This is a genomic window from Paractinoplanes aksuensis (assembly GCF_024137025.1).
Lineage (GTDB): Bacteria > Actinomycetota > Actinomycetes > Mycobacteriales > Micromonosporaceae > Actinoplanes > Actinoplanes aksuensis.
The window spans coordinates 1-57,671 of sequence record NZ_JAMYJR010000009.1 but is presented as its reverse complement, the minus strand read 5'-3'; the positions used below and the strand labels follow the sequence as shown (position 1 = coordinate 57,671).

At 69.9% G+C, this 57,671-nt stretch carries 42 protein-coding genes, 3 tRNA genes and 4 pseudogenes (1 of these 49 running past the window's edge); 26 read left to right on the top strand and 23 right to left on the bottom strand.

Annotation, left to right across the window (positions count from 1 at the left end):
* The 4 genes in view from M1L60_RS09220 to M1L60_RS09205 are tightly spaced (each overlapping or abutting the next) and all read left to right on the top strand, a layout consistent with a single transcriptional unit that may run on beyond the window.
* Positions 1-49: the final stretch of an RNA polymerase sigma factor gene (locus M1L60_RS09220; RefSeq protein WP_253236907.1), read on the top strand. The gene continues 488 nt to the left of window position 1, outside the view; only the last 49 of its 537 coding nucleotides appear in the window; the start codon falls outside the window, past its left edge; it ends in the stop codon at positions 47-49.
* Positions 46-906: a cupin domain-containing protein gene (locus tag M1L60_RS09215; protein WP_253236906.1), complete on the top strand. Its 861-nt coding sequence runs from the start codon at positions 46-48 to the stop codon at positions 904-906. Before M1L60_RS09220 ends, M1L60_RS09215 begins: the two co-directional genes overlap by 4 nt.
* Positions 903-1,742 (top strand): ATP-binding cassette domain-containing protein, encoded by an 840-nt coding sequence (locus M1L60_RS09210; protein ID WP_253236905.1) that lies wholly within the window; start codon positions 903-905, stop codon positions 1,740-1,742. Before M1L60_RS09215 ends, M1L60_RS09210 begins: the two co-directional genes overlap by 4 nt.
* Positions 1,739-2,647 carry a hypothetical protein gene (locus tag M1L60_RS09205; RefSeq protein ID WP_253236904.1) on the top strand — a complete coding sequence of 303 codons (909 nt, stop codon included), beginning with the start codon at positions 1,739-1,741 and terminating at the stop codon, positions 2,645-2,647. Before M1L60_RS09210 ends, M1L60_RS09205 begins: the two co-directional genes overlap by 4 nt.
* A 14-nt stretch (positions 2,648-2,661) precedes the next feature.
* Here M1L60_RS09205 and ligD read toward each other — a convergent pair whose 3' ends face one another.
* From ligD to M1L60_RS09185, 4 genes are read right to left on the bottom strand one after another with little or no spacing between them, the layout of a single operon-like run.
* Positions 2,662-3,630: a non-homologous end-joining DNA ligase gene (gene ligD / locus M1L60_RS09200; RefSeq protein WP_253236903.1), complete on the bottom strand. Its 969-nt coding sequence runs from the start codon at positions 3,628-3,630 to the stop codon at positions 2,662-2,664.
* Positions 3,631-3,639: 9 nt separating this feature from the next.
* Positions 3,640-5,367, bottom strand: coding sequence for an acyl-CoA dehydrogenase (locus M1L60_RS09195; RefSeq protein ID WP_253236902.1), 1,728 nt, complete (start codon positions 5,365-5,367; stop codon positions 3,640-3,642).
* A gap of 37 nt (positions 5,368-5,404) precedes the next feature.
* Positions 5,405-7,192, bottom strand: coding sequence for a diguanylate cyclase domain-containing protein (locus tag M1L60_RS09190; protein ID WP_253236901.1), 1,788 nt, complete (start codon positions 7,190-7,192; stop codon positions 5,405-5,407).
* A gap of 40 nt (positions 7,193-7,232) precedes the next feature.
* A complete protein-coding gene (locus M1L60_RS09185) occupies positions 7,233-9,050 on the bottom strand; it encodes an alpha-amylase family protein (protein WP_253236900.1) in 1,818 nt (605 codons plus the stop codon).
* Between the two features lie 191 nt (positions 9,051-9,241).
* On the opposite strand from M1L60_RS09185, the gene M1L60_RS09180 reads away from it, so the two are divergent.
* A complete protein-coding gene (locus tag M1L60_RS09180; RefSeq protein WP_253236899.1) occupies positions 9,242-10,939 on the top strand; it encodes an alpha/beta hydrolase in 1,698 nt (565 codons plus the stop codon).
* Positions 10,940-11,214: 275 nt separating this feature from the next.
* Here M1L60_RS09180 and M1L60_RS09175 read toward each other — a convergent pair whose 3' ends face one another.
* From M1L60_RS09175 to M1L60_RS09140, 8 genes are all read right to left on the bottom strand, one after another.
* Positions 11,215-11,442, bottom strand: coding sequence for a hypothetical protein (locus tag M1L60_RS09175; RefSeq protein ID WP_253236898.1), 228 nt, complete (start codon positions 11,440-11,442; stop codon positions 11,215-11,217).
* Complete coding sequence (locus tag M1L60_RS09170) at positions 11,426-11,596, bottom strand: hypothetical protein (protein WP_253236897.1); 171 nt, start codon at positions 11,594-11,596, stop codon at positions 11,426-11,428. The genes M1L60_RS09175 and M1L60_RS09170 overlap by 17 nt, the downstream gene beginning before the upstream one ends.
* Positions 11,593-13,062: a hypothetical protein gene (locus tag M1L60_RS09165; RefSeq protein ID WP_253236896.1), complete on the bottom strand. Its 1,470-nt coding sequence runs from the start codon at positions 13,060-13,062 to the stop codon at positions 11,593-11,595. The genes M1L60_RS09170 and M1L60_RS09165 overlap by 4 nt, the downstream gene beginning before the upstream one ends.
* A 101-nt stretch (positions 13,063-13,163) precedes the next feature.
* Positions 13,164-13,478, bottom strand: a complete 315-nt coding sequence (locus M1L60_RS09160; protein ID WP_253236895.1) for a hypothetical protein — start codon at positions 13,476-13,478, stop codon at positions 13,164-13,166.
* 32 nt (positions 13,479-13,510) lie between these two features.
* A complete protein-coding gene (locus M1L60_RS09155) occupies positions 13,511-14,305 on the bottom strand; it encodes an ABC transporter permease (RefSeq protein WP_253236894.1) in 795 nt (264 codons plus the stop codon).
* On the bottom strand, positions 14,302-15,201 hold the full coding sequence (locus M1L60_RS09150; RefSeq protein ID WP_253236893.1) for an ABC transporter ATP-binding protein: 900 nt from the start codon (positions 15,199-15,201) through the stop codon (positions 14,302-14,304). The genes M1L60_RS09155 and M1L60_RS09150 overlap by 4 nt, the downstream gene beginning before the upstream one ends.
* Positions 15,198-15,560, bottom strand: coding sequence for a hypothetical protein (locus M1L60_RS09145; RefSeq protein WP_253236892.1), 363 nt, complete (start codon positions 15,558-15,560; stop codon positions 15,198-15,200). The genes M1L60_RS09150 and M1L60_RS09145 overlap by 4 nt, the downstream gene beginning before the upstream one ends.
* Positions 15,560-16,132 (bottom strand): helix-turn-helix domain-containing protein, encoded by a 573-nt coding sequence (locus tag M1L60_RS09140; protein WP_253237134.1) that lies wholly within the window; start codon positions 16,130-16,132, stop codon positions 15,560-15,562. The genes M1L60_RS09145 and M1L60_RS09140 overlap by 1 nt, the downstream gene beginning before the upstream one ends.
* A 96-nt stretch (positions 16,133-16,228) precedes the next feature.
* On the opposite strand from M1L60_RS09140, the gene M1L60_RS09135 reads away from it, so the two are divergent.
* Positions 16,229-18,037, top strand: a complete 1,809-nt coding sequence (locus M1L60_RS09135) for a penicillin acylase family protein (protein WP_253236891.1) — start codon at positions 16,229-16,231, stop codon at positions 18,035-18,037.
* A gap of 5 nt (positions 18,038-18,042) precedes the next feature.
* Positions 18,043-18,492: a YdeI/OmpD-associated family protein gene (locus M1L60_RS09130; RefSeq protein WP_253236890.1), complete on the top strand. Its 450-nt coding sequence runs from the start codon at positions 18,043-18,045 to the stop codon at positions 18,490-18,492.
* Here M1L60_RS09130 and M1L60_RS09125 read toward each other — a convergent pair.
* Positions 18,489-19,703 (bottom strand): hypothetical protein, encoded by a 1,215-nt coding sequence (locus M1L60_RS09125; protein WP_253236889.1) that lies wholly within the window; start codon positions 19,701-19,703, stop codon positions 18,489-18,491. The genes M1L60_RS09130 and M1L60_RS09125 overlap by 4 nt on opposite strands.
* Before the next feature lie 511 nt (positions 19,704-20,214).
* Between M1L60_RS09125 and M1L60_RS09120 the strand changes: the two genes are divergently transcribed.
* Entirely contained in the window at positions 20,215-21,522 is a 1,308-nt protein-coding gene (locus M1L60_RS09120) for an alpha/beta hydrolase (protein ID WP_256516248.1), read from the top strand.
* Positions 21,523-21,559: 37 nt separating this feature from the next.
* On the opposite strand, the gene M1L60_RS46900 is transcribed toward M1L60_RS09120, so the two are convergent.
* On the bottom strand, positions 21,560-21,682 hold the full coding sequence (locus tag M1L60_RS46900) for a hypothetical protein (RefSeq protein WP_256516235.1): 123 nt from the start codon (positions 21,680-21,682) through the stop codon (positions 21,560-21,562).
* A gap of 93 nt (positions 21,683-21,775) precedes the next feature.
* Between M1L60_RS46900 and M1L60_RS09115 the strand changes: the two genes are divergently transcribed.
* Positions 21,776-22,735, top strand: coding sequence for a GlxA family transcriptional regulator (locus M1L60_RS09115; RefSeq protein ID WP_253236888.1), 960 nt, complete (start codon positions 21,776-21,778; stop codon positions 22,733-22,735).
* Between the two features lie 30 nt (positions 22,736-22,765).
* Entirely contained in the window at positions 22,766-24,166 is a 1,401-nt protein-coding gene (locus M1L60_RS09110; protein WP_253236887.1) for a glucose-6-phosphate dehydrogenase, read from the top strand.
* Positions 24,167-24,278: 112 nt separating this feature from the next.
* Here M1L60_RS09110 and M1L60_RS09105 read toward each other — a convergent pair whose 3' ends face one another.
* The 3 genes from M1L60_RS09105 to cbiE all read right to left on the bottom strand — a co-directional run bounded on the left by M1L60_RS09105 (position 24,279) and on the right by cbiE (position 27,265).
* The gene (locus tag M1L60_RS09105) at positions 24,279-25,028 is read right to left on the bottom strand and encodes a cobalt-precorrin-6A reductase (protein WP_253236886.1); all 750 of its coding nucleotides are present in this window, start codon (positions 25,026-25,028) and stop codon (positions 24,279-24,281) included.
* Between the two features lie 193 nt (positions 25,029-25,221).
* Complete coding sequence (gene cobM / locus M1L60_RS09100; protein ID WP_253236885.1) at positions 25,222-25,977, bottom strand: precorrin-4 C(11)-methyltransferase; 756 nt, start codon at positions 25,975-25,977, stop codon at positions 25,222-25,224.
* Between the two features lie 73 nt (positions 25,978-26,050).
* Positions 26,051-27,265 carry a precorrin-6y C5,15-methyltransferase (decarboxylating) subunit CbiE gene (cbiE, locus tag M1L60_RS09095; protein WP_253236884.1) on the bottom strand — a complete coding sequence of 405 codons (1,215 nt, stop codon included), beginning with the start codon at positions 27,263-27,265 and terminating at the stop codon, positions 26,051-26,053.
* Between the two features lie 164 nt (positions 27,266-27,429).
* On the opposite strand from cbiE, the gene M1L60_RS09090 reads away from it, so the two are divergent.
* From M1L60_RS09090 to M1L60_RS09065, 6 genes are all read left to right on the top strand, one after another.
* Positions 27,430-29,016, top strand: coding sequence for a ferredoxin reductase family protein (locus M1L60_RS09090; RefSeq protein WP_253237132.1), 1,587 nt, complete (start codon positions 27,430-27,432; stop codon positions 29,014-29,016).
* Between the two features lie 14 nt (positions 29,017-29,030).
* The gene (locus tag M1L60_RS09085; RefSeq protein ID WP_253236883.1) at positions 29,031-29,546 is read left to right on the top strand and encodes an FMN-binding protein; all 516 of its coding nucleotides are present in this window, start codon (positions 29,031-29,033) and stop codon (positions 29,544-29,546) included.
* Between the two features lie 32 nt (positions 29,547-29,578).
* On the top strand, positions 29,579-30,307 hold the full coding sequence (locus M1L60_RS09080; RefSeq protein WP_253237131.1) for an FAD:protein FMN transferase: 729 nt from the start codon (positions 29,579-29,581) through the stop codon (positions 30,305-30,307).
* Between the two features lie 156 nt (positions 30,308-30,463).
* Positions 30,464-32,092, top strand: coding sequence for an ABC transporter ATP-binding protein (locus M1L60_RS09075; RefSeq protein WP_253236882.1), 1,629 nt, complete (start codon positions 30,464-30,466; stop codon positions 32,090-32,092).
* A complete protein-coding gene (locus M1L60_RS09070) occupies positions 32,089-33,795 on the top strand; it encodes an ABC transporter ATP-binding protein (protein ID WP_253236881.1) in 1,707 nt (568 codons plus the stop codon). The genes M1L60_RS09075 and M1L60_RS09070 overlap by 4 nt, the downstream gene beginning before the upstream one ends.
* Before the next feature lie 27 nt (positions 33,796-33,822).
* Positions 33,823-34,377 carry a pyridoxamine 5'-phosphate oxidase family protein gene (locus M1L60_RS09065; protein ID WP_253236880.1) on the top strand — a complete coding sequence of 185 codons (555 nt, stop codon included), beginning with the start codon at positions 33,823-33,825 and terminating at the stop codon, positions 34,375-34,377.
* Here the strand turns inward: M1L60_RS09065 and M1L60_RS09060 are convergent, their stop codons facing one another.
* Positions 34,378-34,965 carry a TetR/AcrR family transcriptional regulator gene (locus M1L60_RS09060; RefSeq protein WP_253236879.1) on the bottom strand — a complete coding sequence of 196 codons (588 nt, stop codon included), beginning with the start codon at positions 34,963-34,965 and terminating at the stop codon, positions 34,378-34,380.
* A gap of 272 nt (positions 34,966-35,237) precedes the next feature.
* On the opposite strand from M1L60_RS09060, the gene M1L60_RS09055 reads away from it, so the two are divergent.
* Positions 35,238-36,887, top strand: coding sequence for a CocE/NonD family hydrolase (locus M1L60_RS09055; protein WP_253236878.1), 1,650 nt, complete (start codon positions 35,238-35,240; stop codon positions 36,885-36,887).
* A gap of 53 nt (positions 36,888-36,940) precedes the next feature.
* Here the strand turns inward: M1L60_RS09055 and M1L60_RS09050 are convergent.
* A pseudogene (locus tag M1L60_RS09050) lies at positions 36,941-37,168 on the bottom strand (hypothetical protein); the annotation flags it as partial.
* Positions 37,169-37,205: 37 nt separating this feature from the next.
* Entirely contained in the window at positions 37,206-38,387 is a 1,182-nt protein-coding gene (locus M1L60_RS09045; RefSeq protein WP_253236877.1) for a GNAT family N-acetyltransferase, read from the bottom strand.
* Between the two features lie 190 nt (positions 38,388-38,577).
* On the opposite strand from M1L60_RS09045, the gene M1L60_RS09040 reads away from it, so the two are divergent.
* From M1L60_RS09040 to M1L60_RS09030, 3 genes are all read left to right on the top strand, one after another.
* Positions 38,578-38,649 (top strand) — tRNA-Gly (locus M1L60_RS09040).
* A gap of 36 nt (positions 38,650-38,685) precedes the next feature.
* A tRNA-Cys gene (locus M1L60_RS09035) sits at positions 38,686-38,756 on the top strand.
* Positions 38,757-38,778: 22 nt separating this feature from the next.
* Positions 38,779-38,850 (top strand) — tRNA-Val (locus M1L60_RS09030).
* A gap of 302 nt (positions 38,851-39,152) precedes the next feature.
* On the opposite strand, the pseudogene M1L60_RS09020 reads toward M1L60_RS09030, so the two are convergent.
* Positions 39,153-40,179, bottom strand: a pseudogene (locus tag M1L60_RS09020) (IS256 family transposase); the annotation flags it as partial.
* A gap of 138 nt (positions 40,180-40,317) precedes the next feature.
* Here M1L60_RS09020 and M1L60_RS09015 point away from each other — a divergent pair.
* A pseudogene (locus M1L60_RS09015) lies at positions 40,318-41,566 on the top strand (transposase).
* Between the two features lie 161 nt (positions 41,567-41,727).
* On the opposite strand, the gene M1L60_RS09010 reads toward M1L60_RS09015, so the two are convergent.
* Positions 41,728-41,946 carry a hypothetical protein gene (locus M1L60_RS09010; protein WP_253236876.1) on the bottom strand — a complete coding sequence of 73 codons (219 nt, stop codon included), beginning with the start codon at positions 41,944-41,946 and terminating at the stop codon, positions 41,728-41,730.
* Between the two features lie 387 nt (positions 41,947-42,333).
* On the opposite strand from M1L60_RS09010, the pseudogene M1L60_RS09005 reads away from it, so the two are divergent.
* From M1L60_RS09005 to drmB, 5 genes and pseudogenes are all read left to right on the top strand, one after another.
* Positions 42,334-42,868 (top strand): annotated as a pseudogene (locus M1L60_RS09005) (transposase family protein); the annotation flags it as partial.
* A gap of 362 nt (positions 42,869-43,230) precedes the next feature.
* Complete coding sequence (locus M1L60_RS09000) at positions 43,231-47,937, top strand: DEAD/DEAH box helicase (protein ID WP_256516244.1); 4,707 nt, start codon at positions 43,231-43,233, stop codon at positions 47,935-47,937.
* The gene (locus tag M1L60_RS08995) at positions 47,934-49,454 is read left to right on the top strand and encodes a nuclease-related domain-containing DEAD/DEAH box helicase (RefSeq protein ID WP_253236874.1); all 1,521 of its coding nucleotides are present in this window, start codon (positions 47,934-47,936) and stop codon (positions 49,452-49,454) included. Before M1L60_RS09000 ends, M1L60_RS08995 begins: the two co-directional genes overlap by 4 nt.
* Positions 49,451-52,621: a helicase-related protein gene (locus M1L60_RS08990; protein ID WP_253236873.1), complete on the top strand. Its 3,171-nt coding sequence runs from the start codon at positions 49,451-49,453 to the stop codon at positions 52,619-52,621. Before M1L60_RS08995 ends, M1L60_RS08990 begins: the two co-directional genes overlap by 4 nt.
* Positions 52,602-54,422, top strand: a complete 1,821-nt coding sequence (gene drmB / locus M1L60_RS08985) for a DUF1998 domain-containing protein (protein WP_253236872.1) — start codon at positions 52,602-52,604, stop codon at positions 54,420-54,422. Before M1L60_RS08990 ends, drmB begins: the two co-directional genes overlap by 20 nt.
* A gap of 294 nt (positions 54,423-54,716) precedes the next feature.
* Here drmB and M1L60_RS08980 read toward each other — a convergent pair whose 3' ends face one another.
* The gene (locus tag M1L60_RS08980; protein ID WP_253236871.1) at positions 54,717-57,431 is read right to left on the bottom strand and encodes an AfsR/SARP family transcriptional regulator; all 2,715 of its coding nucleotides are present in this window, start codon (positions 57,429-57,431) and stop codon (positions 54,717-54,719) included.
* Positions 57,432-57,671 lie beyond the last annotated feature (240 nt).

Here is a 57,671-nt window from a genome sequence, read left to right as displayed (position 1 = left end):
TTCCCGATTGATGCGGGCCCGAACCCAACTGCGGGAGGCACTCCTATGAGCTGGCATCTGACCGTGGCGACGATCGACGCCTACCTGGTGGGCCGGGTCAGCGACGCCTGTGCCGCCTCCACGGAGACACACTTGATGCGATGCGCGGATTGCCGCGCGCTGTTGGCCGACCGGGAGCACCAGGACGTCGCGGCGCGCCGCCGGCACAACGACGGCCTCGACCGCATTCTTGACCGCATCGATCAGCCGAGGCGCGGTGTGTTCGAACGGCTCCTCGTCACGGTCGGCGTTTCCGCGTCGCTCGCGCGGCTCACCGCCGGAGCCCCGCGGCTCCGTCACGCGTGGTTCGCCGCCGGCCTGTCCGTCCTGGTGGTCGCGGTGCTGCTCGCCCAGTTCTCGTCCGGACCGGTGGGGGCGGTGCTGTTCGTGGTCACCGCCCCGGTCGCCCCGGTGATCGGCATCGCGCTCACCTACGGCCGCCGGGCCGATCCCGCCGGCGAAGTCGGTGTTGTCGTCCCGTTCCCGGCGTTCCGCCTGCTGCTCCTGCGCTCAGTGATCGTGCTGGCGTCCTGGCTTCCGCCGGCCGCCCTGCTCGCCGCGGCCCTGCCGGACCACGGGGCGGTCCCGCTGCTGTGGTTCGTGCCCGCGCTGGCCCTGACCAGCCTGACCGTGGCGTTGTCGGGTTACGTCGGCACCGTCCCGGCCGCGGCTGCTGTGGCGACCGGTTGGCTGGTGGTGGCGGCGGCGACCGTACGTGGCAATCGGGGAAGCCCGGCGGCGGTCTGGCTCGACCACTCACAGCTGTTCCGGCCGGCCGGGCAGGTGCTGCTGGCCCTGCTGGCCGTGACCGCGACCTTTGTGGCCGTGGCCCGCCGCGCCGCCTATGACGCTCGGGAGACAGCGTGACGACCCGGCTCACCGCCGTGAGCAAGCGCTTCGGAAGGACAACCGCGCTGCGCGGGATCACGATGGAGGTGGACCGCGGAGTCACTGGCCTGCTGGGAGCCAATGGCGCCGGCAAGACCACCCTGCTGCGCATCATGGCCACCGTTCTGTCACCGGACGAGGGTGAACTGCGCCTGCTCGGGCGGAACCCGCGTGATGCCGGTGACCGGCTGCAGATCCGCCGTCAGCTGGGCTATCTGCCGCAGCAGACTGGGTTCTACGAAGGGTTCACGGCTTACGAGTTCGTGGACTATGTGGCGATTCTGCAGGAGATCACGGGGACACGGCAGCGCCGCTCCGAAGTCCGGCGCGTGCTCGAGGCCGTGGGCCTGACCGACCAGATGCACCGCCACCTGCGGTCGATGTCGGGCGGGCAGCGCCAGCGCGTCGCCCTCGCTCAATCTCTGCTCGGCCGGCCCCGCCTGCTGCTTCTCGACGAGCCGACCGTCGGCCTCGACCCGCTGGAACGGATCCGATTCCGGCAGGTCGTCTCGGAGTTGGCCCGCGAGCACACAGTGGTGCTGTCGACCCACCTGACCGACGACGTGGCAGCGCTCTGCGACCAGGTGGTCGTGCTCGGCCACGGTGAGATCACTTTCACCGGCACGGTCGCGGACCTCGTCACGACCGCGGCCGGCCACGTCTGGCTGGCGGACATGCCCGACGTCGCAGCGGCCGGGTGGTGGCGCACCGGCGACGGCCGTTATCGCCACATCGGGGAGCCGCCGCGTGGCGCCCGGCTCGCCCCGCCGACCGTGGAGGACGGGTACATGTACCTCACCGGGAGAGGGACATGATTCCCGACCGGCTCGCCGAACCATCGGCGGTTGGCGCTCTGGTCCGGGTCGAAGCCCGGCGGCTGCTGAGGCATCCCGCCCTGCTGATCGGGGCCGCGGCCGCCGCATGGCTCGCCCTGCCGCGGTGGATCACTGGGCAGCCGCCCGAAGCACAGTGGGACGCCCAGACCTATGAGCAGCTGACGCTGCTGTGGTCACCGCTGCACCTGGGCGCCTTCGTCGCGGCCACCCTGACTGCGCTACGACCTGGCGACGGGGCAACTGCCGAAATGTTCGCGGCTCGTCCGCTGGGCGGTCGGCACCGCACTCTGGCTCAGCTGGTGGCCGGCGCGATTCCGATGGCCCTCACCGCAGTCGTCGTGTCGCTCACCTGGCTGTTGATCGCCGATGCGGGCGGCATCCCGACCGGGTTCCCGGTGCCGGTGAACCTGTACCCCACCGTGGCGGACGCCGCTTACGTCATCGGCCTGACCGGAGCGGCGCATGCGGCCGGGATCGCGCTCGCCCACACGACACGGTCTCGGCTGCTCAACGTCGTGGTGGGTCTGATATTCACTTACATCTTCTTCTTTATGTACTGGCTGACAAGCTTCTTCCCGGTCTCCTTGCTTTCTCCATTTGTGAGCCCGGTCAGCGCCGGCAAGACGAGTTACTGGGGCACGCCGGAGCCGATCAGCTCCAACGGCGACGGGTGGTACGCGATTGTGCGAGACACAGATTTTGTCGCTTGCCACACCGTGTACGTCGCCGGAGTGGGTGTGCTCCTCGCCGCGCATGCTCTTCGGCGCAGCGACCCGGAATATCGCCCGCGCAGGCTCGTGCTGATAGGCGGCCTCATGGCCGTTAGCGGGTTCCTGCTTCAGGTCCTGACCTACAGCGGCGCCTGGTCCTGGCCTTGGTCATGACCGGGAAACGCGGGTCAGGAGTCGGCGTCGGCGGGGCCGGCTAGGCCGGCTTTTTCGTCGCGGTCGGCCCATTCGAGCAGGGTGGACAGGGAGTGGTGTTTGTCGTCGATCGTGGCGTGGAGGTCGCCCAGGTCGGCGAAGCGGGCCGGGACTGTGCGGACGGTGAAGTCGCGTGGGTCGGCGTCGGGGATCTCGGCCCAGGTGACGGGGGTCGAGACGGTCGCGGTGGGGACGCCTCGTACTGAGTAGGCGCTGGCGATCGTGTGGTCGCGGGCGTTCTGGTTGTAGTCGACGAACAGCTTCTCGGGGTCGCGGTCCTTGCGCCACCACGTGGTCGTCACGTCGTCGGGGGCGCGGCGTTCCACCTCGCGGGCGAAGGCCAGCGCGGCCCGGCGTACGTCGGAGAACCCCCACGACGGCTCGATGCGCACATAGATGTGCAGGCCCCGGCCGCCCGACGTCTTGGGGTAGCCGGTGATGCCGAGGTCGTCGAGGACCTCGTGGGCGACCGCGGCCACCGCGCGCACCCGGTCGTACGTGCAGTCGGGCATCGGGTCGAGGTCGATGCGCCACTCGTCGGGTTTCTCGGTGTCGGCGCGGCGGGAGTTCCACGGGTGGAACTCGACGGTCGACATCTGGACGGCCCAGATGACGTCGGCCGTCTTCGTCACGCACAGCTCGTCGGCGTGGCGGTTGTAGCGCGGGAACGTCACCCGCACCGTCTCGAGCCACGGGGGCGCGCCGTGCGGCACGCGCTTCTGGTGCACCTTTTCGCCGGCCAGGCCGTCGGGGAAGCGGTGCAGCATGCACGGGCGCTCACGCAGCGCCCGCACGATGCCGTCACCGACCGACAGGTAGTAGTGGACCAGGTCGAGCTTGGTCAGGCCCAGCTCCGGGAAGTAGACACGGTCGGGGTTCGACACGCGCACCTTGAGGTCGCCGACCTCCACCTCGGTCGCCGGGCTCTTGCTCGAAGAGGCCATGAGATCAACCTAACCCAGAACGGCGTCGTCCAGGTCGGCCAGCAGGGTGTCGCCCGAGTCGAGCAGGTCGAGCAGGGGGGCGATGCGCGGGAGCTCGTGGGTGAGGAAGTAGCGGGCGGCCAGGCGCTTACCCTCGTAGAAGGGGCCTTCCTTGCCCTCGGTCGCCGCGAGCTGGGAGAGCCACAGCCAGGCGATCACGAGGTGGCCGGTTGCTTCCAGGTATGCCGTGGAGTTGGCCAGCGCCGCTGTCGGGTCGCCGCCGGCCCACAGCTTGCGGGTGGTCGCGGCCAGGCGGTCGCACAGCGCGATCACCGGCCGGCCCAGGTCGGCCGGGGCGGCCACGGCCGTGGTGACGATGCGGCCGATCAGCAGCTGGAGGCCGGCCCCGCCGCGCATGACGACCTTGCGGCCCAGCAGGTCGAGGCCCTGGATGCCGTCGGTGCCCTCGTGGATCGAGTTGAGGCGGTTGTCGCGGTAGAACTGCTCGACCGGGTACTCGCGGGTGTAGCCGTAGCCGCCGTGGACCTGGATGGCGTGGTCGTTGGCCAGCCGGCACCACTGCGAGGGCCACGCCTTGACGATCGGGGTCAGCACGTCGAGCAACAGGTCGTTCTCGTCGGAGGGCTCGTCGAGCAGCTTGGCCGCGTACAGAATCAACGCCATTCCGCCCTCGACGTACGACTTCGAGGCGAGCAGCATGCGCCGCACGTCGGGGTGGCGCACGATCGGCACCGGCGGGGCCAGCGGGTCTTTGTCGGCCACGGGACGGCCCTGCGTGCGTTCCCGCGCGTAGTCGAGCGCGTGCAGGTAGCCCGTGTAGCCCAGCGCCACCGCGCCCGCGCCGACACCGATCCGGGCCTCGTTCATCATCTGGAACATATAGGCCAGGCCCTTGCCCTCTTCCCCGACCAGGTAGCCGGTGGCGTCCTCGAACGAGAGCACAGCGTTGGTCGTGCCGCGGTAGCCCATCTTGTGGTTGAGCCCGGACAGCGCCACCCCGTTACGTTCGCCGACCGTGCCGTCGGGCTCGACGTGGTGCTTGGGCACGATGAACAGCGACAATCCCTTGACCCCGGCCGGCGCGCCCGCGGCCCGGGCCAGCACCAGGTGCACGATCGTCTCGCTCAGCTCGTGGTCGCCACCCGAGATCCACATCTTCGAGCCGGTGACCCGATATGTCCCATCAGCAACCGGTGTAGCGCGCGTAAGCACGTCGCTCAAAGCGGAGCCGGCCTGCGGCTCGGACAGGCACATCGTGCCGGTGAAACGCCCGTCGAGCATCGGCCGCACAAAACGGTCAATCTGCCCCGACGTCCCGTGAGTCAGCAAGAGATTGGCATTACCGGCCGTCAGCAGCGAATACGAAGACGTGGCTATGTTGGCCGCCTGGAACCAGGCGAAGCAGGCCCGGGCCACGACGTGCGGCATCTGCAGCCCGCCCACCGAGGAGTCCATCGTGGCGCTGAGCAGCCCGGTCTCGTTGAAGACCTTGAGCGCCGCCGCCACCTCGGGGATCACCGAGACCCGTACGCCGTCGAAGGTCGGTTCTTCGAGGTCGGAGCGCCGATTGTGCGGGGCGAAGTCGCGCTCGGCGATCTGGGCCGAGACGTCGAGGAAGGCGTCGAACGTCTCGCGGGAGTGCTCGGCGAACCTGTCCCGGGATGTGAGGGCCTCGACGTCGAGCCACTCGTAGAGCAGGAAGTCGAGGTCACGTCGCGAAAGGATCTTGGAGGACACCGCCGGCACCGCCGATCAGGAAGAAGACGAGGGGTCTTCAGTCTGCCGCACGATGCCGTCCCGCTCGGGCCGGTGCGAGGTTCCGCGAGTGCTTGACGGCGTACATCGCGTGGTCGGCGGCCCGCAGAGCCTCGTCCGGATCGGTGGCGCCGGCCGCGAGGTGCACGCCGACGCTGGCCCCGATCTGCACCTGCACCCCGCCGACCAGGAACGGCGACGTGAGGGCGTCCCGGATGCGGGCGCTCATCGCCTCGCTGTCGGACGGCCCGATCACGCCCGGCATGAGAATCACGAACTCGTCACCACCGACCCGGGCCAGCACGTCCCACTCGCGGACGCAGGCCGTGAGCCGGGCCGCGACCTGCCGCAGCAGCTCGTCGCCGGCCTCGTGGCCGTGGGCGTCGTTGACCGGCTTGAACCCGTCGAGGTCGACGAAGAGCACGGCCACCGGCTGCTCGCGCAGGGAGGAGCCCAGCTCGTCCTGCATACGGCGGCGGTTGGGGAGCCCGGTGAGGGCGTCGTGCGTGGCCTCGTGGGCCAGGCGCTCCTGAAAGGCACGGTTCTCGCTGATGTCGCGGGCGTTGATGACAATGCCGTGCAGCGCCGGGTTGTGCATCTGGTTGGACGCGGTGAATTCGAACCAGCGGAAGACGCCCGCCGCCGAGCGCACCCGGCACTGCAGGCGCAGGAGGTCCTCGCGCTTGGCCAGAAGCCGGCTGAACTGGTCATGCATGTGCTTCTGGTCGTCCGGGTGCACCAGATCGAAGACGCTGGTGCCGACCAGCACACCCTCGTCGTAGCCGAGAACGGCGGCGGCGCTCGGACTCGAGTACTCGATGGTGCCGTTGGCGCTGAGCACAGACACCAGGTCGGGAGCGTGCTGGAACAGGGCCCGGAAGCGCTCGTCGGCCCGCCGGCGCTGGATCTGGGTGCGGTAGCCGAGCACGAACATCGCCAGCACGCCGATCAGCAGCATGGCGCCCATCGTCAGGTTGAGCGTCTGGCTCTTGGTGTGGACCACGCCGTCGAACGACTTCTTGGTCTGGGCCCGCACGTAGGACCAGCCGCCGGGCAGGCCGCCGACCGTGATCGCGACCATCTCGGTGCCGGCCACGGTGGTGTACTCGACAAAACTGCCCGTGGGCTGGGCGGCCAGGGCCCGGCGGATCGCCGGGTCGATCTGGGCGCCCAGTTCCTTCGTCCGGTTGGTGGCCGCGATGGTGCCGGTGCTGTCGATCACGGCCGTCTGGTGCACGTCCGAGCTGAGCGTCACCGTGTACTGCTGCAGGTCGGTCGTGGCCACGTCGTTCAGCCCGACCAGCACGGCGGCCGGGGCGCCACCGACCATCACCGGGACACCGACCGCCTCGAGGTACGTGCCGTCGACCACCATGATCGACGAGAAGCCCGCCTTGGACCCGCTCTTGAGCATCGTGAACAGCGGCTTCCAGCCGGTGTGGCCGGCCGCGGGCACGCCGGTGGTGCGCGAGCTGTTGATGACGCGGCCGTCCAGGTCGACGAGCAGGGCCCCGTACTTGAAGGTGTTGCTCTTGGCGGCGAACGTGCGCAGCATGGCCCGGTCGGCGACGTTGCCCGGCCCGAGGTGCAGGGCGTTCTCACCGAGGAAGTCGCCGATCTCGCCCGCCGACAGCAGCTGCAGCCGGCCCACGAGGGTGCTGTTGTTGACGGCCAGAGCCCGGGAGTCGGCCAGGTGGACCTCGTCGGCCGCCTGCAGCGCCGACCGGTTGACCAGGAAGCCGATAGTGCCCGCAGCAGCCAGCAACACCACGCCGACCACTACGGCGATCCAGTTGCGCAGCCGCATGACTTTCTTGTCGGCAGCCGCGCGCCTTACTGAACGGAATTCACCGCTCGATCAGCCAGACGAACCCGAGCGCGGGCAGGTGAGCCCTTCCTTCCCGTACGACGAGAGGGCCGTCACTGCTCACCGCCGTCTCCAGCCAGCCGTAGTGCCCGATCGCCGCCGCCTCGACCGTCTGCTCGTGCTCGCTGAAGTTGGCCAGCCCGACGAACGTGCCGCTGCGCGGATGCCGCCGGCGCCACGCGAAGACGTGTCCGTTGTCGACCCCGACGACCGCGGTCTCGCCCCCGCCGCGCAGGGCCAGCAGGTCCTTGCGGGCGGCGATGAGCTCGCGCAGACCGGCGAAGACCTGACCCTCGAGCGTTTTCGGGTCGTGCCGGCGCTCGGCGGCCGCCCAGTCCATGTGCGGCCGGTGCATCCAGCGGTTGTCGTCGGCGAGGGCCGGGTCGTCGCGGTACGACTCGTCGTTGCGCATCGCGAGTTCGTCGCCCATGTAGATCAGCGGGATGCCGCCGTACGCAAATGCCACCGAGTGCAACAGGAGCAGCCGCCGCACGCCGTCGGGCCAGCTCGCCGGATCGTCCGTTATCCCGCACAGCGAGGCCGCCGAGCCCGAGATCCGCGCGTCCCCAGTGACCGGATTCTCCTGGAAAAGGGCACCCTGGGCGTACGAGCCGCCGAAGCGACCCGAGAAGAACGAGTTGAGAAAATTGCGGTGGTTCCACCAGTCCCAGCCGACCGCCGACGCGTCCTCGGCGCTGATCGCCCAGCCGATGTCGTCGTGCCCGCGCACATAGCTGACCCACGTCGCCTCGGCCGGGATCGGCTTCATCCGGGCCAGCGACTGGGCCATCAGCCGCGCGTCCTTGGTGGCCAGGCTGCTCCACAGCATGACCATGAGCTGGTTGTGATAGGCCAGCTCGCACTCGGGCCGGTAGCGGTCGTGCCCGCCCAGGTAGGGCACCAGGTCGTCGGGGGCCACGATGGCCTCGGCCTTGAAGATCACGCCCGGCGCGGCCACCCGGACCAGCGCGTGCAGCGCCTGCACGATCCGGTGCACCTCGGGCTCGTTGAGGCAGGTCGTGCCGAGCCGCTTCCAGAGGAACGGCACGGCGTCGAGGCGGAACACGTCGACACCCCGGTTGGCCAGCCACAGGATCGTCTCGAGCATGGCCCGGAAAACGTTCGGGCTGGCCCAGTTGAGGTCCCACTGGTAGCTCCAGAACGTGGTCCAGACCCACTTGTCACCTTCACCGGTGGCGAACTTGGTGAACGAGCCGGGCGCGCGGTCCGGGAAGACCGGCACGATCGTGCGCTCGTACGCGTCCGGCATCTCGCGGTCGGGGAAAGACATGTAGAAATCCGCGTACGCCGGATCGCCCGCCCGCCACGCCTCGGCCCACGCGTGTTCCTTGGCCGTGTGGTTCAGCACCAGGTCGACGCAGAGGCTCATGCCGCGCTCGTGGAGCCGGCCGGCCAGTGCGCTGAGGTCGTCCATCGTGCCCAGCCGCGGATCCACGGCCCGGTAGTCGCGCACCGCGTACCCGCCGTCGTTCTCGCCCGGCCGCGGTTCGAGCAAGGGCATAAGGTGCAGATACGTCACGCCGAGCTCGTCCAGATAGTCCAAGTTGTCGGCCACCGCATGAAGCGACCCGGCGAAGCGGTCGGCATAACAGACGTACCCGACCTGGCGGGCCCGCTGGTACCAGCGCGGGTCGATCTCCCGCCGCCGATCGAGATCACGCAGAGCGATCGGTCGCTCACCAGCCGCCTCGAGCGCGACCGCTACCAGGTCGTTCAGCTCGGCTGTGCCGTACACAACTTCCAACGGCTCGTAGATGTCGAGTAGCGACGTGGCCAAACGGGCAATGAACGCAAGTCCCTCCGATCGGCCCAGCCTTTCGGTGGCGTCGGCGGTCAAAGATGGAAGCAGGGCCTCGAACGCGCTTGCGGCCCGGGTGCGAACGGAAGATCCTGCCATCGGGTCAACGTAACCTTCGGTGGCGCGCGGGTCACGCATATCGACGGCGGTGGCGAGGGGCGGGGGAGCCGATGCGCAAAGTGGTGTTACCGGCCCCCTTGATTCCCGTCCAGCGCCGGGTCATCTCGTCGGCCACCGCGCCGACTGTCGTCCCGCGCCGCCGGGTCGTCCGCTGCGGGCTGAGCATCACCGGCATCGGCCTGTGCGCCGTCTTCTACTGCCTCACCTACACGCCGTCCCTGCTGCCGAGGTCCTGGTTCCTGCAAGGGGTCGTCGCCGGCCTCACCGCCTCTTTCGGGTACGCCGGGGGGACAGCCATCGGGGCCGTGGTCCGTCTGCGCTGGTGGCCGTCGCGCCGCGTCGAGCGGATCGCCTGGCGGGTGCTGTTCGTGCTGGTCCCCCCGCTGATCCTGCTGTTCCTGTGGCTGGGCGCCCGGTGGCAGCGCGACCTGCGCGTCCGCCTCGGCATGCCGCCCCAGCAGGAATACGACCTCATCCGTACGGTGGGAATCAGCCTCATCACGTTCGGGGCGCTGCTGTTGCTGGCCCGCTGCCTGCGGCTGGCCGCCCACGGCTTCGCCCGCCTGTTCGGCCGCCTCGTGCCCGAATCGGCGGCGTACTGCGCCGGTTTCGTGGTGGTGACCCTGCTCAGCTACACCGCGTTCGACGGCATCCTGGTCAGCAAGGTGTTCTCGAGCGCCGACCGCTCGGCCGCGATAACCGACAGCGGCACCGGCAACGGCGTCGTCCAGCCGGCCTCGGCCCTGCGCTCAGGCAGCCGAAGTTCGCTGATCACCTGGGACTCGCTGGGCCGCCAGGGCCGCAACTTCGTGACCAAGGCACCCTCCGTCGACCGCCTCAGCGCGTTCACCGGCCGCGCGGCGGAAGATCCGGTACGCATCTACGCCGGCCTCTCCTCGGCCGACACGGTCGAGGATCGAGCGGCCCTGGTCGTACGGGAAATGGACCGCACCCACGCCTGGGACCGCGCGGTCATCGCGGTCTTCACCCCCACCGGCACCGGCTGGGTCGACAACGACGTGCCGAGCTCGCTGGAGTACATGTACGGCGGCAACACGGCCCTCGTGTCGATGCAGTACAGCTACCTGCCGAGCTGGATCTCGTTCGCCGTCGACCGCACCAAGGTGGTGGACGCGGCCTCGGCCCTGATCGGCGCCGTCCGCGAACGGTGGGCCGCGATGCCCGCGACCCACCGCCCCAAGCTCCTGATCTTCGGCGAAAGTCTGGGCACGTACGGCACGGAAAAGACCTTCGGTACGGCCGAGGCCATGGTCGAGGGGGCCGACGGCATCCTGCTCGAGGGCCCGATGTTCGCCAACCCGATCCACCGCCGCCTGACGGCCGACCGCGCCCCCGGCAGCCCCGTCTGGGACCCGGTCTACCCCCGCCTGCCGGTCGAGTTCTCGTCGGAGTCCCACGAACTGCGCGACCTGACCGGCCTCCCCCGCAAGGTCGTCTACATGCAGAACTCCTCCGACCCGGTCGTCTGGTGGAGCCCCAGCCTGCTGTGGCACAAACCCGACTGGCTGAAAGGCCAACGAGGCCCCGACGTGACCCCCGACATGCACTGGTACCCGGTCATCACGTTCTGGCAGACCACCGTCGACCTGCTCTTCGCCAACAAGGCCCCGGTCGGCCACGGCCACGTCTACAAATCCGGCGCGGTCGACGGCTGGGCCGCCCTCGCACCCCCACCCGGCTGGACCGTCGCCGACACCCTGCGCCTGCGCGCCCTGCTCAGCGGCTGACACCCCGGCGGGTCAGGGTTCGCAGATAGGCGTTCTGCTCAAGCGCAGGCTGCTTCCAGAACAGCAGCCGCAAAGCATCGGCCACACAGACCTCCGCTAGCTGCTCGAATTCCCCGGCCGGGCACGACGCTTCGACCCAGCCCCGGTCGAGCGGGCCTCGGATCCGCGCGTGACCACTCCGGCCTTCCGCGTGAACCACCACTGGTCACCACGATCCGACAACCCGATCTCCGAGCTGTTCGCACGCCGCAGCATGGCCACCGCCGCCCGCAGCATCAGGGCGAAATCAGGACGCTCACGGGAATGCTGTCCATGCTCTGACTGAGGTCGACGCCGCCCATCCGAAAGGTCACCCGGACCTGGAAGTAACGCCACAGGAACACCGCGGGCGGCAGCTCAACCTCGGGGTCCCACACACCGTCCCACGACGGGTCCCGCTCGTCCGGAACGAACGTGACAAACGTGTCCGGCGGGCGCTCGCCGGGATCACCTTTGATGGGCACGCCCGGGGCGAGCGACATCGACGCGCGTGGCGCGACGGCGCGCTGTCGCGACGATCACTGTACCGAGCAGCAGGAAGATGATGCCGCTGCTGGTGATGAAAGCCGCGATGGTGCCGGTGATGGGCAGCTCCGGCGCCCGGCCGGTTCCGGTCACCCTGATCGCGGCTTCGTTGTTGCCCGGGTCGCGATCGACTTCGACCTCACCGTAGTCGTACAAGGAGAACCGCATTGATCCTTCCTCGTCACGGGTGGCCGGGGTGATCCGAACCGTGAAGGTGAACATGACACGTTCCGCGGGCCGTAGGCCGATCGGCCGCAGTGTGAGGAGAACACCGGAGGGCCGTAGTAGGGCGGCTCATCGGGCGCGGACGAGGGCGGCGGATCGAGGTCGCCGGATTCCGACCGGCAGCGGTCATCGGCCACGATGACTGACATCGGCGCGGGCAGGGTCACGCGTACGCTGCCGACATTGTTCGAGAAGGGTGGGTATCGCAAAGTGCCCGGACCCTGGTTGACCAGCCCGACCGAGAAGGTGTGTTCAGCGGCCGTGCCCGGGACAGTCGCGCCGACGGCCACCAGGTCGGTGCGCCGGCCGGAGACGGTGACCGTCGTGTACGAGCCGTTGTCGTCGTGGTCGGTGTCGGCCTGCGGCGCGCCGGCCGCTGACACGGCCATTTCCTCGAGTTCGAGTTCGGGCCCGGTGCCGGCGCGATCCTGCGGCAGCTCACCGTAGTCGGCCAGCCAGTCCTCCCACTCGGCGGCGGTCATCCATTGCACGCCCACCATCGTCTGGCTGGCCCCCGCCGCATCGCCGGGCACCCGCAGTGTGATCGGTGCGGCCATGCCGTACGTGGATCCCGCGGCCATTGTCGTGTCGAAGGTGCAGGCAACGGCGTAGCCGTACGTGCAATTGCTGAAGTTCGTGCCGGCCAGAGCACCCGGATCAGCGCTGATTACGGCGGTCAGGCCGTCGACCGGCGTCGGACCTGTGTTACGCACCTTGGGTCGCAGAGTCACGGCGCCGCCGGGAGCCACCGTCTGCGGTTCTTCGTCGACCGCGGTCAGATTGACGGCCTCGCCGATGCGGACGGTGGAGGTCTCGATGGTCGCCGGTCCGTCGTCGACCTTCGTCGCGACGGACAGGGTGCCCGTGTCACCGATCGACACGCCCGGCTTCGGGATAAGGCTCAACGGCACCGAGCCAAAGGTCACATAGCCGTACGCGCCATCGTCCTTGGGCCGCTCGAAGACGCGGTGCGGACCCGGCAGAACACACCGTACGACCGGGCCGCTCGAGCATTTCGCCGCAGACCACGAGTCGACGACCTTCACCACGGCCACACCCACCTGGGACGTGTCGATGGTGAGGGTGACGCTGTCGGCCCAACCCTGCTCGTCGGCGAACAGGAGCGGGGACAGGATCTCCTCGACGGTGCTCCCGTCAGCCGGCAACGTGAGATTCCGAAGATGAACCTCGCCCTCGACACCGGCGGGAGCCGCATGAGCCGGAGAAGGAGGAAGGGCGCACGTCAGCATGACGACCATCGCCCAGGCAGCGACGCGGCGTAGCCGAGTCAGGAAAGCCGGAGTCAGTTCGACCAGCTGCGGATTCGTGCCCATGGCTGACTCCACCGCGCTCACGCTAGCCCGGGTGTCTGCCGGGCACTGCCGTTTCCGGAGAGAACGCCGGCCCCCGCGGACTCTTGAGCGCGGGGCTGTGGCTACTCGTGAGCGCGGTCGTCGATCCAGCGCCACCAAGCCTCATCGCCCTCCAGGTGCAGCAGGAATTCGGGGACGACCTGGCCGTCGGGATAGCGCAAGGTCACCGCGGCCGAGATCGCGTCGTAGGCCGCCTCCCAGGCTTCCACCTGTTCCAGCAGGCGCAACTCCTCGGCGAACAGGGGACGCAGGTCGTCGAGACCGCCCCGGGGCTCGACCCGGGCATACAGCCACGGAAAGTCCTGGTCGGTCACGCTTAGCTCGGCCAGCAAGAGGTCGTCATCGCGTCGGTGCAGGGTCCAGACCTCGTCAATCATGGCGTTCAAAATAGATCGCAAGCTCGCCTGCGTCAGGTGATGTCGCGGCGCAGGGTCAGGATGGTGGCCAGCAGGGCGGCGGTCAGGGCGTAGGCGGTGAGCAGCAGGGCGCCGCCGGCCGGGGGTAGCAGGTGGACGGCGGTGCTGCCGACCTCTTGGGAGATCGCGTCGGCCAGGTAGGTGAAGTCGGTCAGGGCGGCCGTGGCCCCGCCCGGCAGCACCGGGTAGAGGCGGTTGACGCCCGGGATCATCATGAGCAGCGGCTCGCCCAGGTAGAGGTAGCCGATCACCACGCTCAGGGCCGCGACCTGGTTGCGCAGCAGCGCCCCCACGCCGACCCCGATCAGCAGGAACACCACCATGGCCAGGCCGACGCGGGCCAGCAGCCCGAGCACCGTGCCGGTGGGCAGACCGAGCGAGATGCCCCGGATGGCGGCGACGCCGAAGAGGGCCCCGGCCGCGGTGCCGGCCAGAATCACCCCGTACGCCAGACCGGCCCCGCCGAAGGCGGCGAGCTTGGCCGCGAGCACCTGGCCGCGGCGGGGAGCGAACAGGAACGTCACCGCGGCCGTGCGGTGCCGATACTCGGACGTGACGGCCAGGGCGCCGACGGCCGCCGGTACGAAAGCGGTGTAGCCGAGGAAGCCGAGCAGCGAACGCACGCCCGTCCCGGTGTCCAGGCCGGGCATGGGCGGGCTGAAGTTCTGCGGGCCGACGAGGGCCATCGCGCCCATCAGGCCGCCGCCCAGCAGGGCGGCGGCGAGCAGCAGCCCGCGCCACATGCGGGTGGCGAGCAGGCGGCGGAACTCGGCTCGGAGCAGGTTCATGGGGTGGCCGCCTTGTCGCTGGTCAGGTCGAGGAAGAGTTCTTCCAGGCTGGTGTTCTCGGCGACCAGTTCGTGCACCCGCACCTGGTGGCGGGCGGCCAGGCCGGCCACGGCCGGCGCGTCCAGGCCGTGCACCCGCAGGCGGCCGGGCTCGACAGTTTCGACCCGATGGCCGTGCAGGGCGGTGATCAGCCGGTCGGCGTCGGGCGACCTCACCAGCACGGCCGGGGGACCGGCCAGCTGCGACCAGGGGCCGGCGGCGACCAGCTCGCCGCGCCGGATCACCACCACGTCGTCGACCAGCTGTTGCATCTCGTGCAGCACGTGGCTCGAGATCAGCACCGTGCGGCCCTCGTCGGCCAGGCGGCGCAGGAAGCCGCGCAGCCAGCGCACGCCTTCGGGGTCGAGCCCGTTGCTCGGCTCGTCCAGCAGCAGCACGCGGGGGTCGCCGAGCAGCGCGGTGGCCAGGGTGAGCCGCTGACGCATGCCGGTCGAGAATCCGTGCGTACGGCGGTCGGCCGCCCCGGCCAGGTCGAGCAGCTCGAGCAGTTCGGTGACCCGGCCGTCCGGGTAGCCGCCCATCGCGGCGTACACCCGAAGGTGGTCGCGGGCCGTGTGTCCAGGATGGAACGCGCTCGCGTCGAACACGGCGCCGACCGCCCGCGACGGCTGCCGCAGCCGGCGGTAGGGCCGGCCGCCGATCGTCGCGGTGCCGGACGTGGGCGAGACCAGCCCGGTCAGCATGCGCATCGTGGTGGTCTTGCCGGCGCCGTTCGGCCCCAGAAATCCGGTGACCACACCCGGCTCGACGGTGAAGCTCAAATCCCGCACAGCGGCCACCGGGCCGTACCGCTTGCTCAGTCGCGATACCTCGATCGTCAGGGGGCGGCCGTTCACGTGCGACCGGCCGTCGCGCGGGCGATCGTGCCGGCGTGGCGGGCCCCGGCCGGGTCGGAGATCACGATCTCGTCGAACTCCTGGCCGGCGCTCAGGATCAGGTGCAGCCCCGGCTCACCCCGGCGCGCTGCCACGAGTTGGCGGGTGCCGCCGAACAGTCCCCACACACCGACCTTGAGCAAGCCGGACACCGCGAGTCCGCGCCGGGCGCCGCGGGCCAACCCGAGTGGCTCGGCCACGGCCGACGCCTGCCGCACCGCGGCGACCGGGATCGCCAGCCGCTGCCGGCCGGTCCAGAGCCGTTCCCATCCGGTGAACCGGATCTCGATGATGTCGCCGGTGACGGTGATGGATGCCATCAGGCACTTCCTCTCCCCGGGCCGGAGTCGCCCTCCGGCGGTTGGTCGGTCGGCAGCAGGACGGTGGCGAACAGGCGCGCGACCCGGCCCGGGCCCGGCCCGTGGGCCAGCAGCGGGGCGATGACCTGGTTGAGGTCGGCGGCGAACTTCGCCAGCTCGGCGTCGGTCAGGTGCAGCATGATCTGCTGATATCCCGCCCCGTCGGCGGCGAAGTCGACGTGGTCGCGGGCGACGTAGCGGGAGAACTCGGACAGCAGGCTCGACACGAACGCGGTGAAGTAGCGGCCGTGGTCGTCGGGCGTCGCCGTGCGCAGGGCGTCCGCGTCGAGGGTGGCGCCCTGGGCCGGCAGCGCGTAGACCCGCTCGACGGCGCCGCGGATCTTGCGTTGGTCGACGACCTCGATGAGGCCGGCCTTGGCCAGCGTGGCCAGGTGCCGGTACAGCGTGGCGTGCGGGACGTCGGGCAGCAGTGCGACCAGGTCGTGCGTGGTCAGCCGGGTGCCGGCCAGCGCCCGCAGGATCCGGATCCGCACCGGATGCAGCGCCAGCTCGGCCCAACGGTCTCTCGCCATGTCCACCGCCGAACTATATCACTATCGATACTGATATCGGTAGGCCGTGGCGGGTCCGGGGTCGCCCGGCCGTCGAGTGGCAGGAGAGGATGGGGGATGCGGGTTTTCCGGGACGGGTACGGCGTTCCTCATCTGCGGGCGGACACGGTCGACGAGCTGGCGTTCCTGCAGGGGCGGGTGACGGCCCGCGACCGCCGGGAGCAGATCGACGTCGAGCGCCGAAAGTCCGAGGGGCTGCTGTCCGAGCTGATCGGGCCGGACGGGTTGGGCTGGGACAGGTTCGCGCGCCGGGCCCGGATCGACGACACCGCCCGCCGCTGTTTCATCAACCTCGACCCGCGTACGAGGGAGTGGCTCCGGGCGTACGCCGAAGGGGTTCGGGCCGAAGGCCTGGTCTGGCACCCCTGGTCGTCGCTGGGCGTCTTCCTGGCCCGGCACCTCATGTTCGCCAGTTTTCCCAGCAAGATGTGGAACTCGCACGTCGAGCGGACCCTGGGGCCCGAGGCGGTCGGGTGGTTCGCGGCCGAGTCCGCGGCCAGTTCCGGCAGCAACGCGTGGGCCGTGCCGGGTCTGATCGCCGGCGACCCGCACCGGCGGATCGAGCTGCCCGGCGTCTACCAGCAGATCCGGCTCTCGTGTCAGGAGTTCGACGTGGCCGGGCTGACCTTCGCCGGCGTCCCGGGCGTGCAGCATTTCGGGCACGCGGGCGGGGTGGCGTGGGCGGTCACCAACGCCATGGCCGATTATCAAGACCTCTTTGTCGAAGAGCTCCGGCGTACGCCCTCGGGGGTGCAGGCCCGCGGGCCGGGCGGCTGGGAACCGGCCGAGGTGCACACCGAGACGATTCCCGTCCGCGGCGGGGGCAGCGAGCTGGTCGAGGTGGTCGAGACCGCCCGTGGGCCGATCATCGACGGCAACCTGAGCCTGCGTACGCCGACCCGGGCCGACTTCGATCTGGGGTTCGGCGCGCTGCTGCCGTTGCTGCACGCGTCCACCGTGGACGATGTGGCGGCCGCTCTCGAGCGCTGGGTCGAGCCGGTCAACAGCATCCTCACGGCCGACACCACGGGACGGGTCCTGCAGCTCACCGTGGGGCGGGTGCCGGTGCGGGACAAGCGGAACGGCCGCGTTCCGGTGCCGGCCTGGGATCAGACGTACGCCTGGGAGCCGGGCCACGTGCCGATGACCCGGGTCGATGTGGACGGCGTGGCCGTGAACGCGAACGACCGGCGGCCGGACACGGAGGCGTACGGCAACGCTTTTGCCTCGAAAGCCCGGGCTGACCGGATCCGTGAGCTGATCGCCGAGGGTGTGCCCGCGCAGCGCATCCACATGGACACGTCGATGCCGGCCGGCAGCGTCGAGGCCGGGCGACGGGCCGCCTGGCGGTTCGCGATCGCGCGGCGGCTGCACGACCACCCGGCGCTGAAGCCGCTGATGGAACCCACGGGCTTCGACCCGCTCTTCGACGGCTGGACCGATCCGCGCGTCCGGATCGGCTCGGTGCTCGACGGTGTGCTGGCCGGGCTGGGGCTGACCGCGGCCGAGGTGGTCGACCCGGCGACGATCGAATCGGGGCCTTGGGGCGAGCGGCACCTGCTCGATCCCGTACGCCTGCCGGGTTCGCGGACCGAGATCCCGCGCACCGAGCTCTCGGGGGAACGCGACTCGGTGCTCTGCCTGGTCAGCTGGCCGGGCGTGACCGACCGGTGCTCGAACGGCCCGGTCGCCCGCTACGTGTGGGACATCGCCGACCGGCAGCGCAGCCGCTGGGTCGTGCCGTTCGGCGCCTCGGGCGACCCGGACTCGCCGCACCACCTCGACCAGCTGCCGTTGTGGGCCGCCGGCGAGCTGATCCCGCTGGTCACGGAGTGGTCCGAGCTGGTCGAGGAGCCACTAGGCTGACGGCCATGAAACTTCGCGCCGAGCTGCAGCGCACGGGGGGCAACACCACCGGTTTCCAGGTGCCCGACGAGTTCGTCAGCGAGCTCGGCGGTGGTGGCCGGCCCAAGGTCGTGGTCGTGCTGAACGGCTTCACGTTCCGCTCGTCGATCGCCAAGATGGGCGGCAGCTACTGGCTCGGCGTGAGCTCCGAGCGCCGCGAGGCGGCCGGGGTCAGCGGCGGCGAGACGTACGACGTCGAGGTCGAACTGGACGCGGCCCCGCGCGCGATCGAGGTCCCCGACGACCTGCGGGCCGCGCTCGAGGCCGAGCCCGCGGCCCGCGACTTCTGGGCCACGCTCTCGTTCTCGAACCAGCGCTACCACGTCGACCAGCTCACCGGGGCCAAGACGGCCGAGACCCGGGCCCGTCGGCTGGCCAAGTCGGTCGGGCTGCTCAGCGAGGGCAAAGCCCGCTAACCGGCCGGGCGGTAGGCGACCTCGGGGTCGAGCAGCCGGGTCCAGTCCGGGCGCCACGAGACGGGCCGGCCCTCCATCTCTTCGTGCAGGTTGGTGCGCCACGGGCCGGAGACGCCGTCGTCGGCCCACCACTTGGGCCACGAGTCGTAGCGGCGCTCGACCAGGACCGCGGTCGGGGTGGTCTGCACGCGCAGGAACAGCCACCGCCCGTACCGGGGATCGGCCTCGGCCCGGCGCAGACGCCGCACCAACTCGCTGATCTGCTGGAACGTGCCGAACCGGGGGTCGTCGGGACGGTCGGCGGGCGGGTACTTGCCGCCCTGCACGCTCAGGCTGGTCGCGTCGGCATAGACCAGCACCGTGCAGCGGCCGTCCTGGTGCGGTGAGCGCTCGCGCATCCAGGTGGCCAGCGCCTCGAGCTCGTCCGTGCCGGGCGGATCGGGCCGGCCGAGCTCGGTCGCGTCCTGCATGGCCGCCCAGACCAGACGGTCGTGCTCGCCCTGGCTGAGCCGCCGCACCCGGCGCATCGGCGGGCGCTCGCCGGGCGCGATGCGCGGCGGCCGAGTGCCGGAAGTGATGCCGCCGCGGCCCGCCGTGAACAGCGCCGACCGCAGGTCGAGCGCGGGCTCGGTCAGCCGGCCCAGCAGCCGCTCGAAGGACGCGCCGCTGACCTCGCCCCGGACGGCCGCGGTGAGCAGGCTCTCGCTCGCGTCGCGGACCTCGTCGCGCTCGGCCGGCGTCCGCAGCTCGTGCTGACCCCACTCGTGGACGACCTCGGCCAGCTCCTGCAGGGTGGCCTCGGTGCTCAGCACCGGGGCCACGGTGTGGGTCAGCCCGTCGCCCAGGCCGTCGCGGTAGCGGGTGCGGGACCAGCGGCCCTCGGCGTGCCACACGACGAAGCCGAGCCGGTCGGCCTCGGCCAGCGCGGTCAGGTCGTCCCACGGCAGCCACTCGGGGGCGCCGGTGAGCAGATCGATCGGCGGGTCGGCGGCGACCGTGGCGCTGTGGTCGCGGTCGTAACCGAACAGCACCGCCCGCGCGCCCTCGACCAGGGCCAGCCGGGCCCAGCTGCCACCGTGGTCGTCGTGGTGCGCGCCGCGCTCGTCGACGAACCAGACGTCGGCGTAGCCGATGCCGGTCAGCGCGGCGGAGAGCGTCGCCCAGCGCGTCCACAGCAATCCGGGCGCCGGCAGGTCCACGTCGGTGAGCATCCGTCCACTTTGCCAAACCGGCGGGCGCGGATGTCACCCCCCTGACGGCTTGTGCGCCTTACCGATGCGAAAAATCGCGGACCGGGCGGGCGTGCATCGACTTCCTGGAATGCCTGGGGTCGCGGCGACGAGGCCGCGATCCCAACTGCAGAAGGGTCGCCCGAATGCCGTTGAAGAAACAGCGACTGTTCACCGCCGCGCTCGCCGGAATCGTCCTGGCCGGGGGTGGGCGTCGCGCCCGCCTCCGCCGGTGCGCCGCGGGTGCTGACCGACGCGGTGCCCACGCCCGAACTCGGCTGGTACAAGTGCTACGAGATCGCCGAGTGCGCCACCGTCAAGCTGCCCCTCGACTACGCCAAGCCCAAGGGTCCCAAGACCGAGATCGCGGTGCTGCGGGTCAAGGCGCGCAACCAGGCCAAGAAGATCGGCAGCCTGTTCGTGAACCCCGGCGGGCCGGGCGGGTCGTCCACCCAGTTCGCCCTGTTCGCCCCCCGAGTTCCTCAGCGACAGCCTGCTCGAGCGTTTCGACGTCGTCGGCGTCGACCCGCGCGGAATCGGGGCCAGCGAGCAGGTCAAGTGCTTCAAGTCGGTCCGCGCCCAGACCGCGGTGCTCGACCTGATGAACGTCCCGTTCCCGGTCACCGCGGCCGAGGAGCGCAACTACGTCGCCGGCTCCAAGAAGCTGGGCCAGGCCTGCTCGACCACGGGCAAACCGCTCACCGCGAACTCGTCGACGGCCGAGGTGGCCCGCGACATGGAGATGGTGCGCCGCGCGGTGGGTGACAAGAAGCTCAGCTACCTGGGCTTCAGCTACGGCAGCGCGCTGGGTCAGTACTACGCGAACATGTACCCCGACTGGTTCCGCGCGCTCGTCGTCGACGGTGTGCTCGACCCGACGGCCTGGGTCGGCAAGAACTCGAAGCAGATCCTCGACCAGCGGCTGCGGTCGAGCGACGGGGCCTACAAGGCGCTGATCGAGATCTTGAAGCGCTGCGACAAGGCCGGCGAGACCAAGTGCGTGTTCGCCGCGGGCGACCCGGTCAAGCGCTTCGCCCAGGTGGCCAACGGGCTCAAGACGAAGCCGGTCGAGTTCCCCGACGGCGCGGGCGGCACGATCAAGGTCACCTACGCCGTGTTCGTCAGCGCGATTCTCGGTGCGCTCTACGGCACCACGGCGGGCGAGGACGTCACCGCACTGGCCGCCGAGGTCGCCGCTGCGCAGGCCGGGGGCACGACTGCTCCGCTGCTGCAGCGGGTGAAGGCGGCCAAGTCGGCGCGGGCTTACGACTTCCCGTACGACAACGGCCTCGAAGCCGGCAGCACCGTGATCTGCACCGACGGCACGCACCCGGCCCGCGCCGAGTCGTGGCCGGCCGCCGTCGACCGCCGGGACCGCGAGGCGCCGTACTTCGGGCGTTCGTGGGGCTGGATCGACAGCCAGTGCGCGAGCAAGACCTGGACCGTGCGCGACAAGAACGCGTACACCGGGCCGTTCACCAAGCGCACGGCCAAGCCGTTCCTGATCGTCGGCAACTACTGGGACCCGGCGACCAACTACCGCGGCGCGGTGTCGTCGGACAAGCTGGCCCCGAACGCCCGGCTGCTCTCCAGCAACAACTGGGGACACACGGCGTACGGCGCCGGGGTCTGTGCCACCACGACGATCGACAACTACCTGTTGACGGGCACGGCGCCCAAGGACGGCAAGGTGTGCTCGGACGCGCCGCAGCCGTTCACCGAGCCTCTGCCGGCAACGCTGTCCGCCGGCAAGCAGCGGCCGCCGGTTGTTTCGCCGCGGCCGGTCTCGATTCTCGGCTAGAACCGGTGGGGCGGCTGGCGGGCCGCCCCACCGTCTGTCACGTGTGGCGGAAGCCGCCGTCGGAAGGCTTCCAGTCGGCGCTGTCGCGTGTGTCCGCGGTGCGGCCGGCGATGGCGAAGGCGAGGATGACCAGGAAGAAGATTGCGATTGCGATAGCCATGACATAGAGCTTCGTCGTGGTCGCCCATGGCCGACAGTGGCAGGGATGCCAGACACCTTCAAAATCCTGCCAACCCGCCGTATGCTCCGTCACATGCTGCGCAACGTGGCCGTGATCGCCCTGCCCGAGGTGGCCGTCTTCGAGCTCGGCGTGCTGTGCGAACTGTTCGGCTACGACCGCACAGCCGACGGGCTCCCGGCCTACGACTTCGCCGTCTGCTCGCTCGACGGCGGTCCCGTGCCCAGCCGGGCCGGTTTCGACATTTCCGTACGCCATGATCTGAGCCGGGCCGAGGCCGCCGACCTGGTCGTGGTCGCCCCGTTCGACAACCCGGCGTTCGAGCCGCCCGCGCCTGTCCTCGCGGCCCTGCGCCGGGCCCATGAACGCGGCGCCTGGGTGATGAGCGTGTGCACGGGCGCGTTCGCCCTGGGCGCGGCCGGCCTGCTCGACGGCCGCCGGTGCACCACCCACTGGCTGCACACGGCCCGCCTGGCCCGCCTCTATCCGGCCGCCATCGTCGACCCCGACGTGCTCTACGTGCAGGACGGGCGGGTGCTGACCAGCGCCGGCACCGCCGCCAGCATCGACGCCGGCCTGCACCTGATCCGCCAGGAACACAGCACGGCGGTGGCCACGATGCTGGCCCGGCGCATGGTCGTGCCGCCGCACCGCGAGGGCGGCCAGGCCCAGTACATCGAGACGCCGCTCAAGCCCGTGCAGTGCGAGACGCTGCAGCCCGTGCTGACCGCGGTGCTGGCCAGCCTCGACCAGCCGCACACGGTCGACACCATGGCCGAGCTGGCCCACATGGCGCCACGCACGTTCGCCCGCAAGTTCCGCGACGAAACGGGGGCCACGCCGCACGACTGGCTCATCAGCCAGCGCATGCTCCTCGCCCGCAACCTGCTCGAAGAGACCGGCCTGGGCGTGGACGCGATCGCCGACCGTACGGGCTTCGGCAGTGCCGCCACGCTCCGGCATCACTTCGCCCAGCGGCTGGCCACGACCCCGCAGGCCTACCGCGGAACGTTCCGGTCGTCACAGCCGGTGTGAGCCCCTGATCCGCCGGGCATTGCCGTGGACATGGCGAAGACTCCCGGCCCCACGGTGTTCGTGCTGTTCGGCGCGACCGGCGACCTGGCCCGGCGGATGGTGCTGCCGGCCTTCTACACGCTCGCGATCGAGGGCCTGCTGCCCGACGAGTGGATCCTGGTCGGCAACGGCCGCGGCGACGTCTCCCACGAGGATTTCCGGGGCCACGTGGGCAAGGCGCTCGAAGAGTTCGGCCCGGCCCCCGGCGACGGACCGTGGAAAAGTTTCGCCGACCGGCTGCGCTTCGCCGGCGGCGGCTTCCGCTCCGACGACCCCGGCAGCCTGCTCGACGTGATCGCTTCGGCCCGGAAAGAACTGGGCGGCTCGCCCCAACTCGTGCACTATCTGGCGATTCCGCCGGTGGCGTTCGAAGAGACGACCAAGGCGCTGGGCGAGCACGGCCTGGCCAAAGGCGCGCGGGCCGTCTACGAGAAGCCGTTCGGGACGTCGCCGTCGTCGTTCCGCTCACTCAACCGCCTCGTGCACCGGGTCTTCGACGAGGAGCAGGTCTATCGGATCGACCACTTCCTGGGCAAGGAGGCCACGCAGAACCTGCACGTGACCCGCTTCGCCAACGAGGCGTTCGCCGCCCTGTGGACCCGCGAGCACATCGAAAGCGTGCAGATCGATGTGCCCGAGACGCTCGGCGTCGAGCAGCGGGCCGAGTTCTACGACGCCACCGGGGCCGTGCTCGACATGCTGGTCACCCACCTGTTCCAGGTCGCCGCCGAGGTCGCCATGGAACCACCGGCCGGCCTCGACGCGGCCGACCTGCAATCGGCCCGGGAACGGGTGATCCGCTCGTTCCGCCCCCTCGACCCGGCCGACGTGGTCCTCGGCCAGCACACCGGCTACAAGTCGATCAAAGGCGTGAAGCGCGGATCAACCACCGACACGTACGTCGCGGCGAAGCTCTGGATCGACAACGCGCGCTGGCGGGGTGTGCCGTTCTATCTGCGTACGGGCAAGAGGCTGGCCGACAGCCGCCAGGTCGTCAGCCTCGTGCTGAAGACCCCGCCCAAGCCCCTGCCGGACCTGCCGCAGCAGGCCAACGTCCTGACCTTCGACCTGGCCGGCAACGGCAAAATCGACCTGTCGCTGCTGGTGAAGCGGCCCGGGGTGGCGCTCGACGTGGAGGCCGGCTCGGTGCGGCTGCCCCTCGAGGAAGTGACCGACGCCGAGCCGCTGCCGCCGTACTCCCGCCTGATTCACGACGTCCTGCTGGGCGACCGCTCCCTGTTCACCCGCCCCGACGGCCTCAGCGCCACCTGGAAAGCGGTCGGGCCACTGCTCGAGAACCGCCCCGAGCCCCTGCCGTACGCCCAGGGCTCGTGGGGCCCGACAGCCGCCCGCAAGCTGGTCGCCCCGCACCGCTGGTTGCTGGGTCAATAGGCGTCCCGGCGGCTTCGACGCCCAGCACGTCCGGGGGCGTTGTCGCTGACCAGGGCCGGCGAAAATGTCGTACCTCCGGAGCAGGATCCGGGCCGTGAGTTGCGCGGGGCGATTACCGAAGAAGGCCGGTCAGACATTCGGTGGCCTCGGCGACGGTGGTCACGGTGTGGGCTGTCGCCGCCGCGGGTGGGCGGTTCACCATGACGACCGGCAGGCCGCGTTCCCGGGCTGCCGCCAGTTTGGCGTCGGGGCCGCCGCTGTCCTTGGTGACCAGTACGTCGATGTGGTGGTCGGCGAGCAGGCGGCGTTCGCCGTCGAGGGTGAAGGGGCCGCGGTCGAGCAGCACTTCGAGGTCGCGCGGCATGGGTGGTTCCGGTGGCTCGACCGAGCGCGCCAGGAACCAGGCGTCCACGCCGGCGAACGCGGCGATGCCCTGGCGGCCGGTTGTCAGGAACACCCGGGGTTTTGTTTCCGGGCGGACGGCGCTCAGGCCGAGCCGGTCGCTTGTCAGCAGGGCGGCGGCTTCTCCGAGATCGCGGACGCGATGCCACTGGTCGCCGGGCTGCTCGGTCCATCCTGGGCGGCGTAACACGATCAGCGGGACGCCGGTTCGGGTCGCTGCCTGGGCTGCGTTGGCGCTGATCGTCGCCGCGAACGGGTGGGTGGCGTCGACCAGCACGTCGATGTTCTGCGTCTGTACGAAGGCGGCCAGGCCGTCGGCTCCGCCGAAGCCGCCGATCCGTACCTCTCCGGCGGGCAGCAGCGGGGAGGAGGTGCGCCCGGCCAGCGACGTGATGACCGCGAATCCGGGGAGCGAGCCGGCCAGAGCACGAGCCTCACTCGTGCCACCCAGAATGAGCACGCGTGGGCGTCTTGACAGGTCGGCCGCTGTGATCCATCCGGCCTCACTCGGGGGGCCGCTCGCGGTACCTCTAACCACTCCGTCTGCCGCCACCGCGTCTCTGCTCGGGGCGCCTGCATCTACGGCTTCAGCGCTGACCTCGCCTGTGGTCGAGGAGCCCGCATCTGCTGCGGCTGTGGTGTCGCGGGGTGGGTCAGGCATCGGGGGCTGGGCGGGAGCGGGTCGTGGAGTAGAGGTGGCTGTCGGGGAACTGGGAGGCGGTAAGGGCGGCGCCGACGACGATAATTGCTGTGCGGCGGATGCCGGCCTCGATGACTTTGGGGGCTATGTCGGCCAGGGTGCCGCGGACGATCAATTCGTCGGGGCGGCTGGCTCGGGCTACTACGGCGACCGGGCAGTCGGGGCCGTAGTGGGGGAGCAGTTCGGCGGCCAGGGCCTCGATGCGGTGGACGGTCAGGTGCAGGACCATCGTGGCCTTGCTCGCGGCCAGGGTGGCCAGGTCTTCGCCGGGGGGCATGGCGGTGGCGCGCTCGGCGGTGCGGGTGAGGATCACCGTCTGGGCCACGCCGGGGACGGTGAGTTCGCGATGCAGGGTGGCGGCCGCCGCGGCGAAGGCGGGGACTCCGGGGATCACGTCGTAGGGAACCCCGGCGGCGTCGAGGCGGCGCATCTGTTCGGCTACTGCGCTGAAGACCGATGGGTCGCCCGAGTGCAGGCGGGCCACGTCGTGGCCGGCGGAGTGGGCGGCCACCAGCTCGGCGATGATCTCGTCCAGGTTCAGGTCGGCGGTGTCGATCACGCGGCAGCCGGGCGGGCACCATTCGAGCAGCTCGCGCGGCACGAGACTGCCCGCGTAGAGGCAGACGGGGGCGGCCGCGATCAGGCGCTGCCCGCGCACCGTGATCAGGTCGGCGGCTCCGGGGCCGGCCCCGATGAAGTGCACCGTCACTGGGCCACCGTTCCGCGTTCGGGCCGCCGGCAGCGGCGATTTTCGTGAGCGGGGGAGTCGGCGTGCGCGTTTTTCACCTGGTCACCGACCAGATTGTTACGGGCATCATCGGTCTCCAGCCGGTGAAGGTGCCGACGGGGGCCCCGCGGCTGACCGACAGGCGGATCAGGTCGCCGCCCAGCTTGGCGTGGGCGGCGGCCACGGCAGCCTCGGATTCGACGGTCACGGCGTTGGCGACCAGGCGGCCGCCGGGGCGTAGGGCTGTCAGGCCGGCGTCGAGGACGCCGTCGCGGGTCAGGCCGCCGCCGATGAAGATCGTGTCGGGGGTGGGAAGGCTGTCGAGGGCCTCGGGGGCGCGGCCGGTGACGATCTGAAGGCCGGGCACGCCCAGGTTCGCAGCATTTGTCCGAATGGAAGCGACCCGTTCCGTTGACGACTCGATCGCGATGGCTCGGCACGAGGGGTGGCTGCGCATCCACTCGATGCCGATCGAGCCCGACCCCGCGCCCACGTCCCACAGCAGCTGGCCCGGCGCGGGGGCCAGCATCGACAGGGTCACGGCCCGCACCTCGCGCTTCGTGAGCTGGCCGTCCGTCTCGTAGGCCGAATCCGGGAGCCCGGGCACCACCGGCGTCGCCGGGCCGTCCGGGCCGCAGTCGATCGCGATCACGTTGAGCGGATCCCCGGACGGGTGGTCCCAGGATGCCGCGTCCGCGGAGTAGATCCGTTCAGCCGGTCCGCCCAGTTGCTCGAGCACGGTGATCACGGCCGATCCGTGGCCGGCCGCCGTCACCAGGGCGGCCACGGTGGCCGGGGTCGCGGCGTCCCGGGACAGCACCAGCAACCGCCGGCCGGGGTTCAGCGCGCGGCGGACGGTCGCCGGGTCGGCGGTCACCAGGCTCAGCACCTCGGTCGTGGCCAGCGGCCAGCCCAGCCGGGCCGCCGCGAGGGCGGCCGACGACGCGTGCGGGAGCACCCGGACCCGGCCGGGCCCGATCACCCGCACCAGCGTGGCCCCGATGCCGTGGAACATCGGGTCGCCGCTGGCCAGCACGGCCAGCCCGGCCTCGGCGTGCTCCTCGAGCAGCTCGAACAGGGCCGGGAGCAGCGGCGACGGCAACGGCACCCGCCGCGCCGGGACCGATGGCGGCAACAGTGACAAATGGCGCGGGCCACCCATGATCACACCGGCTGCACGCAGCGCCTGATGGCTCGTACGAGAAAGATCTGACCAGCCGCCGGCGCCGATGCCGACCACCGTGACCAGGCGGGGGTGTTCGGCGCTCATGCGCCGAACCTATCGAACGGCGCGGGACCAACAATTTCCGCGTCCGGTTGAGCGATGGCCGTGCTGGGTGCGTACAACAGCCCGACGACTCCCCGAGACCGGGTCGTCACGTCGGCCGCAGGGGGTGGCAGACGACCCCCACCGACCGTGAACGGGTGACGAACATGGCGCAGGGACCGCCGACGTTCCAGACGTTCCAGGATCAGCGTTACGAGCAGCCGGACGACGACGCGCAGTTCTTCGCGGACCTGCGGTCCATGCCCGACGACGCGGACGACCGCTGGGTGGCCCAGGACGATCCCTGGCCCGACGACCCTTACCGCGACGATCCTTACCGGCGCAGCGACATCCTGGTCGAGTCGCAGACCGACCCGACCGGCTGGAAGGCGTCCGGCCCGGCTCAGCCGCCGATGCCCGACGACCGTCCGCCGGCCGAGGCCATCTCGGGCAACCGCCTGCTCACGGTCCTGTTGTTCTTCGCCGGCCTGGCCACGAGCGTCAGCCTCTGGCTGTTCGAGACGCAGTCGGGCGAGATCGGCGACACGGCCAGCCTGATGCTCGCGGCCGGTCGCATCACCGGGCTGATCGGCGGCTACCTGCTCTTCATCCAGCTGCTGATGATGAGCCGGGTCAGCTGGCTCGAGGAGTGGGTGGGGGCCCGCGACCTGCTGCGCTGGCACCGCTGGCTCGGCACCTCGCTGACCGTCTTCGTGCTCGCCCACGTCGTCTTCATCGTGTACGGCTACGCGCTCACCGCCGAGACCGGCGTCGTCGAGCAGGGCTGGACGATCATCACGACGCTGCCCGAGATGCTGAGCGCCACGGCGGCCACGATCATCCTGGTCGTCATCAGCCTGATCTCGATCCGAGGGGCCCGGGCCAAGCTTCCGTACGAGTTGTGGCACCTCATCCACCTCACGGGCTATCTGGTTCTGCTGCTGGGGTACGGCCACCAGGTCGCCACCGGCGCCAACCTGAGCGGGCCGTTCGCCTCGATCTTCTGGCCCGCCCTGACCGCCCTGGTGATCTCGGCGCTGGTCTGGGGCCGCCTGGTCGAGCCGCTCTGGCTCAACCTGCGGCACAAGTTCGAGGTGGCCGAGGTCGTCTCCGAGGGCGGCAACACGTTCTCGATCTACATCGACGGCAAGAACCTCGAGAAGCTGCCCGCGCAGGCCGGCCAGTTCATGCGCTGGCGCTTCCTGACCCGCAACGGCTGGTGGCAGTCGCACCCGTTCTCGCTGTCGGCCGCGCCCAACTCGCAGTGGCTGCGGCTCACGGTGACCATGGTCGGCGGGCACACCCAGCGCCTGGCCCGGATGAAGCCGGGCACGCCGGTCTGGGCCGAGGGCCCGTTCGGGGTGTTCACGGCCCAGCGGCGTACGCGCCGTCGGGCTCTTCTGATCGCCGGCGGCAGCGGCATCGCGCCGATCCGGGCCCTGCTCGAGGACATGCCGCCGGACACGATCGTGATCTACCGGGCCAGCCGCCCCGACGAGCTGGTCTTCCGGGGCGAGCTCGAGGAGCTGGCCGAGCAGCGCGACGCCTGGGTCCGCTACATCGTCGGCGGGCGCAACGACCCCGGCCCGCGCCGGCTGTTCACGCCGGACGGCCTGCTCGGCCTGGTCCCCGACGTGAGCCGGCGTGACGTCTACCTGTGCGGCCCGCCCGGGCTGGTCGAGGCCGCGGTCGGCACCTTGCGTGATCTCGATGTCCCGGACAGTCAGCTGCACCTCGACCCGTTCGAGTTCTAACTAGGAGTCTCTCGATGCGACGTAGTACCGCAGCAGCCGTCGGCACCCTCACCGGCGCCGCCCTGATCATCGGGGTGCGACTGAGCGTGACGCCGCCCGAGGCCCCCGTCGTGGCCGCGCCGGTCGGCAACCTGGCCGACGCCACCCCGGCGCCCAAGCCGTCGTCGAAGAAGCCGGCGGCCTCCGGCGACAAGGAAGGCGACAAGGAGAAGGCGCCGGAGAAAGAGGAGGAGGCCGCGAAGCCCAAGAGCGGTCTCAAGGACGGCGTGTTCAAGGGCAACGCGGCGGCCAACCCGTACGGGAAGATCCAGGTCACCATCAAGGTTGAGGGCGGCGAGATCACCGACGCGGCTGCGACCTACCCGACCGCGAACGACAGCGCCACGATCAACCCGCCCGCCATCGCCGCCCTCAAGCAGTCGACGCTCGACGCGCAGAACGCGGACGTCTCGGCTGTTTCCGGCGCGACCTACACCAGCGAGTCCTACGTCAAGTCACTCCAGGCGGCGCTGGACGCGGCAAAGGCGTAGGGTCACGCTCTGTGCGCCATGTCGAACATGTGATGGGTACGACGGTCAGCATCGAGCTGGGCGAGGACCGGCCCGATGACGAGCTCCGTCGTCTCATCGCGGACGTGTGCGACTGGTTGCACGAGGTGGACGCGCGGTTCAGCACGTACAAGGCGGACAGCGAGGTGTCCCGGTTCGCCCGCGGCGAGCTGCGGATCGACGACGCCTCGGCCGATCTGCGCCACGTCCTGGAAGCGTCGGCCGATCTCTGGCGCGATACGGACGGTTACTTCGACGTGTACGCATCGGGGCCGGTCGACCCGTCGGGCTATGTGAAGGGCTGGTCGGTCGAGGTGGCCGCGGCCCGGCTGCTGGCGGCCGGCTCGCACGACCACTACATCAACGCCGGGGGCGACATCCGGATGCGCGGAAACCACCCCGACGGCGGGCCGTGGCGGGTCGGCATCCGGCACCCGTGGGAGGCCGACAAGGTCAGCTGGGTGCTCGCGCTGCACGACGGCGCGGTGGCCACGTCGGGGACGTACGAGCGGGGCGATCACATCTTCAACCCGCGTACGGGCCGTCCGGCGCAGGGGCTGCGGTCGGTGACGGTCGTCGGGCCGGATCTGTCGATCGCCGACGCCTATGCCACGGCCGCGCTGGCGATGGGCGAGGCCGGCATCGCCTGGCTCGCGAAGCGGGCGGTCGACGGCTACGACTCGGCCGTGGTGACCGACGACGGCCGCGCGTTCAGCTCGGCCAACCTGCCGGCCGCTGTCTGATACACCGACTTTATACGGTCGTGCGGCCCTGTGGACGGCCGCGTCGTCCGTCCGTGCGGTTGTCCACAACCGGGTGAAACAGGGCGGCGTTCATCGACCGTCCTGAGGCAGCATGGCTGCGTGGACATACGGGGACCGGCAAGATTTCTCTGGTGGTTGGCAAGAAGTAACAAGCGTCGGGTTGCGCTCGGCGCGTTCTTCGGTTCGTTGTGGTTCCTCAGCCTGGCCTCGGCGCCCTGGCTGCTGTCGCGGGCGATCGACCACGGCTTGGCCGGGCGGGCGCCCGGCACGCTGATCGGCTGGGCCCTGGCCGTCCTGGTGGTCGGGGCGGCCAGCGCGGGCCTGGGCATCATGCGGCACCGCAGCATGACCAAGATGCGCATGGCGGCCGCCCTGCAGACGGCCGAGCTGGTGATGAACCACGCGACCCGGCTCGGCTCGGCCCTGCCGCGGCGCATCACCGCGGGCGAGGTCGTCACCATCGGCATCTCCGACGTGTGGACGATCGGCCGGGCCATGAACGTCGGCGGCGTGGGCGTGGCCTCGGTGCTGGCCATCAGCGTGGTGGCCGTGGTGCTGTTCCGCACGTCCCACATGCTCGCCGTGGTCGTGCTGATCGGCGTGCCCCTGCTCGCGCTCTTCGTCGGCCCGCTGCTCCAGCGTGGCCAGCGGGCCGGCCTGGGCTACCGCGAGCAGCAGGGCGAGCTCAACACGCGCCTGGTCGACGTGCTGGGCGGCCTGCGCATCCTCAACGGGCTCGGCGGCAAGCAGACCCACCTCGACCGGTACGACGAGCAGTCCGCGCGCCTGCGCGACCAGGGCTACAAGGTCGGCGGGCCGTTCAGCTGGATCGGCGCGCTCGGCGACGGGCTCCCGGTCGTGTTCCTGGCCGTGGTCGTCTGGCTGGCGGCCCGGCTTGCCGCGTCCGGGCAGCTCACCGTGGGCGAGCTGGTCGCGGTCTACGGCTACACGGCCATGCTGGTGATCCCGGTCAACGTGCTGATCTTCTGCTCGTTCGACGTCACCCGTGGGCTGGTCTCGGCCCGGCGCGTGGTCGACTTCCTGCGGCTGCCGGCCGACGACCCGGCCGGGGCGCCCGCCCCCGACGGCCCGGCTCCGCTGCACGACCCGGATTCCGGGGTCACCGTCGAACCGGGGCGGCTGACCGCGCTGGCCGGGGCCCGGCCGTCCGACGCAGCCGCGGTGATCGACCGGCTCGGCGCGTACGGGCCGACGGACGCCACCTGGGGCGGCCGTCCGCTGGCCGGGATCGCCCAGGCCGAGGTGCGCGCCCGCATCCTGGTCGCCGAGCCCGACGCCGCCCTGTTCGCGGGCGAGCTGCGCGAGGTGATCGCCGGCCGCGACGAGCCCGACGACAACCGGGTCCGGGCCGCGATCACGGCCGCCGTCGCCCACGACGTCGCGGCCGAGCTCGACCGGCCGATCGAGTGGTCCGGCCGCAACATCTCGGGCGGCCAGCGGCAGCGGGTCCGGCTGGCCCGGGCCGTCCACGCCGACCCCGAGCTGCTGCTCACGGCCGAGCCGACCTCGGCCGTCGACGCCCACACCGAGGCCGCCATCGCCGAACGGCTCAGCGCGGCCCGCCGCGGCCGGGGCACCGTCGTGGCCACCACCTCGCCGGTGCTGCTCGACCGGGCCGACGTGGTGCACTACCTGGTCGACGGCCGGGTCGCCGCCTCCGGCACCCACCGCACGCTGCTGGCCACCAGCCCCGGCTACCGCGACCTGGTGACCCGCGCCTTCGACTCCGAGGAGGGCGCGTGAACCTGCCCATCGCTGATCAACGCCAGGTCGGCCGGGCCGCGCTGCGCCTGGTCGCGGCCGACCGCCGCTCGGTCACCGTGATGCTGACCCTCAACGGCCTGGCCGCGCTGGCCGGTCTCGGCGGCCCGTGGCTGCTCGGCCGGATCATCGACGAGGTCGCCGCCGGGGGCGGGGTGGACACGATCGACAAACTGGCCGCGGCCGTGCTGGCCTGCGCGATCGTCCAGACGGTGCTGTCCCGGCAGTCGCTGTCGATCGCCTACCGCTTCGGCGAGCGCACCGCCGCCCGCATCCGCGAGAACTTCCTGCGCCGCTCGCTGGGGCTGCCCGCGGCCGTGATCGAACGGGTGCCGGCCGGCGACCTGGCCGCCCGCGGCACCACCGACGTCGACGCGGTGGCCAACACGCTGCGCGACATCCTGCCCAACATCTTCATCGGCGTCGTCCAGATCATCTTCATCGTCGTCGCGGTGCTCGTGCTCGACCCGCTGCTCGGCATCGTCGGCGTGCTCGGCCTGTCCGGCATCTGGTTCTCGACGCGGTGGTACCTGCGCCGGGCCCGCTCGGCCTACCTGACCGAGGGCGAGGCCAACTCCCGGCTGGCCGACGAATTGTCGGCCACGACCGCGGGCGCCCGGACGATCGAGGCCTTCGACCTGTCGGCCCGCCGGCTCGCGATCGGCCGCGAGGTGATCACCGAGACCCGGCGGACCCGCCTGGCCACCCTGCGGCTGCGCAGCGTGTTCTTCCCGTCGGTCGAGATCTCGTACGCGGTGCCGAGCATGCTGGTGCTGCTGATCGGCGGCTGGCTGTTCTTCGAGGGCCGGGTCACCCTGGGCACGGTCAGCGCCGCGGTCCTCTACCTGCGACAGCTGGTCGGCCCGCTCGACATGATCCTGATCTGGATCGAGTCGTTGCAGAGCAGCAGCGCGTCGTTCGCCCGCATCGAGGGCCTGGCCGCGGTGCCGGCCGCACCCCCGTCGGCGACCACGCTTCCCACCGACGACCGCATCGAGATCACCGGCGTCCGCTACGCGTACGACCAGGGCCATGACGTGCTGCACGACGTGAACCTGACCGTGCGGCCGGGGGAGCGGCTGGCCATCGTGGGCCTGTCCGGGGCCGGCAAGTCCACGCTGGGCCGCCTGATCGCCGGGGTCGACCGCCCCGGCGCGGGCTCGCTTACGGTCGGCGGTGTGCCGGTGGCCGACCTGCCGCCCGACGTGCTGCGCCGCCAGGTGGTGCTGGTGACGCAGGAACACCACGTCTTCCGCGAGTCCCTGCGCGACAACCTGATGATCACCGCCCCCGACGACGACCTGCGCCGGGCCCTCAAGATGGTCGGCGCCGACTGGGCCGACGACCTCGACCGTGATCTGGGCGTCAACCCACCCGACGGCGCCCAGGCCCAGCAGTTGGCCCTGGCCCGCGTGGTGCTGGCCGACCCCCACACGGTCATCCTCGACGAGGCCACCGCCCTGCTCGACCCCACCGCGGCCCGCACGGCCGAACGTGCCCTGGCCGCCGTCCTGCACGAACGCACGGTCATCGCCATCGCCCACCGCCTGCAGACCGCCCACGACGCCGACCGCGTCGTGGTGATGGAGGACGGCCGCATCATCGAGGTCGGCACCCACGACGCCCTGGTCGCCGCCGACGGCCCGTACGCGTCGCTGTGGCGTTCCTGGCACAGCAGCGACTGACCGGACCAGAAGAGGCAGGATCACATCATGAAGGTGCATGAGCGGATCGACGGGCGGTTGCGGGCGTTCATCGAGGCGCAGCCGATGTTCTTCGTGGCCACCGCGCCGAGCGGACCGGGTGGGCACGTCAACGTCTCGCCCAAGGGCATGACCGGCACGTTCGCCGTTCTCGGTGAGCACCGGGTCGCGTACCTGGACTATCACGGCAGCGGGGCCGAGACGACCGCCCACCTCGACGACAACGGACGGATCACCCTGATGTTCTGCGCTTTTCAGGGCCCTCCGAACATCGTCCGGTTGCACGGGCACGGCCGCGCGGTGCCGGTCACAGCTCCGGAGTACGACGAGCTTCTGCCCCTGTTCAGCGCGCCGCCGGACACGCATGGCGTGCGGTCGGTGATCGATGTGACAGTCGACCGGATCAGCGATTCCTGTGGGTACGCGGTGCCGCTCATGTCCTACGAGGGCGACCGCGACCTGCTGGTCCGGGCCCATGAGCGCCGGACCGACGCCGATCTGGCCGACTACCGCCGGAAGAAGAACGCCGTCAGCATCGACGGCCGGCCGATCTTCGATTCCTGATCACGCGGCCGGTGGATCTCCGGATGCGCGGAACACGCCGTCGAGGGCGAGGTCGATCGTGCGGCCGGCGGCGGCCTGGGACTCGAGGGCGCCGTCGAGGGTGCCCTCCAGGACGCCCTCGACCATGGTGAAGATCAGGACGAGGTCGCCGGGTTCCAGGTCGCGGCGGACGTGGCCGTGTTCCTGGGCCCGGCGCAGGGGTTCGGCCAGCAGGGCGACGATGCGGCGCAGGTAGCGGCCCTGCACCGCCGGTTCCAGGCGGCGGGCCAGGTGGACCAGCGGCCGCATGGTGACCTGGGCCCGCAGCACGGCGTCGAGCATCGGGCGGAAGGCGGCGGGCTGCTGGTCGGTCGCGGCGACGTAGGCCTCGAGGCGTTCGACCTGGTGGGCGATGACGGCCACGGTCAGGGCGTAGCGGTCGGGGAAGTGGCGGTAGAGGGTGGCCTGGCCGACTCCCGCGCGGCGCGCGATCTCCGGCATGCCGACGGCGTCGCGACCGCTGGTCATCAGGTCGCAGGCGGCCCGCACGATCGCCTCCCGGTTGCGCTGAGCGTCCCGCCGGCGCGGAGACTGCACCCCGTAGAGCATCGGCCTGCCTCCCTCCGCGTGGCCAGGACGCGTTGCGCGCCGGCGCTCAATTCGCCGAGCTGGGCGCCGTGGCCTGCGCGTTCACGCCTCGAAGTGACCTACGTTACTGGCTGGTAACGATAATGTCATGAAGTTCAATTTCTCGGAACCGGCTCCTACGCTGCCGAAACCGGAGCGCTCCAGCCCCTCCCATACGCGACCCCGACCCGCACGGACGTGCCACCGCGTCCGCCGGCCGGGCTCGTCGTCCTTGCTCTGCTCGAGGAGTGCGCATGGAGCACCGCCGCAAGATCCTGCTCAGCGTCGCCCTGACCGCCGGTCTCGTCCTGTCCGGCGCCGTTCCCCATCCGGCCGCCGCCGCTGTTCCCGCCGGACTCACTTCACCCGAGACATCTCTTCTCGCGGCGACCTCTGTGGAAGGCCTGTCCCGCTCGGCCGCGTCCGCCATTGCCGGCTCGGCCGCCACAACTGGATTCAAATTTGTCGACATCCCGGGTGCCGGCGTCGTGCTGAAGGCCAACGTCATCGCACCCACCGAGGCGGGCCGCCACCCGGTCGTCATCCTGCCCGCGAGCTGGGGGCTGAACGATCTCGAATACCTGGCCCAGGCCCGGAAGCTGGCCGAGGGCGGCTACGTCGTCGTCTCGTACACGCCGCGCGGGTGGTGGGCGTCCGGCGGGGAGATCGACACGGCCGGGCCCAAGGACATGGCCGACCTGTCCCGGGTGATCGACTGGACGCTGGCCAACACGGCCGCCGACCCGGCCCGGATCGGGGCGGCCGGGGTCTCGTACGGCGCCGGTCTGAGCCTGCTGGGTTCGGCCTTCGACAAGCGGATCCGCGTCGTGGCCATGATGAGCGGCTGGACCGACCTGGTGTATTCGCTGTACAGCGATCAGACCCGCCACCGTCAGTCGGCCGGGCTGCTCGAGCTGGCGGCCGCGCTGCTCGGCAACTCCGGGCCCGATCTCGGCGGCAAGCTGGCCGACTTCAAGGCCAATCGCAACATCGGCGACGTCATGTCGTGGGCGCGTGTGCGGTCACCGAGCACGTACCTGTCGCAGATCAACGACAACGCCCCGGCCGTGCTGATCGCGAACGCCTGGGGCGACTCGTTCTTCCCGCCCAACCAGTTGGTTGACTTCTACCGCGGACTCACCGGCCCCAAGCGGCTGGAGTTGCGTCCCGGCGACCACGCGATCGCCGAGCTGGGCGGCATCTTCGGCTTCGAGAACGACGTCTGGACCGGCGTACGGGCCTGGTTCGACCAGCATCTGGCCGACCGGCCCGCCGAGCCCCGTCCACCCGTGCTGATCCGCCCCGACAACGCCGCCACCGAGTCGTACGCCGACTGGCCGGCCCTGAACACTTCGACCACCCGCTACGGGCTCGGCCGCATCCGCCCGCTGGACGGCACCGGCCTGCTCGGCGGCGCCCCCACGACCGGCTGGACCAAGAGCGTGCCGACCGACCTGGACACCACAGCCAGCGGCGGCGTGGTGCTGCTGACCAACGGGGTGGCCGCGTTCACCAACCAACGGCCGTCGGTCTGGCTGCCCACGGTCAGCCGAACCCGGGCCGGCGTCTGGGCCGCTGTCCGGCCGAGCACGGCGCTCAAGATCCGCGGCATTCCCCGCGTAAATCTGAAGCTGGCTGACGCCCCCGCCGCCGGTTCCCTGGTCGCTTACCTTTACGACCTCGACACGCTGGGCACCGCCCGCCTGATAACCCACGCGCCGGTCACCTGGTCGGGCGCGGGTGACGTGGACGTGGCGCTGTCGGCGGCCGCCTACGACGTCCCCGCCGGCCACTCGCTGACCCTGGTCGTGGACACGGTGGATCCGCTCTATTACGACGCCAACGACCCCGGCCGCACCATCACCATCGCCGGCGGCTCCTACCTGGACCTGCCGACCCGATGACGCGGTCAGCGCCCGAGCTTGGCCTGTACGCGCTTGACGTCCTCGGGCGGCGCGGACAGCAGGCCCCACTTCGACCGCCAGGCCATGACCGAGCCGATCGACACGGCCGACATGATCGAGCCGATCGACAGCCACGACCCGATCGACAGGATCGACAGATTGGAACCGACCGACCCGATGGAGAGCGACGACCCGATGGACCCGATCGACAGCACGGATCCTTTGGAGTAGATGCTCAGCACGGAATCCTCGGACTTGTACGACAAGATCGAGCCCTTCATCCCGTGATTATCACCCCCGCGTGGCTCTGGACGCTTGTCAGAAGTCGGCACAGATGTACGGCATCTGCCGTGGGAACATGCTGCTCAGCGTGGCCCCGGCCGCCCCTTCGACCTGCCCCAGCCCGCGCACGGCCACCTCGACGGGGTCGAGCACCCCGTACAGAAGCCCGCTGAACCCACCCACCGTGAGCGTCGCCGCCGGCTCGGCTGTGCCCTTGGCCACAGTGAGCCGGCCGGCCTCACCGGTCAGCCGCCACAGACCGCCCACCAGCGGATCGTCGGCGATCTCGACGGTGATGTCCCCGTCGCCCGCCGCAACGCCGCTCAGGCCCGGCATGTCGAGCACGCGCACCATCGCCCCGCCGTGCCGAGGCTGGTCGACCTTGGCCTCCGTGGTCACCGTGAAGTCGGTGCCCCACAGCTCCGGCACCTCGTCGGTGCTCACCCGCACATGGACGCGAGCCACCTGGTCGACGTGCCGCCCGAAGAACTGCAGCAGCAACGCCCGCCCCAACGGCCCGGTGGTCAGCAGATCAGAGCCAAAAAGATCCCCGCCGTACGCCCCCACGCGGTACTCGATCGCGCCGACCACCTCGCCCCCGGCGCGGGCCACCGCCACCCACCGCTTGTCCTCGCGGAACTCGGCCGCGCGGGTCTCGTCGTACACCGCGAACCCGTGCCGCTCGCCGAGCAGCCGCTGCTGGAGCCCCTGCCAGGCGGCGAACCCGTCGCGCATGGGCAGCAATTCGACCTCACCCGGCAGCTCGGCCCGCGTCAGATGCGACAACCCCTCGGGCGGAAACGTCGCGATCCGATGCCGCGGAGTGCCGACATAGCCGAACCGAGCGTAAAAACTGGGACGGAACGGGTAGAGCGCGCTGACCACGGCCCCCTCGTCACGGGCCCGGCGCAGCAGCCGCTCGAGCACACCCCGCACCAGCCCCCGCCGCCGCGCGGACGGATGCGACGCGACGGATGCGACGCCCGCCATGTCGAGCACCTGCCCCCGCACGTTCTGCCGCATGCGCAAGGAGGCCGCGCAGGCCAGCGTCTCGCCGCCCTCCTCGGCGATCAGGTTGATGGCCGTCTGGAAGTACGCCATGCGCCGCTCGTAGGCCGCCTCGTCGTCGGCCGGCCAGGGCGAGGGCATGAACGCGTACGACTGCAGGGGAAACATGGTCGCCGTGCGTTCAGCCGCGCTGATCTCTCGGAAATCCATGGCCCCATCCAACACCGGAAAGACGCCCGTCCGCCCGCCGGATTTCCAGCCTGTGGATAAGTCGGAACCACCAGGTGAAGCCACCCGCGCGACGCGCCGGGGGACCCCGGTTTGGCAAGGCGCCCCGGGACCCGCTAATGTTTCATCCGTCGCCAGGCAAGCCGGAACACCGGCCGGGCTGGCCAGACATGCGGACGTGGCGCAGTGGTAGCGCATCACCTTGCCAAGGTGAGGGTCGCGGGTTCGAATCCCGTCGTCCGCTCGGAGAGGCCTTCACAGACACGTGCTGGGCCTGCTCGGTGGAGTGGCCGAGAGGCGAGGCAACGGCCTGCAAAGCCGTCTACACGGGTTCAAATCCCGTCTCCACCTCGCAAGAGGTTGCAAGTCCCGAGGGCGATTGGCGCAGCGGGAGCGCGCTTCCTTGACACGGAAGAGGTCACTGGTTCGATCCCAGTATCGCCCACGAGATGCAGAGGCCGTGTGTTCGCTGAGAAGCGCGAACCGCGGCCTCTCGTCATGTCTGCTCAGGGGGCCGAGCCCTCTGAGCAGACCACGGTGCGGTTACGTGGCTGAGTGGTCTGGCGCTGGCAGGTGAACTGCGGCGATCGCGCGACCCGCTTTGGCCGGGCCGAGCCATAGTTACCGAGTTACGTCCGCTGGTGTGGTGTAAGAGGCGGCCAGCGCTGATCCGTGTGGGTTGATGTTAGGCGGCGACTTCGGTGGGTTCAGGGGCCCGGGCTGCTCAGAGCCGGTGTTGAGTGGGGTCGAGCGGGCTTTGCGGAGGAGGTCGAGGCTCATGTAGCGGCGTCCTTCGACTCATCGACGGCCTGTTCGGCCAGGGCGGCACCGACGAGTCGGATGATCGCGGCCCGGTTCGGGAAGATCTCGACGATGTCGGTCCGGCGTCGAATTTTTGTTCAGGCGTTCTTGCGTTTGTTCGACCAGATCTGTGCCAGAGCTGGTGAGGAATCGCGGTGAAGGTCAATAGATCTGCCTGGGCGTTCCCGAGGTGCTCGGCGGCGTCGGGGAACTTCGCCGTGATGGTGTCCAGCACGTGAGCGAACTGCGCGTTGACCTCTTCGGTGCTGGGCTGGTCGAAATGGTGCGGACCAGGGTCGGAATCCACAGCTGCGCTCCTAGGTGCTTTGCCGAGTTGGTTGCGCAGGTAGTGGGTGCGGCAGCGCTGCTGGGACGCACCGGGTAAGGCCAGTCCGGTGTGGGCGTCGGAGACGACCAGCCGGACCCCGGACAGGCCGCGGGCCGTCAGCGACCGCCGGAAGGCCAGCCGGCCGGCCCGTCCTCGTCATTGCCGATGTCCAGGCCCAGGACTCGCGGCCGCCGTCGGCGTTGACCCCGACCGCGACCAGGTGTGCACGTTGATGCCGCCCGGCCTGGCGGACCTTGATGACCAGCGCATCGAGCCACGTGAACCTGTAAGGCTTAGCGTCCAGCGGCCGGTGGCGGCACGCCTCATCCTGGACGTCGAGGTGCCGGGTCATCTCCGAGACTTGACTCTTGGACAACTGCTTGTAACGAGCTGCTCGACCAGCTTCTCGACCGCCGGGTCGAAACACCGAGCAGATAGCCGGTGGCCACCACGCTGACCATGGCTTGCTCGGCACGGCGGCGGTGCTGCGGCAACCAATCCAGGAAGTAGGAGCCGGAGCGCAGCTTCGGAATGGCTAACTCGACCGCGCCGGCCCGGGTGTTCCACTCCCGATCGTGGTAGCCATTACGGGAGAAGACCCGGTCGTCGCTGCAGCTCGCCGTAGCCGGCCCCGCAAAGCGCGTCGACCTAGCCCGGGTGATTCACGGTGATCACCAACTGGTGGGTCCGACCGGCGTGCAAATAGACGGAAGTGCCTCTCTGGCAGGGGAAGCTTGTGATTGCGACATCTACAAGGATCTCTGCAAGGAAGGCACTTCCGGTGTGGAGTCTACGGCGTGGTCGAAGGATCTGCGGGTCACCGCGGACGGAACACAGGTGGTGTCGCACGTCGGCACCGCACTGCTACGAATGCTCGCGGATCGGGCCGGGCTGACCGGTGCCCTGTCCGGCGCGCTCGCCCGTGCCGGTGTGTTCCCGGTCCACGACCGGGGCCGGGTCCTGGTCGACCTGGCCGTGCTGATCGCCGACGGTGGTGAGGCGATCTGCGACATCGACGTGCTGCGTCACCAGCGGGAGGTGTTCGGGCCGGTCGCCTCGGACACCACGGTGTGGCGGGCCCTGGACGAGATCGGCGCCACCCAGCTCCGCCGGATCGCGATGGCCAGGGCGAAGGTCCGGACTCGGATGTGGCAGCTGTTCGGCGGGCCGTCGGCGGCCCGAGCCGCGGGCCGGGACATCGGCGAGCGGGTGGTCGTGCTGGACGTGGATTCCACAATCCTGATCGCGTACTCCGACAAAGAACACGCCGCGGCGACTTAAAAGCACACCTATGGCTTCCACCCGATCCTCGTGACCTGCGACCACACCGACGAACTGCTCGCCATCAGACTGCGGGCGGGACTGGCTCACCGCCCAGAACACCCGCCGCCGCACCATCGAATACTCGATCGGCTGGTCGGTCGGCGAGCCGGAACGCACCGCCATCACCGCCCTGCCCGCTACCGCCTGGACGCCGGCCTTGGCTGCGGACGGCGGCCTCCGGGAGAAAGCCGAGGTGGCCGAGCTGACCGGCCTGCTCGCCCTGACCGGCTGGCCGCAGACGATGCGGGTCATCGTCCGCCGCGAACGACCCCACCCCGGCGCTCAACTGTCACTGTTCGAGGAACGCGACGGCTGGCGCTACACCGCCTTCGTCACCAACACGAAAGCCGGCGCGTTGCAATCGCTCGAGGTCCGCCACCGCGCCCACGCCCGCGTCGAGGACCGGATCCGCTGCGCCAAAGACACCGGACTACGCCGGCTCCCGTCGCGTGAGTTCGCGATCAACCAGGCCTGGTGTGTTGCCGCCGCGATCGCCGCCGACCTCATCGCCTGGCTGCAAATCCACGCCCTCGACGACGACCTGGCCCGAGCCGAACCAAAACGACTGCGCTACCGGCTGCTGCACACCGCCGCCCGGCTCACCCACGGCCAACGCCGCCGCCGGCTACGCATCCCGGCCACCTGGCCCTGGGCCGAACAACTGTCCGCCGCGTTCACCCGGATCGCGGCGATCCCCGCACCCGGCTGACCTGCCGTCAGTCGCACACCTACAACCGGAGAACCCCAGGAGACCACGCCCACCGCCGCGACAGACGGCCCACCATCATGCCGAACCGTAACACCCATCGACATCAGGCGATCAAAGCGGCCCGGCTGAGCCAGCGGCCCGTCACCCGCGAATCATCGAGGCTAGGCGGACATGAGCACGTCAGCGAAGGTTTTCACCATCGCCCGCAGCAAATTCAGGCTCACCGATTCCAGATGCTCTCGCAGCAGCTCCGCAACGCTCGGACTCGATTCTGCGGCCATCGCTGGTCTCTGCTTCGTGATCTTCAGACAATTGAAAGATCTGCGGTGGCCGCTCCATTCGCCGAAAAAGTCCAGGTCATAAACCACTTCGGTGGACACGACCGATAGCCGCTGCACGTCGCGGAGGCTGGCACCCGCATCACATGGCCACCGGCACCCGGGCCCTCGAGGTCTGCCGACCAGGAGATCCTGCACAGCAGACTTCCGCGCGACCCGCAGTCGGTCACCTCGGCGGGTCCGATCGCATGCCGGGTGGACGATCGGTGCGCGCTACCGGTCCTGATGCCGATGATAGGTCATCTGTCGGGTCTATCGAGCCTCGTCATAGCCAAATACTCGAAGCATGGAATGTCCGCCGTCCAGTCAGCCCTTTCACCGTGACGGCGCAGGTCACCGCACTGGCAGAGCGTCGGCAGTCGACATAGGACGAGCTCGCGGCAAGACTGCAGCCGGCCAAGATCCGATGCCCCGACCGGGAGCCTCGATGTGCTGTCTCATCCTGCCGCGATTCCCTTGTCCACTCGCAGCCTGAACCACCTCGCCTGCCTGGTCCGAGCCCACCGCAACCAGCGCAGATCCCGATCGAGGTGCCTCGACCCCGGCCGGCAAGCCGTGCTCGCTTTGGCCCATCTACGTAACGGCGACATCCTGACCCGCCTGGCCGGCGGGTTCGAGATCGGCGTGGCCACGGGCCGGCGTTACGTCCGTGAGGCCATCGACCTGCTCGCCGCCACCGCCGACGACCTCGAAACAGCGAAACCCGATCCGGCTGCTCGCCTACGTGATCTTCGACGGCATACCGATCCCGATCGAGCGGGCTGCCGACCAGAAGCTGTGCTGCTCAGGCAGACACCGCCGCCACGGCGAGACGAAGGTCAATCGGGCTCACGCTCAAATCCGTGCCATCGGCGAACGAGCCAAGGCCGGCCTCAGGACCTGGAAACTCCTGACCAACTCCGCTGCAGCCCGCCACCGGGCGACCTCAATCGCGCAAGCCGTCCTCATCCTGCACCGCGTCGAGAACCCCGGCCTACTCAGGATGAAAAGGCTCGTTCATCGTCAGGGCGCTGGCAGGAACAATGGTGTTTCTGGTTCTTAGGAAGGGCCGAAAGGCGGAAGTGGTGGTTGCGGCGTAAGGGACTAGGGTTTGTGCGACCGGAGCGATGTGTCGGCGACGTTCTGGTCGTCGAAGGTGTAACAATGGGGGAGTTCGGGTTTGCGGGCGTGGGATGCATTTCGACTACAAGATTTTGGTGCCGGTGCAGGACGGGCTGCCCTTCCACAATCGAGGGCGTCCTGGTCCAGGGTCCTCCCAGATCGGACGCGCTCGACCGCTTCTGGCGCCTGTGAAGCGGACGGCGGCGCGGGGAGTGCTCGATCGTGATGATGAAGCAGTCGTGGACGCCCGACACGGGCCTCGTTCACGAGGTCGGGAAGCTGTTCGACAGCACCATCGAGTCCTACCGAGCCAAACCGGAGTTGATCTCCGAGCATGCCAACCACGAGGAGTCCATCCGGGTCGGCGGGTACGCCAACCGGACTCTCCTCGAGCTCGTGCAGAACGCCGCCGACGCCATGGCGGGGACCGCGGCCGACATCGACGAGTTCGCGGGTAGGGTCGAGATCGTCCTGGACACCGCGGCCGGGACGCTGTACTGCGCCAACGCCGGGCGTCCGTTTTCCCGCGGCGGTCTGATCGCCATCACGCATGCGCACTTGAGCGGCAAGCGTGGGGACGAGATCGGCCGGTTCGGTCTGGGTTTCAAGTCGGTGCTCGCGGTGTCCAACTTCCCGCAGGTGTTCAGCCGTTCCGTGTCGTTCGAATTCAACTCGCGGGAGGCGACGTCCGCGATCGCCGGAGTGGGTTCCGGGGCGAAGCGATATCCGATTTTGCGTACCGCGACCGTGGTCGACCCGACGGCGGAGTTCGCCCGGGATCCGATTCTCGCAGAACTGGCAGAGTGGGCGACCACGGTCGTGAAGCTGCCGAGTGCGTCGAGCATCCCGCGACTCCGTAGCGAGATCCTCCGGTTCAAGTCGCAGTTCCTGCTCTTCGTCGGCGACGTGCGGGAGGTGAGGCTCCGCATCGTCGGCGCCGAACCCTTCGAAACTACCCATGTGTCCCGCAATCTCGGCGACGGTCTGTTCCGCATCGAGCGGTCCGGTGGCGAGAGCGAGGAGTGGATCGTCGAGGACCGGATGCACGCACCGTCGGCGGACGCTCGGCGGCAGGTCGGTGAGGCCGTCTCGCGTGCGGAGGTCAAGGTCACCGTGGCGATCCCGAAGCGCAGAGGTAGGGAGTACCAGGTCGGGCAGTTCTGGTCCTACTTTCCGTTGCAGGACAAGACCTCGGCGTCCGCATTGTTCAACGCTCCGTGGAGCGTGAACGACGACCGGACGACGCTGCTCCGCAACGACTACAACCGGGAAATCCTGGTCACGCTCGCGGGCATGTTCGGGCACAAGGTCGCGTTGGTGCGCACGTCGACCGATCCAGCCTCGCACCTGGACTATCTGCCGGCGCGTGGCAAGGAGGAACTGTCATTCGGCGACGAGGTGCTCTGCGCGCAGGTGCCGCAGATCTGCGCCGATCTGGATCTCATACCCGACGCCACGGGGGTGCTCACGCAGACCAAGATGTTGACGCCCCTCGACTTCGCGGCCGCGATTCCCGAAGACGTTCAGGAGGCGTGGATCAACTCGCCGAACACCGGAACCGACGTACCGCACTGGCGGTGCTACAGCACCCAGCAGCGCATCACGCGGATGCGACGGTTGTTCGCGGCGGAGTACGGCAGCGGTCTGATCGCCACCGAGGTCGACGTCAAACGGGCGTTGGCGGCGATGCCGAAACGTGGTGTCATGTCCTGGCTGCGGGAGTGGGCGGAGGGCACCGATCCGGTGTCGGCTGCTAACGCGTTCCGGTTCGTGTGCAAGCAGCGTAACGTCGAGGGCTTCGAGACGGCCAAGGTGATCCCGACGACCGACGGCCTGCGTACGTTGCGGGATAACAAGGTCGTGTTTCTCCGGCAGGAGAAGGGTGTCGAGATCGAGGGGGCGGTCTTCGTCCTCCCCCGTTTCCTCGCCCAGCCCGGTGTCGAAGTGTTGCTGCGCCAGGCGGGCTTCCGGGATCTCGACCCGCTCGCAATTCTCACCGCGCGTCTTGCCCGGCTTACCACCACCTCCGGTGACGAGGAGTACGCCCAGCTGTGGAAGTCTGCCGAAGGGGTGTCCCTCAACGTCGCGGTGAAGACACTTGAGGGGCATGCGGACCGGGTCAAGGTCCCTACCCGCGACGGGGGGTGGGCATGGGGTCGTCAGGTGATCGACGTCGATGTCGACCTGTCCGAGGTGACCGGGGTCAAGGCGTTGGACCGGGAACGCTGCGTGCCCCAGGCTGCCCACGCACTCGGGGTGGTCCGGGATTCGGTAAGAAACTTCTCCGTCGAGGACGAACTCTATTTCGACGCTTACCGGACCTGGGTATTGGAACAGCTCAACGCCCTCCAAGGGCCGGGCGAGCGTCCCGTCGAGCGCATCGAGTTGACCGAGGGTGCCGGGCCTGGTCCGTTCTCGATGCTGTACATCCTGCGCGACGCGGGAGCGTCTCAGCAGCTTCGGGCGAACTGGACGACTGCCCTCCTGCAGGCCGGCAGCTCCTACTGGTCGTGCGAGGATGTCGACTCGGGTGTGACCTACACGGTGTTCTCGCCGGTCCGCTGGGCGGCGGATGTCGCGGGTTTGGTGAATTCGTCCCGCGGGTTTCTCCCGCCTTCCATGGTCGTCGCGCCGTCGGTCGTACGATACGAGAAGCTGCTGCCGATGTTCCGCGGCTCGTCGCAGGTCGCTGACGCCCTCGAGCTTCCGGAAGACCTCGACGCGGTGCCCGTACCGGTTCTCAGAGAGGCGCTCGCGGCAACTTTGCTCCCGCCGGGTATCGCCGACGACGTCCTCGTCGACTTCATCCTGGGAGCGTCTCGGATTGCGTACGCCGGGGCACAGCCGCCGGCCATTCCCGCGCGGGTCGGGCGGGTCACCGAGTCGCGGAGTCCGGCCACGGTGTATCTGGCGGTTTCCGACGAGCAGGAGAAGTTCCTCGCCTCGCGTCAACGCCCGTATCTGCGAGTTTCGGTCGAGATGACCGCGGAGCTGGTGGAGGCGGTCGGCTGCCGTCGGTTCGAGGACAGCTTCGCGTTCTCGATGCTGATCGAAGGTGAGCAGGAGAGCGAGCCGATCGTCGACGTCTTCACCGGGCTGCGAACGACACACGTGGCCAGGAAAGTGGAGAACGCGACGTTGACCCGGGCCGCGCTGGTGAGCAAGCGGGTGACCACCGAGGACGGCGTCGAGGACCAGACGCTCGACTGGCACCGCGACGGACTGGGCCTGGTCGCCCGCAGTGACGCCGACGAGCGTCGGCTCCTGCGGTTCGTCGACGAGGCGTTCGAACTGCACCTCACGAACGCCGAACTGGAGCAGGTCCTCAAGGCCGGCCTCGACCACAGACTCGAAGAACTGCGGCAGCGGGCCAAGGCTGCAGCGAACGACGCCGACCGTCTCGACGTCTACTTCGGGTCCGACGACCTCCGGGAGGCTCTGCCGAAAGGTCTCTGGCAGGCGCTCGAGGCTCAGGATCTCGTCGATGACGACACGTCGGTCGCCGAGTTGTTCCTGACTGTGTACGGCTCAGACTCCATCAAACAGCTCGCCCAGAACTTCCGCCAGGAAGGTTTCCCGGACGTGCCGACGGAGTGGGCGGGCCGGTCGACCACGATCTCTTGGCTGCGGAAGATGGGTTTCGGCACCGAGTACGCAGGCCGCCGGAACCAGCGCCAGGACCAGGAGTTCGTCGTTCCCGGTGCGGTGAAGCTCAACGAACTGCACACGTTCCAGAAGAAGATCAGCGCCGACCTTCGCCGCGCTCTGACGTTGCGTGAGGCGAACGGCCGGCACCTGAAGGCGATGGTCGAACTGCCGACCGGCGCCGGTAAGACGCGCGTCGCCACGGAGACAGTGCTCCGGCTGTTCATCGAGGACATGATGCGGGGACCTGTTCTGTGGATCGCGCAGTCGCAGGAGCTCTGCGAGCAGGCGGTCCAGACCACCAGCACGGTGTGGCGCGGGCTCGGGGACGAGCGCCCGCTGACCGTCGGACGGCTGTGGGAGGGCAACACCGTCCATGAGCCGGACACGGAGTTCAGTTTCATCGTGGCCACCGACGCGCAACTCGACGTCATCCGCGCCGATCCCGACTACGACTGGCTCAAGGAGGCCTCCGCGGTCATCATCGACGAGGGCCACCGGGCGGGCGGATCCGAGCGATACACTCGGATCCTGAACTGGCTCGGCGTGGCTGGCTGGGGCTTCGCACGACCACTGATCGGGCTGTCCGCGACACCGTTCAAAGGCACCTCCGAATCGGGCACCGCCGCACTCGTGAACCGCTTCGGTGGATGGAAGATCGACGCTTTCGAACAGGACAACGCCTATCGCCGTTTGGCCGACCTCGGCGTCCTCGCTCAGGTTCAGCACCAGGTGTTGCCCGGCGTAGACGTCGAGCTGCAACCCGGCGAACGCAACGATGCCAGGACCCTGCGCCGGATCAGCCAGTCGGTCATGGACCGCATCGGCCGCGACCACGCCCGCATGAAGATCTTGGTCAACCACATCATGGGCTTGGATCCGGACTGGCCGGTCCTGGTGTTCACCCCGAACGTCCTGTCGGCGCAGGTTCTCGCCGCCACGCTGCGGTACCGCGGCGCCACCGCCGAATCGGTCAGCGGCCAGACCGGTAGGCAGGAACGCCGCAACATCATCGAGCGGTTCAAGAAGGGCGAGGTCAGGATCCTGGCCAACTGCGACCTGCTCATCCAGGGCTTCGACGCCCCCGCCGTCCGGGCCTTGTACATCGCGCGGCCGACGTTCAGCCCGAACGCCTACATCCAGATGGCCGGCCGGGGCCTGCGCGGGCCGGCCAACGGCGGCAAGGACGAGTGCCTGATCGTGGATATGGCCGACAACTTCGGTGACGTCACCGAGCTGCTCGGGTACCGCGAGTACGAGGACCTCTGGCAGGAGCACCGGCCGTGATCCTCGTCCCGGACCTGACCGACATCGTCAAGAACGCCGAGAGCGACGCCGAGCGGCGTGTGGCCCGGCTGCTGCGAGAGGTGGCCGGTGATCCGGACGCGGTCGCGTTCCACTCGGTGAAGCTGCGCTCGCACGCCTACAAGCAGCAGGCCGAGGCGGACTTCGTCGTGCTCTGGAAGAAGAGCCTGATCGTCATCGAGGTCAAAGGCGGGGGAGTCCGCCGCCACGACGGGGTCTGGTACAGCGTCGACCGTCGCGGCGACTGGCACAAGCTGTCGGGTTCGCCCATGGAACAGGCCCGGTCGGCGATGTACGCGCTGCGCGACATTCTGCGGGAGGAGGGTGTCGGCTGGTTCGCGCACGAGGCCGTCGTCGTCACCCCGGACATCGACACCCCGCCGCACGCGGTGGAGTGGCAGCCCACCCATTGGCTCGCCAAGCAGGACATGACAGTCGAGCGACTGACCACGGCGTTCGAGGTGATCACCGACCTCGCCCGCAGGCCACCCGCTGGTCAGCGGATCGCCCGGCCCGACGACCTGCGTACGCGGTTGTTCGGCGAGTTCACACGGATGCCGGTGATCGACGCACAGCGCGGTGCGATCATTGAGGAGCAGAACCGGGCCACCGTTGGGCAGGCCCGGGTGCTGGCTGCGCTGGCCCGCAACCCGCGGGTCATGGTGTGCGGCGGTGCGGGCACGGGCAAATCCCTGGTCCTGGTGGAGGCGGCGAAGCAGGAGGCTGATCAGGGCCGTTCCGTGCTGATCACGTTCCACTCCCCGGAGCTGATCCGGTTCTTCGCCCCGCACGTTGTTGGCCGGGACGTCGACGTCATCCCGTTCGTGAGGCTGGGCTCCGACAAGGTGTACGACGCGGTCTTCGTCGACGAGGCGCAGGACCTGATGGACGCCGCGACGATGGACCGGCTCGACACGATTGTCGTCGGTGGCCGCGAGCGCGGCCGGTGGCGGATGTTCCTCGACATCAACAACCAGTCGCACGTCGACGGCGGCTTCGACTCCGACGTGTACGAACTGGTCTGTGCCGAGGCACTCTCGGTCGACCTCGAACTCAACGTCCGCAACACCCGGGCGATCGTGCACATGGTGCAGGAGTATCTCGGCGCAGACGTCGGCGACCCCGGCATCGTCCACGGCGAGAAGGTCCGCTGGCACACTGTTGATGGCGCGGCCGACGTCGCCGAGGCCGAGACGGTCGCCGAACAGCTGATCGCCGACGGGGTCCGTCGCAAGGACGTCTGGATCATCAAGACCGACTCCACGGCGGCTCCCACCGTCACGGCGGGCGGCTTCACGTTGACGAGCCCACGGTTCGCCAAAGGTCTCGAAGCGGAGAGCGTCGTGCTGTGTGCCCTGCCCGAGACCTACGACACCGCCGGCCTCGCCGCCCTGTACGTGGCAGTGACCCGGGCGCGGGTCTCCCTGGACATCCTTGTGACCAAGGCCGACCGGCGTCGGCTGCAGGACCTCCTCCGACAGGGGTTGGTGACGAAATGACCATGACCACGGCGCAGGAGACCGCGCTGGCGCATCTGCGCGACGCATACATCGGCCCCGACGCCGGCCCCGAGGAGATCCTCACCAACCTGCCGGACCGGCAGTACGCCGTCGGCATGCTGTTCCCCTTCGCCGCGGAACCGCCACCGGCGGCGAAGGCACAGGAGGAGGTCAGGGCCGACGTGCCCGACGGCGACGTCGAGGAGGACGGCGCCGGGGTGCCGCTCGCCGAGGACTGGCGCCCGTCCTCGGTGGCGATCTCCTTCGTCACCGACAAACCAGCCGTCACCTGCGATCTGTCCGGCGGAACCTATAAGCCGGTCGCCGGTGACGGGCCGCCGCGGTGGCAGCGTCACCCGTTCCGGTTCGACGCGGTCGAACTCGGCCCACACCGTCCGCCGCACCAGCTCCAGGCGGGGACGGTCCCGGTCGAGGTGGGCTCGCGGTGGCGCCCGTACGGCGATGCCCACCTGGTGACCGTGCACGCCAGGGTGGCGCGCGAGTCCACGCGCAACGACCGACTCGATATCGAGTCGATGCTCTTCCAGGTCGCGCTCGCCGTCATCCCGGCCGCCGGCGGCCGCTTCCTCGAATACCGCGGATCGGCCCCGCTTGACCTGGACGCCGAGTCCGCCGAACTGCGCCTGCGGTTCCGGAACAAGAAGGTCTACGCCGTCGGCCACGGCATGGCCGCCGACTGGGATGTCTCCGGCGGAGAATGCACCAAGGTTCGCCTCGTCGCCGTGCCCGCGTTCGTGGTGTCCGCCGTCGAGACGGCCGGATTAACACCGGACAGCACCGAGGCGCAGGCGTTGCGCCTCGACAACCTGGCCCACGCGGACACCCGTACGGCCGAGGTCGTGGCCACGCTCGACGCGTTCGTCGCCGCCTTCGGCGTCTGGGTCGAGGAGCAGGAGGACGCCGTCGATGCGTTCGGTACGGACGCCGGGGTGGCCCGATCCATCACCGACCGCGCTCGAGCCGCGCTGCACCGGATGCACGCCGGCGTCGACCTGCTCCGTGATCCCGCGAAACAGAACCTGCGGACCGCTTTCGCCCTGGCCATGACCGCTATGCGGCTGCAGATGCTACAGACCAAGGTACGCGAGGGAACAGCCGAGGACGCTGTGGCGGAGCCGCAGTGGCGGCCGTTCCAACTCGGTTTCCTGCTGGTGGCGTTGGCCTCGACCGTCGACGACCGGCACGCCGACCGGGAATTGGTCGATCTGATCTGGTTCCCTACCGGCGGCGGCAAGACCGAGGCATACCTCGGCCTGGCCGCGATCGAGATCTTCCGCCGCAGGCTCGACCACGGCATGGCGGGCGCCGGCACCGCGGTCCTGACCCGGTACACGCTACGGCTGCTCACCGCCCAGCAGTTCCAGCGGGCGGCCTCGCTGGTCTGTGCGATGGAACTTCTACGCCGACAAGATGTACGGGCCAAGGGCATGGCCCGGTTCCACATCGGCCTGTGGGTGGGCAACGAGGTCACCCCCGGCACGAGGAGCGACGCGAAAGCGGCGCTCGACCGGCTCCACAAGGCCAGGCGCCCCGAGGAGGCCAACCAGTTCCAGGTCGAGAGCTGCCCGTGGTGTGGCGCCGCCCTCCTGCCGGACAAACGGTCCGACGATCGCAGCCGCTACGGCTTACGCCTGGTCGGCAAGGACGTCATCATTCATTGCACCGCCCGGAGCTGCCCGTTCGGCGACGAACTGCCCGTCGCCGTCGTCGACGAGGTCCTCTACGCCGAACCACCCACCATCCTGCTGGCCACCGTCGACAAGTTCGCTCGCTTGCAGTTCCGCCCCGACGCCGGAAAACTGCTCGGCCTCGACACCCCGTACCGGCAACCGTCGATGATCATCCAGGACGAGCTGCACCTGCTGTCCGGGCCACTCGGCACGACGGTCGCCGTCTTCGATGCCGTCATCCAGATGCTGCTCGGCCGAGCCGGCTCGGCGCCGAAAATCATCGCGTCGACCGCCACCATCCGCGCCTCTCAGGAACAGGTCCAGGGCCTGTACGGCCGCAGAGTCGCCCTCTACCCGCCCGCAGGGCTCGACGGCGATCGGACCTTCTTCTCCCGGCCGGTCCCGAGCGGCGAAGGCCGCCTCTACGTGGGACTCATGCCCCAGTCGCTGTCCCAGGTTTCCGCGGTCATCTCCGCGGCCGCCCCGCTGATCGAGATTCCCGCTGTCCTCGACCGTACGGCCGACAGTGGTACGACTCGCGACTCCTACTGGACCGCCGTGATGTATCACAACAGCCTGCGCGAACTCGGCCGTACGGGAACATTGGTCGTCGACGACGTCAACGGCCGACTCGAACCCCGAGCAGAACGCCTCAAACTACCGTTCCGGAAAGTGCGTGCCGACCGCGTTCTCGAGCTGACCAGCCGCCGCGGCCCCGAGGAACTACCCAACGACCTACGCGAACTTGCCCGCAGCGCCGACCACACCGACCAAGCCGTCGACGTCGTGCTGTCCTCGAACATGCTGTCGGTCGGCATCGACATCCCTCGCCTCGCGCTGATGCTCATGGTCGGCCAGCCGAAGACCACCGCCGAATACATCCAGGCCACCAGCCGCGTCGGCCGCGGCCGCAACAATGGCATCGTTACCACGCTGTTCCGATCCAACCGGGCCCGCGACCGCTCCCACTTCGAGACGTTCCGCGGCTACCACGAAGCCCTCTACCGCGACGTCGAACCCACCAGCGTGACCCCCTGGTCCCTGGCCTCCCGCGACCGGTCGCTGGGTGGCGCCCTGGTAGCGCTCCTGCGGCATTCGATCACGGCGTTGGCCGCCAACGACGCCGCCGTCCGACTCGATCTCGGGGACGACGACATGCGGCGCACCGTTGAACGGCTCGTCGAGACGTTCCTCGGCCTGGTCGGCCGATCCGACCGCGTCGAGGCCGACGAGACCGAGGACGACGTGTGGCGACTGCTCCGCGACTGGGACCGCCGCGCCAAGCTTGCGCGAGAGGACGGCATGAGCCTGCTTTACGACCGTCGCAAGGCCGACGACGACGCCCTGCTCAAACGATTCGACCAGAGCGGCGAGGGCTGGCTGGTCGCGGACTCTATGCGCTCGGTCGAACCGAACGTCGCCGTCCACGTCCGTGAACCGATGGAGGAGGTCCGCCGTGGAACCGATCGTTCATGACCTGCGTCTCTCCGAGACGATCAGCCCGTACGGCGTCGGCGCCGTCGTCGACGTCCGCGGAGAATCCCTCATCGCGCCCGACACCTCCTGGTGGGACCCGAAACGTGCCCCCGTGATCGCCTGCGCGCGGCTTTCGGCGAAGCTGCGCGGCGCCGACCTGCGGCAACCGCCCACGCACGCGGGCCGGGCGGCCAAAGAGACCACGAGCCTGCTGTACTTCCGATTCCCGGAATGGCGATTCTGCGAACGCTGCACGAAGCTCTCCAAGCTCACCGGCAAGAGCAGAGGTCACTGGACCAATAAGTGCGACTGCGGCGGCACCCTCGTCCCGATGCGCTACGTCGCCGTCTGCGAGGGCGGAAGCCACCTGCAGGACATCCCCTGGTTCATGTGGGCGCACCGCGGCAACGACGCAGGCGTCACCGAGACCGTTCGGCACTGCCGTGCTTTCAAGGAACTGAAGTTCGTACGGTCGTCCCGGTACGGCGAGGGCCTGGCGTCTCTCCGCGTCGTCTGCAACGGGTGCAAGCGGGACCGACCGCTGTCGGATCTCGTGAGCAAGGACGCGCTGCGGCGCGACAGCATCCGCTGCGAAGGCACCCAACCGTGGGAGGACGAGAACACCGGTGACCCCTGCAATCGGCCCCTGAAGGCCGTGCAACGTGGTGCCACCGGCAACTACATCGCGGAACGGCTCTCCGCCCTCGACATCCCGGAGGAGGTACCCCAGTCCGTCGAGAAGCGCGACGAGATCCGCAGCCACGACTACTTCAAGAGGGTCGTCGCGGACAACGGTGGCCCCCAGTCCGACATGGTGGCGGGCTGGATCGCCGACGAACTCGAAGTCTCCAAGGACGAGGTCCTACGCCTCGCGGCCGGCGACGAGGACCCGGACCGCGAGACGGACGACGCACCGCTGCTCGAGCTCAAGGACGGGGAATGGGCGGCCTTCCTCAAGAAACTCGACGGCGGCCGGGACCACAGCGGCGGCGACTTCATCGTCGACGGCTGGCAAGCCCGGTCCGCCGCGGCCTGGCCGTCGGCGCTCACCAGCCGACTCGCAGCGGTGGGACAGGTCCGGCGCGTACGCGAGGTCCGAGCACTCAAGGGCTTCCGGCGTCACAATGCTGAAGCCGAGTTCATCAGCGCGGACCTCAGATCGGGTACCGGAAGGAAGCTTGTCTACCCGGCCGTCGAGACGTTCGGGGAGGGAATATTCCTACGATTCGACGAGGAACGACTCACCGAGTGGGAGAACCAGCCCGAGGTGCGAGCCCGCGCCGGCATCCTGATCGACCGGCGAGAACGAAGCCCCTGGGCGACTCGACTCGATGTCCCCGAGCCGCGCTACATCGCGCTGCATACGATCGCGCACCTGCTGATTCGACGGCTGGCCTTCGCCAGCGGTTACTCCTCCGCCTCCCTGCAGGAACGCGTCTACGCCCACACCGATCGGCCCGACCGCACCGCAGGTATTTTGATCTACACCGCCGCCGGCGACGCCCAGGGCACCCTCGGTGGCCTCGTCCGCCTCGGCGAACCGGGTCGTATTCTCCCGCTCATGCTGGCCGCCCTCGGCGACGCAGACGTCTGCTCCAACGACCCCGTCTGCATCGAAAGCGACCGACAAGGCGCCTCCCAGCTCAACCTCTCCGCCTGCCACGGCTGCGTACTCGTCAGTGAGACGTCGTGCGAGACGGCCAACCGGCTGCTGGACCGTCAACTTGTCCTCGGAAGCGCAAACGTACGCGGACTCCTCGACGACGTCCTCGACCAGGCCCGACGAACGGCGGCGGTGTAGGGACTCCGCCCCAAACCTGCATACGGATCCGTTGGGCCTGTGCGTCGGGCCGTAGCGGTCCAGCAGACCGAGCCGTTGCGCGCGTAGGTATTACGCACGGTTACTGCAGCGCACGGGGGTTCTTACGATCGCGACGGTGTGGCGCGGAAACGAACCGTTGGGGTGGTGACAGATGGACCTTGAACAGGGAAAACGCGGTTCTTATTCTGCCACGTACGGTCCACGAGATGCAGAGGCCGCAGTTCGCAAACGCGAATTGCGGCCTTTCGTCATTCCGCCGGCAGGTTGTCGACATCAGGTCCGGGCTGTTGCGACAGCCCAGCTGTCGAGCAAGGCGCGCAGCGCGGCTGCTCGATCGCTGTCCAGCGGCTCCGACAAGGCCAAGGCTTTGCGGACGAACTGGTCGGCGTCGGCATGTCGGCCCTGGGCTTTTCGGGCCTGACCGAGCACCACCAGGCTTTTGACCTCGAGCAGAGGGTCGCCGGCCGTTCGCGCCCGCTCCATCGCTTGCCCGGCGTACCGGTCAGCCTCCGCGGGGCGGCCGCTGTCGCGGTAGGTCTCCGCCAGCTGCCGCATGATCTCACCTACGTCGCGTGGCCCACAGTGCTCCTGGGCCAGGCGCAATGCCGTGCGGTAGTGCCTGACCGCCTGGTCGTACTGCTTCCGCAACCCGTGTGCTTCACCGAGGTTGCTGGCAATCAGCGCCCGCAAGTGACCGGCGCCGTCCAGTTTGCCGCTCAGCTGCGCGGCCTCGCCCAGCCAGCGGATCGCCTCATCGGCTTGGCGGGCGTTGTTCTGCACGGCGCCGAGGTTGAGCAGCGCCGTCGCGGCGCCCAGCAGGTCGCCGTCGGCGCGGCGCAGCTCGTAGGCGCGGCGGCAGCTCAGCGACGCCTGCTCGATTCGGCCGAGGCTGCTGTACGGCGCGGCCAGTCGGCTGCGGATCAGGCCTTCGCCGACAGAGTCCCCCACCTCAGCGGCGGCGCCGGCCGCCACCTGGTAGAGCTCGACCCATTTGTCCAAGTGCCGGCGCCGGACCAGCCAGCCGTACAGCGCCGCGGCGATCTGCCAGCCGATCGCGGGGTCCGACCGGCAACCGACCAGCACGGCCGCGGTGAGGTTGTCGGCCTCCGCGTCCAGCCAGGCCATGGCTTCCTCGGCGTCGGCGAAGGTGACCGGCGCGGGCGAGGCGAAGTTGGGGCGTTCCGCCGGCCGCAGTACGCGGTCGGCGGTGTTGGCGGTGTCGCGGTACCAGAGCAGAACCCGGCGCCGTGCGGTGTGCTGCTCGGCGGAAGCGGCTGCCTGCTCCCGGGCGGCCAGCCGAACCAGGTCGTGCATCCGGTAGCGGCCCGGCGACGGCAACTGGACCAGGTGGACGGCGGCCAGCGAGTCCAGCAGCATCCGGGTGCCGTCGATGTCCTGGCCGAGCAGGGCCGCGCACGCGCCCAGCGTCGGCGTCTGCCCCGGGTGAGCCGACAACAGGCCGAACAGCCGCCGCGCCGGGTCGTCCAACGACCGTACGGAGAACCCCAGCGCCCGACGGACCGAGACGTCGTCTTCCTGCACGTCGAGCACCGACAAGCGGTTACGTTCGTCCTCGAGCTCCCGGACGATCGTCAGAAGCCGGTGCGGCGCGTCCAGCCGGGCGGCCACCACGCTCACCGCGAGTGGCAGGCCCTCGCACAGCGCGACCAACCGGCCCGTCAACCCGTCGTCGCCGACAGCGTCGTGCCCCGCGATCCGGCGTACCAGGGCGGTGGCCTCCCCGCTCGTGAGGGCGACCAGCGGGAGTCGGCGCACGCCCTCAGCGACCAGACCGTCCAGGCGGCTGCGGCTGGTCACCATGGCCAGGGAACCGGAGCCACCGGGTAGCAACGCCCGCACCTGACGTGCCGACCGGGCGTTGTCGAGAACCACCAGGACCCGGCGGTCGGCCAGCTCGGACCGCAGCTGCGCGGACCGCTCGTCCGGGTCGCGGGCGATCTGCTCGGGCGGCACGCCCAGCGCTCGCAGCATCCGGTCGAGCGCGTCGGCCGGGTCGACCGGGTCGCCGTCGCCGAAGCCGCGCATGTCGACGTAGAGCTGGCCGTCCGGGAACTGCTGCCGCACCGCCCAGCACCAGCGAAGCACCAGCGCGGTCTTGCCCACCCCGGCCGGTCCGACCACCGCGATCGCCGGGTCGGTGCGCCACTCGTCGAGGGCGGCCAATTCCCGCCCGCGACCCACGAAAGTGGCTGGTGCCGCGGGTAGCTGGGCCGGCCGTGCCGTGCGCTCCGTCGTACCGGGCACCTCGCCGCGCAGGACGATGCGGTGCATGTCCTGCAACGCAGGACCAGGGTCGGCGCCGAGCTCGGACTGCAGATGCGTCCGGATCGTCTCGAAGTGAGCCAGCGCCTCGGCCGGCCGGCCCGCCGCGCACAGCGCCTGCATGAGCGCCACCGCCAGCGCCTCGTGCAGCGGATTTCTCTCGCTCAGGTCGGTCAGCAGCGGCAGCACCGCGGCCGGGTTGGCCGCCCGCAGCTCGGCCTCCGCCCAGGCCATCGACGCATCGGCGTGCTGCCGCTGCCAGGATGCGCGGGTCTGCTCGGCCCAGTCCCCGGTCAGCCCGGCCAGCGGTTCGCCCCGCCACAGTCCCATCGCCGCCCGCAGCAGGTCGAGCCGGGTCCCGGCCGGGCTCTGCGCGTCGGCGGCGCGGGCCACCAGCGCGCCGAACCGGTGTACGTCCACCCGACCGGCGTCGGCCTCCAGCACGTAGCAGCCGGAGGCGAAGCGCAGGGCGACGTCCGGCTGGACTATGCGACGCAGCCGGGCGATGTGGGCGTGCAGCGTCGGCCGGACCGACGGTGGGGGAGTGTGGCCCCAGACGCGGTCGATCACCACGTCGGTGGGGACAGGACGCCCGGCCTCAGCGAGCAGGCTGGCCAGGACGGCACGCTGGCGCGGGTGACCGGCATCGACCCGCTGCCCGTCCCGCCAGATCTCGACCGCTCCGAGGAGAGTGAAGTCCAGCACCGGGCTCCTTCCGCGGCAACTTCCTCGTATCGATGATGGTCATGAGGATGCTACTGCGTGTAGGCGACTCGCATGGATCCGTATGCGCTGCCGGTGGGTGGTCGTTCGCGCCGGCCGGCAGAGCAGTCCTCCGCGGGGACGATCAAGCGAAACGGGGTCGGGGGGGGGGGGGGGGGGGGCGGCCCCCGGGGCGGCCCCCCCCCCACCACCGAGGTCAGGCCGCCCGGCTCATCGGGTCAG

Coding starts and splice junctions, on each gene's coding strand:
- M1L60_RS09215 (WP_253236906.1), top strand. CDS start 46: ATGAGCTGGCATCTGACCGTGGCGACGATCGACGCCTACCTGGTGGGC.
- M1L60_RS09045 (WP_253236877.1), bottom strand. CDS start 38,387: ATGGATTTCCGAGAGATCAGCGCGGCTGAACGCACGGCGACCATGTTT.
- M1L60_RS08990 (WP_253236873.1), top strand. CDS start 49,451: ATGACCATGACCACGGCGCAGGAGACCGCGCTGGCGCATCTGCGCGAC.
- M1L60_RS09110 (WP_253236887.1), top strand. CDS start 22,766: ATGGCGAAGACTCCCGGCCCCACGGTGTTCGTGCTGTTCGGCGCGACC.
- M1L60_RS09205 (WP_253236904.1), top strand. CDS start 1,739: ATGATTCCCGACCGGCTCGCCGAACCATCGGCGGTTGGCGCTCTGGTC.
- M1L60_RS09135 (WP_253236891.1), top strand. CDS start 16,229: ATGCGGGTTTTCCGGGACGGGTACGGCGTTCCTCATCTGCGGGCGGAC.
- ligD (WP_253236903.1), bottom strand. CDS start 3,630: ATGGCCTCTTCGAGCAAGAGCCCGGCGACCGAGGTGGAGGTCGGCGAC.
- M1L60_RS46900 (WP_256516235.1), bottom strand. CDS start 21,682: ATGGCTATCGCAATCGCAATCTTCTTCCTGGTCATCCTCGCCTTCGCC.
- M1L60_RS09065 (WP_253236880.1), top strand. CDS start 33,823: ATGAAGGTGCATGAGCGGATCGACGGGCGGTTGCGGGCGTTCATCGAG.
- M1L60_RS09115 (WP_253236888.1), top strand. CDS start 21,776: ATGCTGCGCAACGTGGCCGTGATCGCCCTGCCCGAGGTGGCCGTCTTC.
- M1L60_RS09165 (WP_253236896.1), bottom strand. CDS start 13,062: ATGGGCACGAATCCGCAGCTGGTCGAACTGACTCCGGCTTTCCTGACT.
- M1L60_RS09080 (WP_253237131.1), top strand. CDS start 29,579: ATGGGTACGACGGTCAGCATCGAGCTGGGCGAGGACCGGCCCGATGAC.
- M1L60_RS09060 (WP_253236879.1), bottom strand. CDS start 34,965: ATGCTCTACGGGGTGCAGTCTCCGCGCCGGCGGGACGCTCAGCGCAAC.
- M1L60_RS09085 (WP_253236883.1), top strand. CDS start 29,031: ATGCGACGTAGTACCGCAGCAGCCGTCGGCACCCTCACCGGCGCCGCC.
- M1L60_RS09180 (WP_253236899.1), top strand. CDS start 9,242: ATGCGCAAAGTGGTGTTACCGGCCCCCTTGATTCCCGTCCAGCGCCGG.
- M1L60_RS09125 (WP_253236889.1), bottom strand. CDS start 19,703: ATGCTCACCGACGTGGACCTGCCGGCGCCCGGATTGCTGTGGACGCGC.
- M1L60_RS09160 (WP_253236895.1), bottom strand. CDS start 13,478: ATGATTGACGAGGTCTGGACCCTGCACCGACGCGATGACGACCTCTTG.
- M1L60_RS09155 (WP_253236894.1), bottom strand. CDS start 14,305: ATGAACCTGCTCCGAGCCGAGTTCCGCCGCCTGCTCGCCACCCGCATG.
- M1L60_RS09055 (WP_253236878.1), top strand. CDS start 35,238: ATGGAGCACCGCCGCAAGATCCTGCTCAGCGTCGCCCTGACCGCCGGT.
- M1L60_RS09130 (WP_253236890.1), top strand. CDS start 18,043: ATGAAACTTCGCGCCGAGCTGCAGCGCACGGGGGGCAACACCACCGGT.
- M1L60_RS09190 (WP_253236901.1), bottom strand. CDS start 7,192: ATGCGGCTGCGCAACTGGATCGCCGTAGTGGTCGGCGTGGTGTTGCTG.
- M1L60_RS09145 (WP_253236892.1), bottom strand. CDS start 15,560: ATGGCATCCATCACCGTCACCGGCGACATCATCGAGATCCGGTTCACC.
- M1L60_RS09140 (WP_253237134.1), bottom strand. CDS start 16,132: ATGGCGAGAGACCGTTGGGCCGAGCTGGCGCTGCATCCGGTGCGGATC.
- M1L60_RS09000 (WP_256516244.1), top strand. CDS start 43,231: ATGATGAAGCAGTCGTGGACGCCCGACACGGGCCTCGTTCACGAGGTC.
- cbiE (WP_253236884.1), bottom strand. CDS start 27,265: ATGAGCGCCGAACACCCCCGCCTGGTCACGGTGGTCGGCATCGGCGCC.
- M1L60_RS09090 (WP_253237132.1), top strand. CDS start 27,430: ATGGCGCAGGGACCGCCGACGTTCCAGACGTTCCAGGATCAGCGTTAC.